Annotated in this window: 52 protein-coding genes (1 of these 52 only partly in view); 19 read left to right on the top strand and 33 right to left on the bottom strand. The window is 61.2% G+C overall.

The genetic code is table 11. The annotated features are described in order from the left end of the window. The 5 genes from AAIE04_RS22610 to AAIE04_RS22590 all read left to right on the top strand — a co-directional run. A protein-coding gene (locus AAIE04_RS22610) for an HlyD family secretion protein (RefSeq protein WP_019453332.1) crosses the window boundary here: on the top strand, positions 1 to 781 show its 3' portion. It extends 191 nt beyond the left edge of the window; only the last 781 of its 972 coding nucleotides appear in the window; its start codon lies off the left edge, out of view; the stop codon is at positions 779 to 781. Next, a complete protein-coding gene (locus tag AAIE04_RS22605; protein WP_025159593.1) occupies positions 763 to 1,917 on the top strand; it encodes an ABC transporter permease in 1,155 nt (384 codons plus the stop codon). Before AAIE04_RS22610 ends, AAIE04_RS22605 begins: the two co-directional genes overlap by 19 nt. Next, positions 1,914 to 3,053, top strand: coding sequence for an ABC transporter permease (locus AAIE04_RS22600; protein ID WP_154747202.1), 1,140 nt, complete (start codon positions 1,914 to 1,916; stop codon positions 3,051 to 3,053). The genes AAIE04_RS22605 and AAIE04_RS22600 overlap by 4 nt, the downstream gene beginning before the upstream one ends. A 137-nt stretch (positions 3,054 to 3,190) precedes the next feature. Beyond that, positions 3,191 to 3,574 carry a hypothetical protein gene (locus AAIE04_RS22595; RefSeq protein ID WP_154747201.1) on the top strand — a complete coding sequence of 128 codons (384 nt, stop codon included), beginning with the start codon at positions 3,191 to 3,193 and terminating at the stop codon, positions 3,572 to 3,574. A gap of 39 nt (positions 3,575 to 3,613) precedes the next feature. Beyond that, positions 3,614 to 3,844 (top strand): hypothetical protein, encoded by a 231-nt coding sequence (locus tag AAIE04_RS22590; RefSeq protein WP_154747200.1) that lies wholly within the window; start codon positions 3,614 to 3,616, stop codon positions 3,842 to 3,844. A gap of 37 nt (positions 3,845 to 3,881) precedes the next feature. Here the strand turns inward: AAIE04_RS22590 and AAIE04_RS22585 are convergent, their stop codons facing one another. After that, a complete protein-coding gene (locus AAIE04_RS22585; protein WP_063918029.1) occupies positions 3,882 to 4,760 on the bottom strand; it encodes a U32 family peptidase in 879 nt (292 codons plus the stop codon). A gap of 11 nt (positions 4,761 to 4,771) precedes the next feature. Further along, positions 4,772 to 5,767 (bottom strand): ubiquinone anaerobic biosynthesis protein UbiU, encoded by a 996-nt coding sequence (gene ubiU / locus AAIE04_RS22580; protein WP_498577718.1) that lies wholly within the window; start codon positions 5,765 to 5,767, stop codon positions 4,772 to 4,774. A 258-nt stretch (positions 5,768 to 6,025) separates the two neighbouring features. Here ubiU and ubiT point away from each other — a divergent pair, with 258 nt between their 5' ends. Continuing rightward, entirely contained in the window at positions 6,026 to 6,547 is a 522-nt protein-coding gene (gene ubiT / locus AAIE04_RS22575; protein ID WP_498577717.1) for a ubiquinone anaerobic biosynthesis accessory factor UbiT, read from the top strand. Beyond that, positions 6,541 to 7,044 (top strand): GNAT family N-acetyltransferase, encoded by a 504-nt coding sequence (locus AAIE04_RS22570; RefSeq protein WP_063918031.1) that lies wholly within the window; start codon positions 6,541 to 6,543, stop codon positions 7,042 to 7,044. The genes ubiT and AAIE04_RS22570 overlap by 7 nt, the downstream gene beginning before the upstream one ends. On the opposite strand, the gene AAIE04_RS22565 is transcribed toward AAIE04_RS22570, so the two are convergent. The 4 genes from AAIE04_RS22565 to speFL all read right to left on the bottom strand — a co-directional run bounded on the left by AAIE04_RS22565 (position 7,031) and on the right by speFL (position 11,342). Then, entirely contained in the window at positions 7,031 to 7,336 is a 306-nt protein-coding gene (locus AAIE04_RS22565; protein WP_498577716.1) for a GIY-YIG nuclease family protein, read from the bottom strand. The genes AAIE04_RS22570 and AAIE04_RS22565 overlap by 14 nt on opposite strands. A gap of 86 nt (positions 7,337 to 7,422) precedes the next feature. Continuing rightward, positions 7,423 to 8,739 (bottom strand): putrescine-ornithine antiporter, encoded by a 1,317-nt coding sequence (gene potE, locus AAIE04_RS22560; protein WP_154747197.1) that lies wholly within the window; start codon positions 8,737 to 8,739, stop codon positions 7,423 to 7,425. A 62-nt stretch (positions 8,740 to 8,801) separates the two neighbouring features. Continuing rightward, on the bottom strand, positions 8,802 to 10,964 hold the full coding sequence (gene speF, locus AAIE04_RS22555; RefSeq protein ID WP_309530820.1) for an ornithine decarboxylase SpeF: 2,163 nt from the start codon (positions 10,962 to 10,964) through the stop codon (positions 8,802 to 8,804). A gap of 273 nt (positions 10,965 to 11,237) precedes the next feature. Next, positions 11,238 to 11,342: a leader peptide SpeFL gene (gene speFL / locus AAIE04_RS22550; RefSeq protein WP_004933443.1), complete on the bottom strand. Its 105-nt coding sequence runs from the start codon at positions 11,340 to 11,342 to the stop codon at positions 11,238 to 11,240. A gap of 433 nt (positions 11,343 to 11,775) precedes the next feature. Here speFL and AAIE04_RS22545 point away from each other — a divergent pair, with 433 nt between their 5' ends. Together AAIE04_RS22545 and AAIE04_RS22540 are read left to right on the top strand one after the other, a co-directional pair. Further along, a complete protein-coding gene (locus tag AAIE04_RS22545; RefSeq protein WP_015376428.1) occupies positions 11,776 to 12,216 on the top strand; it encodes a YhbP family protein in 441 nt (146 codons plus the stop codon). 30 nt (positions 12,217 to 12,246) lie between these two features. Next, a complete protein-coding gene (locus tag AAIE04_RS22540; protein WP_198635740.1) occupies positions 12,247 to 12,879 on the top strand; it encodes an NAD(P)H-binding protein in 633 nt (210 codons plus the stop codon). Here AAIE04_RS22540 and phnP read toward each other — a convergent pair. From phnP to phnF, 11 genes are read right to left on the bottom strand one after another with little or no spacing between them, the layout of a single operon-like run. Next, on the bottom strand, positions 12,836 to 13,618 hold the full coding sequence (gene phnP / locus AAIE04_RS22535; protein ID WP_019453321.1) for a phosphonate metabolism protein PhnP: 783 nt from the start codon (positions 13,616 to 13,618) through the stop codon (positions 12,836 to 12,838). The two genes, AAIE04_RS22540 and phnP, sit on opposite strands and share 44 nt — an antisense overlap. A 12-nt stretch (positions 13,619 to 13,630) precedes the next feature. Beyond that, positions 13,631 to 14,233, bottom strand: coding sequence for a DapH/DapD/GlmU-related protein (locus AAIE04_RS22530; RefSeq protein WP_015376431.1), 603 nt, complete (start codon positions 14,231 to 14,233; stop codon positions 13,631 to 13,633). Beyond that, on the bottom strand, positions 14,230 to 14,799 hold the full coding sequence (phnN, locus tag AAIE04_RS22525) for a ribose 1,5-bisphosphokinase (protein WP_019453320.1): 570 nt from the start codon (positions 14,797 to 14,799) through the stop codon (positions 14,230 to 14,232). The genes AAIE04_RS22530 and phnN overlap by 4 nt, the downstream gene beginning before the upstream one ends. Then, a complete protein-coding gene (phnM, locus tag AAIE04_RS22520) occupies positions 14,799 to 15,935 on the bottom strand; it encodes an alpha-D-ribose 1-methylphosphonate 5-triphosphate diphosphatase (protein WP_435958009.1) in 1,137 nt (378 codons plus the stop codon). Before phnM ends, phnN begins: the two co-directional genes overlap by 1 nt. Further along, positions 15,935 to 16,639: a phosphonate C-P lyase system protein PhnL gene (phnL, locus tag AAIE04_RS22515; protein WP_019453319.1), complete on the bottom strand. Its 705-nt coding sequence runs from the start codon at positions 16,637 to 16,639 to the stop codon at positions 15,935 to 15,937. The genes phnM and phnL overlap by 1 nt, the downstream gene beginning before the upstream one ends. 16 nt (positions 16,640 to 16,655) lie before the next feature. Beyond that, positions 16,656 to 17,444 carry a phosphonate C-P lyase system protein PhnK gene (phnK, locus tag AAIE04_RS22510; RefSeq protein ID WP_019453318.1) on the bottom strand — a complete coding sequence of 263 codons (789 nt, stop codon included), beginning with the start codon at positions 17,442 to 17,444 and terminating at the stop codon, positions 16,656 to 16,658. After that, positions 17,444 to 18,304, bottom strand: coding sequence for an alpha-D-ribose 1-methylphosphonate 5-phosphate C-P-lyase PhnJ (locus AAIE04_RS22505; RefSeq protein ID WP_498577715.1), 861 nt, complete (start codon positions 18,302 to 18,304; stop codon positions 17,444 to 17,446). Before AAIE04_RS22505 ends, phnK begins: the two co-directional genes overlap by 1 nt. After that, positions 18,297 to 19,382, bottom strand: coding sequence for a carbon-phosphorus lyase complex subunit (locus AAIE04_RS22500; protein WP_498577714.1), 1,086 nt, complete (start codon positions 19,380 to 19,382; stop codon positions 18,297 to 18,299). The genes AAIE04_RS22505 and AAIE04_RS22500 overlap by 8 nt, the downstream gene beginning before the upstream one ends. Continuing rightward, positions 19,382 to 19,963 carry a phosphonate C-P lyase system protein PhnH gene (phnH, locus tag AAIE04_RS22495; RefSeq protein ID WP_498577713.1) on the bottom strand — a complete coding sequence of 194 codons (582 nt, stop codon included), beginning with the start codon at positions 19,961 to 19,963 and terminating at the stop codon, positions 19,382 to 19,384. The genes AAIE04_RS22500 and phnH overlap by 1 nt, the downstream gene beginning before the upstream one ends. 3 nt (positions 19,964 to 19,966) lie before the next feature. Further along, entirely contained in the window at positions 19,967 to 20,410 is a 444-nt protein-coding gene (gene phnG / locus AAIE04_RS22490; protein ID WP_016929298.1) for a phosphonate C-P lyase system protein PhnG, read from the bottom strand. Then, entirely contained in the window at positions 20,411 to 21,139 is a 729-nt protein-coding gene (phnF, locus tag AAIE04_RS22485) for a phosphonate metabolism transcriptional regulator PhnF (RefSeq protein WP_015376439.1), read from the bottom strand. Positions 21,140 to 21,366: 227 nt separating this feature from the next. On the opposite strand from phnF, the gene AAIE04_RS22480 reads away from it, so the two are divergent. The 3 genes from AAIE04_RS22480 to AAIE04_RS22470 all read left to right on the top strand — a co-directional run bounded on the left by AAIE04_RS22480 (position 21,367) and on the right by AAIE04_RS22470 (position 25,064). Then, positions 21,367 to 22,422, top strand: coding sequence for a permease (locus AAIE04_RS22480; RefSeq protein WP_498577712.1), 1,056 nt, complete (start codon positions 21,367 to 21,369; stop codon positions 22,420 to 22,422). Positions 22,423 to 22,705: 283 nt separating this feature from the next. Further along, positions 22,706 to 23,815 (top strand): hypothetical protein, encoded by a 1,110-nt coding sequence (locus AAIE04_RS22475; RefSeq protein WP_498577711.1) that lies wholly within the window; start codon positions 22,706 to 22,708, stop codon positions 23,813 to 23,815. 151 nt (positions 23,816 to 23,966) lie between these two features. Continuing rightward, positions 23,967 to 25,064, top strand: a complete 1,098-nt coding sequence (locus AAIE04_RS22470) for a hypothetical protein (protein WP_498577710.1) — start codon at positions 23,967 to 23,969, stop codon at positions 25,062 to 25,064. A gap of 207 nt (positions 25,065 to 25,271) precedes the next feature. Here AAIE04_RS22470 and nrdG read toward each other — a convergent pair whose 3' ends face one another. The 3 genes from nrdG to AAIE04_RS22455 form a co-directional block, all read right to left on the bottom strand. Beyond that, the gene (gene nrdG / locus AAIE04_RS22465) at positions 25,272 to 25,736 is read right to left on the bottom strand and encodes an anaerobic ribonucleoside-triphosphate reductase-activating protein (RefSeq protein WP_498577709.1); all 465 of its coding nucleotides are present in this window, start codon (positions 25,734 to 25,736) and stop codon (positions 25,272 to 25,274) included. Positions 25,737 to 25,904: 168 nt separating this feature from the next. After that, positions 25,905 to 28,043 (bottom strand): anaerobic ribonucleoside-triphosphate reductase, encoded by a 2,139-nt coding sequence (nrdD, locus tag AAIE04_RS22460; protein WP_498577708.1) that lies wholly within the window; start codon positions 28,041 to 28,043, stop codon positions 25,905 to 25,907. 244 nt (positions 28,044 to 28,287) lie between these two features. Continuing rightward, positions 28,288 to 29,202 carry a LysR family transcriptional regulator gene (locus AAIE04_RS22455; protein ID WP_171453233.1) on the bottom strand — a complete coding sequence of 305 codons (915 nt, stop codon included), beginning with the start codon at positions 29,200 to 29,202 and terminating at the stop codon, positions 28,288 to 28,290. Between the two features lie 105 nt (positions 29,203 to 29,307). On the opposite strand from AAIE04_RS22455, the gene AAIE04_RS22450 reads away from it, so the two are divergent. Beyond that, entirely contained in the window at positions 29,308 to 29,832 is a 525-nt protein-coding gene (locus AAIE04_RS22450; protein WP_498577707.1) for an NAD(P)H-dependent oxidoreductase, read from the top strand. 28 nt (positions 29,833 to 29,860) lie between these two features. Here AAIE04_RS22450 and treC read toward each other — a convergent pair whose 3' ends face one another. The 3 genes from treC to treR form a co-directional block, all read right to left on the bottom strand. Then, positions 29,861 to 31,525 carry an alpha,alpha-phosphotrehalase gene (treC, locus tag AAIE04_RS22445; protein ID WP_498577706.1) on the bottom strand — a complete coding sequence of 555 codons (1,665 nt, stop codon included), beginning with the start codon at positions 31,523 to 31,525 and terminating at the stop codon, positions 29,861 to 29,863. A gap of 67 nt (positions 31,526 to 31,592) precedes the next feature. Next, a complete protein-coding gene (gene treB / locus AAIE04_RS22440; RefSeq protein ID WP_487738796.1) occupies positions 31,593 to 33,008 on the bottom strand; it encodes a PTS trehalose transporter subunit IIBC in 1,416 nt (471 codons plus the stop codon). Positions 33,009 to 33,145: 137 nt separating this feature from the next. Beyond that, entirely contained in the window at positions 33,146 to 34,093 is a 948-nt protein-coding gene (gene treR / locus AAIE04_RS22435) for a trehalose operon repressor TreR (protein WP_019453303.1), read from the bottom strand. Between the two features lie 422 nt (positions 34,094 to 34,515). Here treR and mgtA point away from each other — a divergent pair, with 422 nt between their 5' ends. Both mgtA and AAIE04_RS22425 read left to right on the top strand, forming a co-directional pair. Further along, a complete protein-coding gene (mgtA, locus tag AAIE04_RS22430; protein WP_498577705.1) occupies positions 34,516 to 37,224 on the top strand; it encodes a magnesium-translocating P-type ATPase in 2,709 nt (902 codons plus the stop codon). Between the two features lie 211 nt (positions 37,225 to 37,435). After that, positions 37,436 to 39,826, top strand: coding sequence for a beta-N-acetylhexosaminidase (locus tag AAIE04_RS22425; RefSeq protein ID WP_498577704.1), 2,391 nt, complete (start codon positions 37,436 to 37,438; stop codon positions 39,824 to 39,826). A 52-nt stretch (positions 39,827 to 39,878) separates the two neighbouring features. Here AAIE04_RS22425 and ridA read toward each other — a convergent pair whose 3' ends face one another. From ridA to argF, 5 genes are all read right to left on the bottom strand, one after another. Continuing rightward, complete coding sequence (ridA, locus tag AAIE04_RS22420) at positions 39,879 to 40,265, bottom strand: 2-iminobutanoate/2-iminopropanoate deaminase (RefSeq protein ID WP_019453299.1); 387 nt, start codon at positions 40,263 to 40,265, stop codon at positions 39,879 to 39,881. A gap of 156 nt (positions 40,266 to 40,421) precedes the next feature. Beyond that, positions 40,422 to 40,886, bottom strand: a complete 465-nt coding sequence (gene pyrI, locus AAIE04_RS22415) for an aspartate carbamoyltransferase regulatory subunit (RefSeq protein ID WP_019453298.1) — start codon at positions 40,884 to 40,886, stop codon at positions 40,422 to 40,424. A 12-nt stretch (positions 40,887 to 40,898) separates the two neighbouring features. Beyond that, positions 40,899 to 41,834, bottom strand: coding sequence for an aspartate carbamoyltransferase (pyrB, locus tag AAIE04_RS22410; protein WP_015376456.1), 936 nt, complete (start codon positions 41,832 to 41,834; stop codon positions 40,899 to 40,901). 298 nt (positions 41,835 to 42,132) lie between these two features. Then, positions 42,133 to 43,701: an ABC transporter substrate-binding protein gene (locus AAIE04_RS22405; RefSeq protein ID WP_498577703.1), complete on the bottom strand. Its 1,569-nt coding sequence runs from the start codon at positions 43,699 to 43,701 to the stop codon at positions 42,133 to 42,135. Positions 43,702 to 43,897: 196 nt separating this feature from the next. Continuing rightward, entirely contained in the window at positions 43,898 to 44,917 is a 1,020-nt protein-coding gene (gene argF / locus AAIE04_RS22400; protein WP_004933372.1) for an ornithine carbamoyltransferase, read from the bottom strand. A 162-nt stretch (positions 44,918 to 45,079) separates the two neighbouring features. Between argF and rraB the strand changes: the two genes are divergently transcribed. Next, complete coding sequence (gene rraB, locus AAIE04_RS22395) at positions 45,080 to 45,505, top strand: ribonuclease E inhibitor RraB (protein WP_004933365.1); 426 nt, start codon at positions 45,080 to 45,082, stop codon at positions 45,503 to 45,505. Between the two features lie 179 nt (positions 45,506 to 45,684). Beyond that, the gene (gene miaE / locus AAIE04_RS22390) at positions 45,685 to 46,449 is read left to right on the top strand and encodes a tRNA isopentenyl-2-thiomethyl-A-37 hydroxylase MiaE (protein WP_015376459.1); all 765 of its coding nucleotides are present in this window, start codon (positions 45,685 to 45,687) and stop codon (positions 46,447 to 46,449) included. A 15-nt stretch (positions 46,450 to 46,464) separates the two neighbouring features. On the opposite strand, the gene AAIE04_RS22385 is transcribed toward miaE, so the two are convergent. The 5 genes from AAIE04_RS22385 to pepA all read right to left on the bottom strand — a co-directional run bounded on the left by AAIE04_RS22385 (position 46,465) and on the right by pepA (position 53,937). After that, the gene (locus AAIE04_RS22385; protein WP_498577702.1) at positions 46,465 to 48,072 is read right to left on the bottom strand and encodes a GMC family oxidoreductase; all 1,608 of its coding nucleotides are present in this window, start codon (positions 48,070 to 48,072) and stop codon (positions 46,465 to 46,467) included. Positions 48,073 to 48,299: 227 nt separating this feature from the next. After that, positions 48,300 to 48,803: a GNAT family N-acetyltransferase gene (locus AAIE04_RS22380; RefSeq protein ID WP_004933360.1), complete on the bottom strand. Its 504-nt coding sequence runs from the start codon at positions 48,801 to 48,803 to the stop codon at positions 48,300 to 48,302. 199 nt (positions 48,804 to 49,002) lie between these two features. Next, a complete protein-coding gene (locus AAIE04_RS22375) occupies positions 49,003 to 51,879 on the bottom strand; it encodes a valine--tRNA ligase (protein ID WP_498577701.1) in 2,877 nt (958 codons plus the stop codon). A gap of 12 nt (positions 51,880 to 51,891) precedes the next feature. Further along, a complete protein-coding gene (locus AAIE04_RS22370) occupies positions 51,892 to 52,341 on the bottom strand; it encodes a DNA polymerase III subunit chi (RefSeq protein WP_016929275.1) in 450 nt (149 codons plus the stop codon). Between the two features lie 84 nt (positions 52,342 to 52,425). Continuing rightward, positions 52,426 to 53,937, bottom strand: a complete 1,512-nt coding sequence (gene pepA, locus AAIE04_RS22365; RefSeq protein WP_004933352.1) for a leucyl aminopeptidase — start codon at positions 53,935 to 53,937, stop codon at positions 52,426 to 52,428. A 282-nt stretch (positions 53,938 to 54,219) separates the two neighbouring features. On the opposite strand from pepA, the gene lptF reads away from it, so the two are divergent. Further along, positions 54,220 to 55,314 (top strand): LPS export ABC transporter permease LptF, encoded by a 1,095-nt coding sequence (gene lptF / locus AAIE04_RS22360; protein ID WP_197667662.1) that lies wholly within the window; start codon positions 54,220 to 54,222, stop codon positions 55,312 to 55,314. Continuing rightward, positions 55,314 to 56,384, top strand: coding sequence for an LPS export ABC transporter permease LptG (gene lptG / locus AAIE04_RS22355; protein WP_019453290.1), 1,071 nt, complete (start codon positions 55,314 to 55,316; stop codon positions 56,382 to 56,384). Before lptF ends, lptG begins: the two co-directional genes overlap by 1 nt. Positions 56,385 to 56,427: the final 43 nt, after the last annotated feature.

The following is a 56,427-nucleotide window of genomic DNA, read 5'->3' as shown; positions in this document are numbered from 1 at the left end:
TCAGTTGATCATCCAGCTCGACAGCCCTGAACTGATAGCGCAACTGCGTTCCGCACAGGCGACGCGCGACGAAGCCAAGGCGCAGCTCGACCAGTCGCTGAACGGCACCCGTGAAGAGAGTATCCGCAACCTGCGCGCCAACCTGGCGCAGGCCGAAGCGCAGTACCGCAATGCGCAAAATGACTACAACCGCAACCTGAGCGTGGCCGGCAAAGGCTATATCTCGAAGTCCGAGCTGGACGCTTCGCGCCGCGCGCGCGACACCGCCTTCCAACAGGTACAGGCGGCCAAAGCCAATCTGGATGAGGGCATCAACGGCGATCGCGTCGAGCTGCGGCAACAATATGCGGCGGCGCTGCGGGCGGCGGAAGAGAACCTGCTGCAGATCCAGGCGCAGACCGACGACCTGCAGGTAAAAGCGCCGGTGGATGGCGAAGTGGGGCCGATCCCGGCCGAAGTGGGTGAACTGCTGAATGCCGGCAGCCCGCTGGTGACGCTGATCCGGGTGCCGGATGCTTACTTCGTGTTTAACCTGCGCGAAGACATCCTGGCCCACGTGCGCAAAGGCGACAAGGTCAAGCTGCGGGTGCCGGCGCTGAAGGACAAAATGATCGACACCGAGGTGCGTTACATCGCACCGCTGGGGGATTACGCCACTAAACGCGCCACCCGCGCCACCGGCGACTTCGACCTGAAAACCTTCGAAGTGCGCCTGTATCCGTCACAGCCGGTGGACGGCCTGCGTCCGGGGATGAGCACCTTATGGCAATGGAAAGAGTAAGGGCCGGCTGGCGCTGCTTCAGTCACGCGTTCGACAAAGAGTGCCGCGTCGCCTTTCGCAGCCCGGTGGTGCACTGGCTGAGCTGGATCTTTCCGCTGATCCTGTTTGTGCTGATCAGCAGCAACTTCTCCGAAGGCACGCTGCTCGATCTGCCGGTCTCGGTGGTGGATAGCGATCACAGCCCGCTGTCCAAATCGCTGACGCGCCGGCTGGATGCGGGTTCGCACGCCCACGTCGAGGCTTACGGCGGCGGATTGCCGGAGTCGCTGAACCGCCTGCGCAGCGCGCAGGATTACGCGTTGCTGTACATCCCGCCGGACTTTGAGGCCAACGCGCTGTCGGGCAAGCAGCCGAGCGTGGTGATGTACTACAACGCGCTGTTCTACGGCGCCGGGCTGTACTCCACCCAGGACTTCGGCGGCCTGATGAACGAAATCAACGCCAGCACCCGCAGCATCATCGCCACCGAGATGGGCAAATCGCTGCCGCCGCTGGCGGACGTGACGCTCTCCTACGGCAGCCTGTTCAACGCCAGCGGCAGCTATATCTACTACCAACAGTTTGCCGCCACTATTCACCTGCTGCAGCTGTTCGTGGTGACCTGCATGATCTACGTGCTGGCGCGCAGCAAATCGCTGTTGCAGGCCAAGCCGTTCAGCCTGGCGCTGCTCGGCAAGCTGGCGCCCTACACGCTGTGTTTCACCACCCTGCTGATGGTGGAGATCGCGGCGCTGGTGGGCATCTTTGACGCCCGCGTCAGCGGCAACCCGCTGTTTATGCTGATGATCGGCCTGTTCTACGTGATGGCGGCGCAGAGCATCGGCCTGTTGCTGTATACCTTTACCGGCAGCACCATCACCGCGTACAGCCTGATCGGTATTTTGGTCAGTATCGCAATGACCTTCTCCGGCATGGCGGTGCCCGAGCTGTCGATGCCGCTGCCGGCGCGCATCATTTCCAACATCGAACCGTTGACCCACGCGCTGTACGCGATGTTCGACGTGTTCCTGCGCCAGGTGCACGCCAGCGCCATCTTCAGCGTGTGCGCGTTGCTGGCGGTCTATCCGCTGGTGGCCGCGCTGCTGGTGCGCAACCGCCTGCCGGCGCGGCTGGCAAAAGAGGGGAACGCCGGATGAAGCTTTATTGGCAAACCTTCGTTAAGGTGCTGCTCGGCATGCTGGAGCGGCCGGTGTGGCTGATGCTGATCCTGTCGCTGTGCATCATGAGCCTGGTGTATGCCAACCGCACGGTGTGGGATCTGCCGGTGGGGGTGATCGATCAGGATCACAGCACCGCCAGCCGCCAGCTGATCCGCCAACTGGACGCCACCTCCAAGATCGCCATTGAAACTTACGACAGCCTGGAGCAGGCGCAGCGCGATCTCGGCTGGCGCAAGCTGTTTGCGGTGCTCATCATGCCGGTGGATCTGGAGAAGAAAATTCTCAGCGGGCAGAACATCGTGGTGCCGATGTACGGTGACGCCACCAACCGCCTGGCTAACGGTCAGATCCAGCAGGACGTGGTGGCGGCCTATCAGCAGTTGCTGACGGAGTACAACAACGGGCTGCTGCTGCGCAGCGGCTTCAGCGAACGGCAGGCGCAGATATTGCTGACGCCGATACTGGGACAAACGCTGGATGTGTTCAACCCCGGCATCAGCTTCGCGGCGATCATCTTCCCCGGCCTGCTGGTGATGCTGTTGCAGCACTCGCTGCTGATCGCCTGTATCCGCGTCAATATCGCCATGAAGAGCATGCCCGGCGGCAAGGCGCCGCTGGCGGCGCACCTCGGCGGGCTGACGGCGCTGCTGCCGATCTGGCTGTTCCTGTCGATCGTGCTGTTCGTGCTGTGGCCGTGGGTCTTGGGCTATCGGCAGACGGCGAACATCGCCGAACTGCTGCTGCTGACCTTCCCGTTCCTGCTGGCGGTATTGGGGCTGGGCAAGCTGGTGACAGAATGTCTGCGCAGCGTCGAGATGATCTACCTGACGCTGGCGTTCATCACCACGCCGATCTTCTACCTGTCCGGCACCATCTGGCCGCTGCAGTCGATGCCGGCCTGGGTGCGCGCCATTTCGTACAGCATTCCCTCCACCTGGGGCACCAAGGCGATCGCCGGCGTCAACCAGATGGGGCTGTCGCTGAATGAAGTGTGGGGCGACGTGGTGATGATGTTGATACTCGGCGTGGTCTATACCCTGCTGGGCTTCGGCGTGGGTTTCTTGCGCAACAGCGTGGCGCTGCGCGGGATGTTCAGGAAGCGACGAGTGTAGGGGATAAATAAAGGCGCCATTTTCGGTGCCTTTATTATTTCATATTATCTATGTATTTAATTTGTTTTGTTTAGTTGGTTGCTGGTTTTTTTTGATTTTTTATCTTTCCTTTGGTAATTATAATTGCCGATAGATTTATGGAATTAATGGTCGGCGTTAATTTTATCTGTAACGTGTTATTTAAAGGATGGAATAATATGTCAACAATAAGAACGCTTACATTTGACGAGATGAAACTGATTGGCGGTTGTGGCGATGGGCATAACGGCGGCGATCGTGACAGCCCAAGCAGAGGTGCACCAAACTCTTGTGCCAATCAGGTTGGAATGGGCATTATCATTGGCGCATTTACCGGTTTTTCCGGCGGCCCGCCAGGGATGATAGGCATGGCAGTTGCCGGCGGCTTGATGGGGGCAGTTTCTTGCGCAGATAACAGCCCAGCAAGAAGCAATAAGAATAACGATGGTGCTTTGGGAGGCAATAAAAATGCCAATAGTGTTAATGGGCAGTGTCGCCGGTGATGTGAGTGTCGTTTCTGGGGCATCAAAATAGAGGTTAGAATGATGGCCAATAAACGTCTGGTCAACCTGCTTTGCAATATGGTGGCCTTAACATTGAGCATATTGCTTATTTCGTTCTCCTCACTGCATATTATTTCATACGGAGAACATTTGGCAGATGCGGCCATTGCGGTTTTCACATATTTTGGTATCAGAAGCTGCTGTCTGATGGGGGTAAGCTTATTCCAGTGGTTCCACGGTGGGAATAATCGCATTCCTCTTGATAAATAAACCATGCCGGCAGCGTCTGCTGCCGGCATTGTCTTTGCTAAGATACCAACTCCAGCCCTGCCACCCGGCGCCAGTAGCCGTTGCAGTCGGCATGATCGGTCAAGGCCAGCGGCTGCTCGCCGCGTTCATTGGCGCGGAAGGCGTCGATTTGCGCCAGCGTCTCGGCGCCCTGCGGCGATAGCCGCACGATGTCCACCAACCCTTGCATGCTCGGCAGCTCGTTGCCGAGGTTGTAGCAGTAACCGCTCATGGTCTGGATGCCGTTGAGCACGAACACCTGCTGTTGCTCCTGGGAGCGCATCATGCGGCCCTGCGGATATTTGATGCAGCAGGTTTCGCACTCGTCCTTGCCGCGGTTCTCCGAGCGGGCGGTGAAGCAGCGCGCCGAATAGGCCAGCGGCAGGTGGCCGTAGCTCAGCACCTCCACCTCGAAATCGTGGCGGAAGCCCAGCTCGTCGCACTGCGTCAGCAGGTTGGCCAGCCAGTCGCGCGACAGCTCGACCGGCATGCACCAGCGCACCATGCCCTGGCGGCGCAGCAGGCGCAGGGTATAGGCGTTGTAGCAGTTCAGCGCATGGCCGGCGACGAACGGCAAACCGCGTTCCGCCGCCATGTTCACCGCGCCCAGATCGTTGGCTTCGAGCAGGAACTCGCCGTTCTCCACATAGCGTTTCAGCTCATTCAGCTCGGACGGCGCCTGCAGCAGCGCCAGCGTGGAGATCACTACCTGCTTGCCGCTGCGGGCGATTTCGCGCGCCAGCGCCAGCCAATCGCCGACCTTCATCTCGCGCCGTTTGGTGCAGACGCTCTCGCCGAGGTAAATGATGTCGGCGCTGCTCTCCGCCGCCTGTTGATAGAACGCCGCGATGTCGGTTTTCGGCCAGTAGTAGAGTACCGGCCCCAGTGCGTATTTCATGTTTCCTCCGGCTACTGCCATTTGCGGTGATAGGCGCCCAGCGTGGTCTGGGTGCCTTCGGACATCGCGCCCAGCGTCTCCATCCAGGCGGCGTCGGCACGGTAGGCGGCGGGATTGGCCTGGCAACGGTCGATCGCCTGGCGCCAGACGCGCGCCACTTGGCTGACGTAAGCCGGGCTGCGCTGGCGGCCTTCGATCTTCACCGAGGCGATGTTGGCGGCCAGCAGCTCCGGCAGCAGCTCCAGCGTATTGAGGCTGGTTGGCTCTTCCAACGCGTGGTAGCGCACGTCGTCCACCAGATAGCGGCCCTTGCACAGCGTCGGGTAACCGGCGTTTTCATGATCCTGGTAGCGATCGATCAGCACGTCGTTCAGGCGTGACTCCATGCCCTGAGGGGTTTGCTGCCAGCGCACGAAACGCGCTGGCGAGCAGGCACCGACGGTGTTCGGCGACTCGCCGGTCAGGTAGGAAGAGAGATAGCAGCGCCCCTCGGCCATGATGCACAGGCTGCCGAAGGCAAACACTTCCAGCGGCACCGGGCTGGTGCGCGCCAGCTGTTTCACCTGATGCATCGACAGCACGCGCGGCAGCACCACCCGGCCCACCTCGAAGTTGCGCTGGTAAAAACGGATCGCCTCCTCGTTGGTGGCGGAAGCCTGCACCGAAACGTGGCGCTCCAGCTGCGGATAGCGCTGGGCGGCGTATTCCAGCATCGCCAGATCCGCCAGAATCAGCGCGTCGGCGCCCAGTTGGGCCGCCATATCCACCGCGCGCTGCCAGCGGGCGTAGCCGTCGGGATGGGCGAAGGTGTTGATGGCGATATGCAGTTTGCGGCCGTGGCGATGCACGTAATCAACCGCTTCCTGCAGCTTTTTCTCGGTGAAGTTGAGGCCGGCGAAGTGGCGCGCGTTGGTATCGTCTTTCAGACCGATGTAAACGGCGTTGGCGCCGTTATCCACCGCGGCCTTCAGGGCCGGCAGGTTGCCGGCGGGACAAAGCAGCTCCATAGATTTATCCTGGCTTAGCCGTACGCCCGGCCGGGCGTACGCTGTCTTTAAAGGTTGCCGACGGCGGTGTTCCGCCGGCAAACGCGATTTGGGGAGGCCATTTTAGGCAAAGGGGCACACACAGGTTTTGATTTGGGGCAGCTTATGGCGTATTGATAAACATGGCGGTGAAATGCACTATTTGTTGATATAGACCGCTGAAGCCGCGCGCCAGTGTGGCAAAATAGCGGTAGTCCGTATTGAAAGGAGTGGATGACCGTGTTGGAACAACTACGAGCACGCCTTGTGCGCCAGGGGCCGTCGCTGCTGCGCGTCCCGCTGAAATTCACGCCGTTCGCTCTGCAGCGCCAACTGCTGCAGCAGGTGCTGAGCTGGCAGCTTCGCCAGGCGTTGGCGGATGGCGATCTGGAATTTCTCGAATCGCGCTGGTTGAAGATCGAAGTTCGCGATCTGGCGCTACACTGGTTTATGACGGTAGAAAACGACAAACTGGTGGTCAGCCAGCACGCCGAAGCGGACGTCAGCTTCAGCGGCGACGCCAACGATCTGATCCTGATCGCGGCGCGCAAGCAAGATCCGGATACGCTGTTCTTTCAGCGTCGGCTGCAGATTGAAGGGGATACCGAATTGGGCCTGTATGTGAAAAATTTGATGGACGCCATCGAGCTGGAAAGCATGCCTGCGCCGCTGCGCATGGGGCTGCTGCAGTTGGCTGATTTTGTCGAAGCAGGGCTGCAGGAGGGCACGGCATCGGCTTCCCGTGTGGCGGTATCATGCTGATCCGCGTAGAGATCCCGGTAGATGCGGCGGGCATCGATGCCTTGCTGCGCCGCGCCTTTGGCCGCGACGACGAAGCCGATCTGGTGCAGCAGCTGCGCGAAGACGGCCTGCTGACGCTGGGCGTGGTCGCCACTGACGACGAAGGCGGGGTAGTGGGTTACGCCGCGTTCAGCCCGGTGGATGTGGCCGGCGAAGACCGCCAATGGGTGGCGCTGGCGCCGCTGGCGGTAGACGAAAGCCTGCGCCGTCAGGGGCTGGCTGAAAAGCTGGTGTACGAAGGCTTGGATTCGCTGAACGAATTCAGCTACGCCGCGGTGGTGGTGCTGGGCGATCCGGCCTACTACGGCCGCTTCGGCTTTAAACCGGCCGCCGCCTATGGCCTGAACTGCCGCTGGCCGGGCACGGAAAACGCGTTCCAGGTGTATCCGCTGGCGGAAGACGCCCTGAATGGCGTCAGCGGCGAAGTGGCTTTTTCGGCGCCGTTTAATCGCTTTTAACGATCGGCAATAGATACTCCAACGACAGCGGCGGGTGACTCACCAGCCGCTCTTTTTGTATTTTGCTCAGCTGTTTGACGCGGTATTCCAGCTTCAGCGCCGTTGAGCGATCCCCCACCTGGCAGTGAAACGCCAGCGTCAGCTCCCCTTTGCCGCGCAGCGCCTTGGCGCCTTTGCCGGCCTGATGCTGAGCCAGGCGGCGCGCCACGTCGGTGGTGATGCCGGTATACAGCATGCCGCTCGGTAAACGCAGCATATAGAGGTGCCAGGGAGTGGGGGAGGTGTCGGTCATCGTACGCCGTTTTGGTGGCCAGGGTCGGCGTATGATGGCATGTTCGCCATCACAATCCCATCCCCGGCCGCCGGTGCCTTACCGCTTTACCCCTTTTTTCCCGCCAGCTCGAAGCGCGGCGAAACGATGCCGTACAGCGTCCAGCCGAGGAAGGTGGCGATGGCGCCCCACATCATCGCTTCTTCACCGGAGCTGTAGAGCGCGTAGAAGCTGTACAGCGCGCCGATGCCGGCGATGATATTGGCGATGCGCGCCTTGTTGTCCGGCACCTTCGCCACTTTCTGAATAATGACCAACGCCGCCATCGACAGGATGTAAGGGATGATGTTGGTCACCACCGCCAGGTTCACCAGCACGTTGAACTGTTTGTTCAACGATGGGCTGATGGTCATCAGCGACAAACCGCTCTGGATGACGACGATGGTCAGCATGCCTTTAACCGGCGCGTCGGCTTTGCTCAGCTTGGAGAAGATTTTCGGGAAGAAGCCGCTGTCGGCGGAGGATTTGAACACCTGCGCGATGGTGAACTGCCAGCCGAGCAGCGAGCCGACGCAGGACATCACCATCAACGCCATGATGATCTTGCCGACCGTCGGGTTGAACATGTGGGAGAACGCCAGCCCGAACGGGGCGGTGGAGTTGGCCAGATCCATGTTCGGCACGATGCCGGCGATCACGTTGGTCGAAACGATATAGATCACCGCCGCGCTGAGGGTGCCGCCCAGTACGGCGATCGGCACGTTGCGCTCCGGGTTTTCCACCACGTCGGTGTTGGCGCAGGCGGATTCCAGCCCCAGGAACGCCCACAGGGTCATTGAGATGGAGGCGCCGATGGCTTCGAAGGTCGGCACCTGATGCGGGTTCCAGGCAGCGACGTAGGCGCTGCCGCTGAACCAGTACCAGCCGACGATCGAGATGCCCACCACCGGAATGATCACGCCCCAGACGGTGATGCCGCTGATTTTGCCGGTGATGCGCGCGCCGCCGAAGTTGGCGACGGTCGCCAGCCACAGTACGCCGATGGTGGCGATGCAGATCCCGAGCGGGCTGAGCGTGGTGTCGAACAGCTCGGTGCCGTAGCCGACGGCGGAAATGGCGATGGCGATGTTGGCGATCAGCAGCGAAACGCCGTAGGTGTAGTTCGCCATAAAGTTGCCTGATTTACCGAAGGCATACTCAGCGTAGCCGCCCATGCCGCCGGATTTACGGCTGAACATGCCGCATTTGGCGAAGGCGTAGGCCAGCGCCATCGAGCCGACGGCGGTCACCAGCCAGGAAACGATCGAAATCGTGCCCACTTCGGCCAGCTTGGTCGGCAGCATAATTATTCCGGAACCCATCATATTCACGGCGGTCAGGATCGTTAATTGCACGACCCCCATTTTATTATTGGACTTACTCATGATCATTTTCTCTTTTAGGATGCGATCCGGGCGGCGAGAATAATCGCCGCCCCGTAAGGTGATTAATTTTTCATGACGTAGCCGTAAGCGCGGTTCCAGCCGTCCTCATCCTGTTGGATATAAACGCCCTGCAATTCCGGTGCGAATCCCGGCAATAAGTTGATGCCTTCTTCTAGTGCCAGGAAATAACGCTGAGCGGCGCCGCCCCAAATTTCACCGGGCACCACGCACAGCACGCCTGGTGGGTAAGGCAGGGCGCCTTCGGCGGCGATGCGGCCCTCGGCCTTGGCCAGCGACACCAATTCCACATTGCCGCGCACGAACTCGGTATTGGCGTCCTGCGGGTTCATCACCACGCGTGGGAAATAGCTTTTGCGGAACATCTCTTTTTGCAGTTCTTTAACGTCATAGCTGACGTAAAGGTCGTGCATTTCCTGGCACAGCTGGCGGATGGTGTAGTTTTTGTAGCGCTGCTGGTGGTTTTTATAGACTGCCGGCAGCACCTCGCTGAGCAGGGAGTTTTGCTCGATGTGCTTCTCGAAGCGGGCGATCAGGGCTACCAGGTGCTGCATCTTGGCGGTGTCTTCCGCCGGCGTCAGCAGGAACAGGATCGAGTTGAGATCGCATTTTTCCGGCACGATGCCGTTTTCGCGCAGGTAGTTGGCCAGAATGGTCGCCGGGATGCCGAACTCGCTGTAGCTGCCGGTCGCGGTATCGATGCCCGGCGTGGTGAGCAGCAGTTTGCACGGATCGACGAAATACTGCGATTCGGCATAGCCTTCAAAGGCGTGCCATTTCTCGCCGGGCACGAAGTTGAAGAAGCGCAGATCGTTGGCCATCGCCGCGGTGTCATAGGCCTGCCACGGCTTGCCGTCGATCTGATCCGGCACGAACGGTTTGATCATCGTGCAGGTATCCAGCAGCATTTTGCGCGCTTCGATGCCCACGCGCACGCACTCCTGCCACAGGCGCTGGCCGCTTTTGCCCTCGTGCATCTTGGCGTTGACGTCCAGCGCGGCAAACAGCGGGTAGAACGGGCTGGTGGAGGCGTGCAGCATAAAGGCGTTGTTGAAGCGCTTGTGGTTGCAGTAGCGGCTCTGTCCCTTGATATGCTTGTCTTTTTTGTGGATCTGCGAGGTCTGCGAGAAACCGGCCTGCTGTTTGTGTACCGACTGGGTGACGATGATGCCGGGATCGTTTTCGTTCAGTTCCAGCAGCAGCGGCGAGCAGTCTTTCATCATCGGAATGAACTGCTCATAGCCCACCCAGGCGGAGTCGAACAGGATGTAGTCGCAGAGGTGGCCAATCTTGTCGACCACCTGACGGGCGTTGTAGATGGTGCCGTCGTAGGTGCCGAGCTGGATGATCGCCAGGCGGAACGGGCGAGCCTCGTTGGCGCGTTCCGGCGCCACTTCGCGGATCTGCTGGCGCAGGTAGCGTTCGTCGAAGCAGTGCGCGTCGATGCCGCCGATAAAGCCGAACGGGTTACGGGCGGTTTCCAGATATACCGGCGTAGCGCCGGCCTGGATCAACGCGCCGTGGTGGTTGGATTTATGGTTGTTGCGGTCGAACAGCACCAGGTCGCCGCGCGTCAGCAGGGCGTTGGTCGCCACCTTGTTCGAGGCCGAGGTGCCGTTGAGCACGAAGTAGGTCTTGTCGGCGTTGAACACCTTGGCGGCGTGCTGCTGTGCGGCGCAAGGTGCGCCTTCGTGGATCAACAAATCGCCCAGTTTGACGTCGGCGTTGCACATGTCGGAGCGGAAAAGTGTTTCGCCGTAGAAGTCGAAGAACTGGCGGCCCGCCGGGTGTTTGCGGAAGAACTCGCCGCCCTGGTGGCCGGGGCAGGCGAAGGTGGCGTTGCCCATTTCTACGTATTGCGTCAGCGTGTTGAAGAACGGCGGCAGCAGCTCGCTCTCATATTTGGTGGCGGCGGCCTCCAGCTGTTTGCCGTAGAACTGGGTATTCTTGCCACACAGTTCAAACACGCCGTGTAGCGCCGGCAAGACGGCGTTATCCAGCTCTTCTTCGCAGCAGACGGCGACGAACAGCGGGATGTTCAGGCCGTGTTCTTCGATGCGCGCCACCATGCCTTGCGCGACGTCTTCTACCGACAGCACGATGGCGGCGACGTCATTGAAATCGCTGTGATGCACATCGACGATGTCGCGTTCAGTTTCAAAGCAGCCGAGGGTTTGGGTGTTGGCGGCAATTTTTAAATTTTTCATTTTTCTCATTCTTCAGGCAAAGGCAGTCCGCCGGCAAATAATTCCATTTGCCGTTAACGCCTTCACGAAAATAAAGGTGTGCGAGAACCCAGTGATGCCGAAAGGCATTAACTGTGTTCGTTGTTTTATTTGGCTTGGATGCGCTTGGCCGAAATTAAAAATGCATTGCGTGTCCTTCCCGGTTAGCGAGAAAAAGACATTATCACCGGAGTGCGGAGAATAAAGTGAAACGCAAAGACACTCTTATCAACGGCGTAAGAGCGAAGGGGAGGGTTATCTGTAGTTGAAGAATGCGAAGCTAAAGCAGCTGCGATGAGCCATCATCATAATATGGGTTGTACGCCTGATGTGTGCCATTTTTCGGTTATTGTTTTCCATTTTCTAATCCACCTTGCTGAGTGAAAAGATGGCGCTATTTTAGCGCAAGATTCGCTGAAAATCGTGATGAGAATCACATAAATGCCGGTTTTGATAAATAACTATTCACCGGTTATGCAATGTGTTGCATAAGTATCATCCGGGTGCAGAGGTTGGCATGTAAATGAATTGCTAATGTTCGCGAGCCCTGAACGCTTAATTTCAATGGTGCTCGGGAAGGAATAAAAAAAGCGGTCAAATAACCGGCTACATAACGATCAAATAAATCTGTATTGTGTTATTTATGTTATCAACCTGCTTTATGCTCAAATAAATAAAAATTCACTATCTGTGTTTTTATATTCATTTTTGTTTTTTGGCGATTATCGTTATTTGTGACTCGCTTCAACAACGCAGGGTAAGATGAGGCGAGTGAACAGGGAGGCGATTGACCTTGAATACCCCAGAACAACGGCAGCAGATTGCGGATTTCATCGGTAAGCAACACGTCTTGACGCTGTGCGCCGGCGACGGCCTCGACATGTGGTGCGCCAATTGTTTTTACGTGTTCGACGCCGCGACGATGGCGCTGTGGCTGATGACCGAACCGCACACCCGCCACGGCGGGCTGATGCTGAACAACGGCCGGGTGGTCGGTACCATCGCGCCGAAACCGAAAAGCATCGCGTTGATCCGCGGCGTACAGTACCGCGCCGAGGCGGTGCTGCTGAGCGGCGAAGAGGCCGAGGCGGCGCGCGCGCGTTACTGCAAGCGTTTCCCGATCGCCAGGGCGATGAAGGCCTCGGTTTGGCGGCTGGATCTGCACGAGGTGAAGATGACCGACAACACTCTGGGCTTCGGCAAGAAGCTGCACTGGGCGCGGTCTATACTTTAAGTCGACGTATTGATTACAACGGGAGATTGCATGGCGCGAGCACTGTTAGTCGGCGCAACCGGGCTGGTGGGGCGAGAGTTACTGCAGCGGTTGCAAAGCGATCCGCAGATAACGGCCATCGTGGCGCCGACGCGTACGCCGCTGCCGCCGCACGGCAAGCTGACCAATCCGGTCGGCGACGCGCTGTTCGAGTTGCTGAGTAGCCTGCAACAGCCGGTCGATTTGGTGTTCTGCTGCCTGGGCACCACCCGCCAGGCAGCGGGCAGCGCCGATGCCTTCCGCTACGTCGATTACCAGTTGGTGGTGGAGAGCGCGCTGACCGGCCGCCGGTTGGGGGCGCAGCACTGTCTGGTGGTGAGCGCGTTGGGCGCCAACGCGGATTCCACCTTCTTATATAACCGCACCAAAGGCGAGATGGAGCAGGCGCTGCGCGAACAGCACTGGCCGCGCCTGACGCTGGTGCGGCCTTCCATGCTGGTGGGGGATCGCCCTGCGCCGCGCCTGATGGAGCGCCTCACGCTGCCGCTGTTCAGGCTGCTGCCCGGCAAATGGCGGGCGGTCGCCGCCAAAGACGTGGCGCAAACGCTGCTGCAACAGGCGTTCACGCCGGGTGAAGGGGTCAGGGTGCTGGAGTCGGATCGGCTGCACTGCTACCGAGGCTGACACTGAGGTGATCGAACGCCAGCTCCAGCCCGGCGGGCAGTTCGTGGTCCAGTAGCCACAGATCGAGATGGTGGCTGATGTGCGTCAGCAGCGTGCGTTTGGGCTGCAGCAAGCGCTGCGTCTCCTGCGCGCGGGTCAGATCGTTGTGGTTGCGCGGCGCCTGCGGCTGAGGCGGCAGGCTGCAATCGAGCACCAGCAGATCCAGCGCCACGTTCTGCAGATAGTCGGCGGTGGCCGGCGGCAGGCCGACGGTGTCGGTCAGGTAGGCCAGTGAAGCGCCCGCCGCCTGGATCAGATAGCCGTGGGTCAGTTTGGAGTGTTGCAGCGGCAGCGGGGTGATGCGCATGCCGCCCAGCTCGACGGTGGCGAAGGGCGCCAGCGGCGGCTGAAACGCCAGAATGCCGGGGTGTTTGAACAGATCGTCGCAGCCCTGTTCATCCGGCGGGCCATATACCGGAATGGAATTTCCGCACCCCCAACGCAAAGGAAATAACCCCTGAACGTGATCCATGTGGTAATGTGTCAGTAAAAAACGTTGAATTTGCCCCGCCGAAAATCGCCGCTCCAAAGCCGGCAATCCCGCATCCAATAAGGTCGTTTCCCCCTGATAGTTGAGCATGGCGCTGCACGCTCGCCGCCGAAATGCCGGCTCGCGCCGCGCCCGTTGGCAGATAGGGCAGTCGCAGCCGAACACCGGCACCTGCTGCGCGCCGCCGGTGCCGAGAAAAGTCAGTTGCATCGCTCCCCTCCGTTAAAGGTACTTCTGCGCAAAGCGGTTGATGTCGCGAAAATCCGCCAGCCGTGCCTGCAGCGTAGCGTGATCCCAGTGCCACCACTGGCTGCGTTCGATGCGTTCTATCAACGCGTCGTCAAAGCGCATGCCGATCTTTTTGGCCGCCACGCCGGCGACGATGCTGTAGGGCTCCACGTCCTTGGTGACTACCGCCGCGCTGCCGATCACTGCGCCGTTGCCGACGCTGACGCCCGGCATCAGGATGGCGTTATGGCCGATCCAGACGTCGTGGCCGACGGTGACGTGGTGCTCGCGACGCCAGTCGAAGAACGCCGCGTCGTCTTCCCCCAGCCCGTATTCGGAAGCGCGGTAGGTGAAGTGGTGCTGCGCGATGCGCTGGTAGGTCGGGTGGTTGCCGGGATTGATGCGCGCATAGGAGGCGATGGAGACGAACTTGCCGATAGTGGCGTAAAAGATCTGGTTGTGCCCGGCGGTGTAGGAGTAGTCCCCCATCTCCACCTCCTCCAGGATCGCATCGTCGGCCAGGTGCACATATTGGCCGAGCCGGGTGCGGTTAAGGGTCACGTTGTCGCCGATTTTCGGCTGGGCGAAGTCGTTCATGGCGTCGCGTCCTGAGTTTGTCGGGTAGGGGTCGGCAGCAGCGCCAGCAGCGCCGCCAGGGTGTCGTCGAGTGGGCCGTCGTTGTGCAGCACCCGGCAGCCGGCGGGCAGACTCTGCTGATATTCCGCCGCCCGCGCCAGCCGCTGCTCGATCTGCTCGGCGCCTTCTCGCCCGCGATCCTGCAGGCGCTGGCGCAGGATCGCGGCGCTGACCTGCAGGCACACCGGCAGCAGCTGCGCCCCATAGCGCTGCTGTGCCTGCGGCAGGTGGGCGCGTGAACCGTTGACCGCCACGTCGATCCCCTGCAGCAGCCAAAGATCCACCTCGATCCCAAACGCGTAGCGCTGCTGGTGGGCCTGCCAGTCGAGCGCGAACAGCCCCTTGGCGCGGCGGCGCAGAAATTCCGGTTCGCTCAGCGCGATATGATTCTCGCAGCCGGCGTCCGCCGGCCGGGTGATATAGCGGTGCGCCACCAGCGGCGCGCGGTCGGCGTCGGCCCGCAGCGCGGCCAGCAGGCTGTCCTTGCCTGCGCCGGAAGGCCCCATCAGATAGATGAGCCGCGCCATCAGAACACCTGCCTGCCCTGACGCCACACGTTCTGCACGTAAACGTGCTCGCCGTGCGGCCGCGCCAGCACCAGATCCGCCCGCAATCCTTCGGCGAGGGTGCCGCGATCCTGCAGATCCAGCGCCCGCGCCGGGTTGCGGGTGATCATACGCACCGCCTGGGGCAGATCGTAGGCGTTGCGCTCGTCCGCCGCGAGGCGAAACGCCGCGTCCAGCAGGCTGGCCGGGTAATAATCGGAAGAGAGAATATCCAGCACGCCCAGCGCCGCCAGGTGGTGCGCCGCCACGTTGCCGGAGTGGGAACCGCCGCGCACGATGTTCGGCGCGCCCATCAGCACCTGCAGGCCCTGCTGGTGCGAGGCGCGGGCGGCCGCCTCGGTGGTGGGGAACTCGGCAATGGCGCTGCCCAGCGCGCAGGATTCGGCCACGTGCGCGGCGGTGGCGTCGTCATGGCTGGCCAGCGAGATGCGGCGCGCGCGGCAGTGGGCGGCGATCGCTTCGCGGTTCGGTGCGGCCCAGCGGGCGGACAGGGCGACCTGCTGCTCCTCGTACTCGCTCATCTGCTGGTCGTTGAGGTGGTATTTGCCCTGATAATATTCGCGGTATTTTTCGCGTGAGGCGAACTGGCGCTGGCCCGGCGAATGGTCCATCAGCGACACCAGCGACACGCCCGGCTTGTCCATCAGCTGTTCGAACAGCGGCAGCGTGCTCTCGTGCGGCAGCTCGCAGCGCAGGTGCAGCCGATGCTCGGCGCGGTTCACCCCGGCGCGCTGGCTGTGGATCACCGCGTCGATCATCTTCTGCAGGTTTTCCAGCCGGTGGCCGCCGTCGCGCACGTCGCCGATCGCCACCGCGTCCAGCACCGTGGTGATGCCGTTGGCCACCATCAGCGCGTCGTGGCTGCTCATCGCCGAATGGGCCGGCCAGTCGACGTTCGGGCGCGGGGTGAAGAACTTGTCCAGGTTGTCGGTATGCAGCTCGATCAGCCCCGGCAGCAGCCAGCCGCCGTCGCCGTCCAGCGCCTGCGGCAGCCGGCTTGGGCCGTTGGCGAAGCTGCGGATCACGCCGTCCTGCATCTCCAGCGAGCCTTGCACCACCTGGTCATCCAGCACCAGCTTAACGTTATTGACGATCATCAGAGGGCCTCCAGCGCCTGCGGCGCCTGCATGTCATAAAGCCGGTCGGCGACCTGTCGGCGGACGCCTTCATCGTGAAAAATGCCGACGATCGCCGCGCCGCGCGCCTTGGCGCGTTCGATAAGCTGCACCACCGCCGCGCTGTTGCGGCTGTCGAGCGAGGCGGTCGGTTCGTCCAGCAACAGGATCGGGTAATCGACGATAAAGCCGCGCGCGATGTTCACCCGCTGCTGCTCGCCGCCGGAGAAGGTGGACGGCGCCAGCGGCCACAGGCGCTGCGGCACGTTGAGCGCAGCGAGCAGCGCTTCGGCGCGTTCACGGCACTCGGCGCGCTCGACGCCCTGTTCCAGCAAGGGTTGCATCACCACCTCCAGCGCGCTGATGCGTGGGATCACCCGCAGGAACTGGCTGACCCAGCCCAGCGTATGGCGGCGCACCGCCAGAATCTGGCGCGCGTCGGCACTGACCATGTCCAGCCAGTCGCCCTGATGGTTGATCCAGATATGGCCGCTGTCCGGCAGGTAGTTGGCGTACAGCGAGCGCAGCAGGGTGGATTTGCCGCTGCCGGAGTGGCCGTGCAGCACCACGCATTCGCCGCCGTGGACCGTCAGGTTGGCGTCGTGCAGCACCGGCAGACGGGTGCCGTACTGCTGATGCAGCACAAAGGTTTTACTGAGATGTTCAACTCGAATTTGCATAGTCATCTGTTATCGCCTTGGGTTACGACAGCACCGAAGAAACCAGCAGCTGGGTATAAGGATGGTGCGGATCGTCCAGCACCCGGTCGGTCAGGCCGCTCTCCACCACTTCGCCCTGTTTCATCACCAGCAGGCGGTGGGCCAGCAGCCGCGCCACGCCGAGATCGTGGGTGACGATCACCGCCGCCAGCTGCATCTCCACCACCAGATTGCGCAGCAGATCGAGCAGGCGCGCCTGCACCGACACGTCCAGCCCGCCGGTCGGCTCATCCATAAACACCAGCTTGGGGTGGGTGACCAGATTGCGGGCGATCTGCAGCCGCTGCTGCATGCCGCCGGAGAAGGTGGTCGGCAGATCGTCGAGGCGCGACAGCGGGATCTCGACGTCCTCCAGCCACTGGCCGGCCTGGCGGCGAATGTCGCCATAGTGGCGCTGGCCGATGGCCATCAGCCGCTCGCCGATGTTGCCGCCGGCGGAGACCTGCGGCCGCAGCCCGTCGAGAGGATGCTGATGCACCACGCCCCAGTCGGTGCGCAGCAGGCGGCGGCGATCGCTCTCCGCCATGGCGTACAGATCGTGTTCCTGGTCCGCCTGAGGGCGGTAAAGGATCTGCCCGTGCTGCGGCGCCAGCCGCGCCGAGATCGATTTCAGCAGCGTGGTTTTGCCGGAGCCGGATTCGCCGACGATGCCCAGCACTTCACCGGGGTAGATGTCGAACGACACGTCGCTGAAGCCCTTGCCGGGGGCGTACAGGTGGGTGAGCTGGTTCACCGACAGCAGCGGGGTGGTGCTCAAAGGGGTGGAAGTCATCAGTGCTGCGCCTCTTGCGAAGATTGCGCCAGCTGCTGCCGGCAGTAGTCGGTGTCCGAACAGACGCACATGCGGTTGCCCCGATCGTCGAGCACCACCTCGTCCAGGTAGCTGTGGCGCGAGCCGCACAGCGCGCAGGGTTCGTCCCACTGCTGTACGCTGAACGGATGATCGTCGAAGTCCAGGCTCTCCACCTTGGTGAATGGCGGCAGGGCGTAGATGCGTTTTTCGCGCCCGGCGCCGAACAGCTGCAGCGCCGGCATCATGTGCATTTTCGGGTTGTCGAATTTTGGGATCGGTGACGGATCCATCACGTAGCGATCGTTGACCTTCACCGGGTAGGCGTAGGTGGTGGCGATGTGGCCGTAGCGCGCGATGTCCTCATACAGCTTCACCTGCATCACGCCGTACTCCTCCAGCGCGTGCATTTTGCGGGTCTCGGTTTCGCGCGGTTCGATAAAGCGCAGCGGCTCCGGGATCGGCACCTGATAGATCAGGATCTGGTCTTCGCGCAGCGCGGTTTCCGGAATTCGGTGACGGGTCTGGATTAGCGTAGCCTCCGGCGTGCGCTCGGTGGTTTCCACCCCGGCGACGCGCTGGAAGAAGCGGCGGATCGACACCGCGTTGGTGGTGTCGTCGGCGCCCTGGTCGATCACCTTCAACACGTCGGCGCGGCCGATGACGCTGGCGGTGAGCTGAATGCCGCCGGTGCCCCAGCCGTAGGGCATCGGCATCTCGCGGCCGCCGAACGGCACCTGATAGCCGGGGATCGCCACCGCCTTCAGGATGGCGCGGCGGATCATGCGCTTGGTCTGCTCGTCCAGATAACCGAGGTTATAGCCGGTCAATACTTCACTCATCGCGGGCCTCCTGACGCTCGCTGTATTCCTGTCGCAGCCGCTTGAGCAGCTCCAGTTCGGCTTGGAAGTCGACGTAGTGCGGCAGCTTGAGATGGGAGACGAAGCCGGCGGCCTCGACGTTGTCGGCGTGGGCCAGCACGAACTCTTCGTCCTGCGCCGGGCCGGCGACGCCTTCGCCGTAGTCGGGGCTCTGCAACGCGCGGTCCACCAGCGCCATCGCCATCGCCTTGCGTTCGGCGCGGCCGAACACCAGCCCGTAACCGCGGGTGAAGTGCGGCGGGTGGTCCTTGGGATCGACGAAGCCGTTGACCATTTCGCACTCGGTCAGCAGGATCTCGCCGATATCGATGGCGAAGCCGAGCTCTTCAGGCACGATCTCCACCGAAACGTGGCCGGTGCGGATCTCGCCGGCGAACGGGTGGTTGCGGCCGTAGCCGCGCTGGGTGGCGTAGCCGAGCGCCAGCAGGAAGCCTTCGTCGCCGCGCACCAGCTGCTGCAGGCGCGCCGAGCGCGAGCAGGGGTAAACCGGCGGGTTGCGGGTGATGTCGTCCGGTGTGCTGCCGTCGTCCTGCTCTTCGCGCGCCAGCTGCTGGCGACACAACAGATCGAACACGTGGCTGCAGTTGTCCGGCAGCGGTTCGTCGGCCTGCGGCGCACGCGGCGCTTCGCCTTCCGCCAGCAGCGCGAAGTCCAGCAGTCGGTGGGTGTAGTCGTAGGTCGGCCCCAGCACCTGCCCGCCGGGCAAGTCCTTGTAAACCGCCGAGATGCGCCGCTCCAGCCGCATGGTTTTGCTGGCCAGTGGCTCGCTGACCGCCAGGCGCGGCAGGGTGGTGCGATAGGCGCGCAGCAGGAAAATCGCCTCCACCAGATCGCCGCTGGCCTGTTTGATGGCCAGCGCCGCCAGCTCGCGATCGTAGATGCCGCCTTCGGTCATCACCCGATCCACCGCCAGCCCCAGCTGCTGTTCGATTTGTTCCGCGCCGATCGCCGGCAGCGCCTCGTCGCCGCGCCGCAGCTGTTCCTGCAGCTGATGGGCGGCCTCAATGGCTTTTTCGCCCCCTTTTACCGCTACGTACATCAGCACACCTCCACGCGGGTGGTCCGCGGGATCGCCAGCAGGCGATCGCCGCAGGTCAGCAAAATATCCAGCCCCAGCGGGAAGCGCTGCGGACGGTTGACCAGATAATCCAGCAGCGCCGGCGGCAGGCGCGGCGCAATCAGGCGATGATTCTCGATGCCGGGGCCGGTCAGGCGCAGCGCGGCGCCGTTCTCCAGCTCGGCGAGCTGCACCACCACCGTGGCGCCGCATTCCGGCGAGATTTCAGTGCCGTGCGGCAGCGCCTGCAGATCGGTGGCCTGCAGGTGCTTATCGAACAGGGCAAAGCAGACCTCCTGCGCCGTGGCGGCCAGCGGCGCGCCGCTGTGAAAACGAATGTTGGTTAGCACTTGCTCACTATTGAGTGCAGCGCACAGCTGCAGCGGCGTTTCCTGATCGGCCAGCGTCAGCAGCGCGGCGGTGCTGGCGGCGTTCAGCGGCGCCCAGGCCGGGCCGTTCGGCAGCGTCACCCGGTGGCCCGGTTCGCTCAAGGCTTTAAGAATCAAACGGAAAGCGTGCTGCGATTGGTCTATCGGTTGTTCAAAACCGGTCAATAAACTCATGGCTTAATCCCCTCGCACCAGCGTAAAGAAGTCCACCCGGCTGGCGGCGATCGCCCGGGCGCGCAGCTGGCGCTGTTCGTGCTGCAGCGCGGCCAGCGGCGCGATCAGCTGTTGTTGCAGGCGTTCGCCGTGTTCCGGCTGTTGCAGCAGCGCATCGGCCAGCGCGCACAGCTCGGCGTGCGCCTTGTCGCGCCCGGCGATATAGCTGTAGCCATAGCCGCCGTTGTCCAGTTGCACCACCGCGCGGGTGACCGTCATGTCCCCCAGCACGAAGCGGCGGCCGGTGGCGCCCATGCGCCCCTGCAGCTGGGCCAGGCCGATCTCCGGCGCGCGGATGCTGCGGTAACCCGGGCTGAGGTTCAGTGCCTGCCAGTGGCTGCGCAGCTGCTCGGGCCGGCTGTGCGCCAGCACCGACATCCAGCGTTGTCTCGACTCTAAGGCGTGCATTCAGTGCTCCATCGTCAGTTCAATCATGTCGGCGCGGGCCAGGCTGACGGAGTATTCCGCCACGTCTTCGCCGCCGCTGCGGACGTTAAGGGTGCGCACGCACAGCAGCGGCGCGTGGGTGGCGATCTCCAGCAGCCGGCTCTCTTTGGCCTGCGCGCGGCGCGCGCTGATGCGTGTCTGGCGGCGGGTCAGCGGCTGCTGGAGGTGCTGTTCGATAAACTGGTGCAGCGAACCGCTGTGGAACTGCTGCAGCGCCGGCCACCAGTCCAGATCGGGCAGATAATGGTCGATCACGCTCATCGGCACGCCGTTGACCCGGCGCAGGGTGCGCAGGTGGATCACCATTTCGCCTTCTTCACGCGAGAGCGCGCTGGCGACATGCCCATTGCACGGGCGCAAGACAGCGAGTAAGCGCTCACTGGTGGGGTGGCTGCCCTGCTCGAATAGGTTCTGGCTGAAGCGGGTGTTGGCGTGCAGCGGGTAGTCGTAAGGCCGCATCAGCACCAGAATGCCGACGCCGTGGCGGCGCTGCAGCCAGCCGCGCTCTACCAGCTGATCCACCGCGCGGCGCAGGGTGTGGCGATTGACCTGATAACGTTCGGCCAGCTGCTGTTCCGAAGGCAGGTAGTCGCCGCAGCGGTACTGCGTGCGCAGCTCCTGTTCCAGCTGCGCGGCGATCTGCTGATAGCGGGTGGGGTAAGTGGTCGGATGTCTAGATAACTCCATCATAATAAAAACCTCGTCATGCCGATGGCGGTGCGATGAAGGCGGAAGCGGTGCGTTTCATCGGGCGTCTACCCTGTGGTTTTCTCGTCGGCATCATGGTGACGGGCGCAGATGACAATCGCGTTACGCGTCGGTGGCGAACAGATGAACTATTTAGGACAGCCCGGGCGTGCACGGGCGGCGGCGGCGCGCTATGCTGGCACCTTTGTTGACTGACTCTGGCCGCTACCATGCCGCAACCTCTGAACGCCCCTGAACACGCCCCACGCGCCTGGCCGCTGTGGAAACCGATCCTGTTTCTGCTGGTGGTGGCCGTTGGCCTCTACTACGTCAAATGGCAGCCTTACTACGGCAAGGCGTTCGTGGCGGCGGACAGCCACTCGATCGGCAAATCTATCCTGGCCGACGGCGCCGCGAGCCCCTGGCTGGCGGCCTGGCAGTACGCGCTGGTCTACTTCACCGCGGTATGGAAGGCGGCGCTGCTCGGGGTGCTGTTAGGTTCGCTGGTGCAGGTGCTGATCCCGCGCGACTGGCTGGCGCGCACGCTCGGCCACCGGCGTTTTTCCGGCACCGTGCTGGGGGCGCTGATCGCACTGCCGGGCATGATGTGCACCTGCTGCGCCGCACCGGTTGCCGCCGGCATGCGCCGCCAGTCGGTATCCAGCGGCGCCGCGCTGGCCTTTTGGCTCGCCAACCCGGTATTGAACCCGGCGACGCTGGTGTTTATGGGATTTGTGCTCGGTTGGCCGTTCGCCGCCATCCGTCTGGTGGCGGGCGTGGTGATGGTGCTGGGCATCGCCTGGCTGGTGCAGCGCGTGACCGCCAACGATCCGCAGCCCGCCGCGCCGCAGCCGCCGCTGATGACGGCGCAGAACGACGAGCAGCCGTTCCTCGCCCGCTGGGGCAAAGCGCTGTGGGCGCTGTTTTGGTCGACCATCCCGATCTACGTGCTGGCGGTACTGGCGCTGGGGGCGGCGCGCGTCTGGCTGTTCCCGCACGCCGACGGCGCCGTCGACAATAGCCTGCTGTGGATCATCGGCCTGGCGATCGTCGGCTGCCTGTTCGTTATCCCCACCGCAGCAGAAATCCCGATCGTACAGACCATGATGCTGGCGGGCATGGGCGCCGGCCCGGCGCTGGCGCTGCTGATGACCCTGCCGGCGGTCAGCCTGCCTTCGCTGCTGATGCTCAACAAAGCCTTCTCCGCCCGGGCGTTGTGCCTGACGGCGGCGCTGGTAGCGCTGTGCGGCGTGCTGACCGGCGTGGTGGGGATGGGGTTGGTGTAACTTACCGTTGCTGATGAGTGGTTCGATGCTGTCTCAAGGGAGGAGATGGCGCCTTTGAACGTTTAAGCACCGGCACAGCGATTTATCTAAGCCATTCGGAGGCAGGAAAACGAATGGCTTTATTCAAAGCGAAGATCCGGGGGCGCTATCGACGAGGGTGTTGAGCTGCGCTAGCTCACAGCTGGACTTACAGTGTCTAGGGGCGCTGTTGGTCGGCTTTGAGCGAGGAATGGACATGCCTCCCTTGCGGTGTAAAAAACTATCTGGTAACAAGGTGGTATTGGTGTATCAGTGGCCGGTATACTTAGGCGCAGCCCCATTTGAAATAATAAAGGATGAAACTTTGAGACTTAATGATGTAATTACTGACTGCATCAATTTTAAATTAAGTGGAACTGCAACGGATAATGTTATTCAATGCTTTGGTGGCAATATACTGAGAAAAGAAAATCCAGTTTTGGCAATTGAAGTTTCGAGCAAAGAAATATTACTTTGGATGATGCAAGGAGCAACGAATGTACATGTTTATATCAGCGCAGGTACTTTTCATGTAAATGCAATGTATGCACCAACTGTCCGCTTTCCAGCAGCCAGAATTTATTTTTTGAAATCAAAAGACCTTTTCTGGTTTGGCCATATTGGTGTTTATCTCGAGCAACACGGAATCAGACTCACTCCAGTAGATGATGCCAGCTTTTCAAAGCTCATTGATGATACGGGGTATGTACAACGTTATAATCCGTGGTACGAAAAAAGGAAATCTGACTCGAGATTATTCGATGGTCTGCTGGGAGGGCGGCTTAAGAATACTGCTGTAGATCAAGCTATATGGCTGTCCTCTGGTGGAAAGTGCTTGGTTTGTGGTGAAAAAACCGATCGCATGGCGACCAGTACTGTTTGGGGGAAGTCAGGCATGATGATTGGTATGCAGCTGTGTTTGACACACGAAGAGGAATCTCAGAAGCAATCAATTCTTCTCAACTATCTCTCGAATCATTTGGGTGGAACAGTTATGTTCTCAAATATGCGTCCACTGACTACTGAAGAAATGCTTGAGCAGACCTGCGAAATACTTAAAGTAAATTTCAAGTGCACTATCATGAAAGTTGTAGGGGAAACTGTAACCGCCCGAAGAACGTCGGGGGTCACCGTAGTAATTAGACACCAATCTCCATCGAATTATGCCTATATAATAATGACCCCTGAAGGAAAACAGTTGTCTAGGGTCGATTCAGCCGATCATCACAAAGTACCTTACGGCCCTGATCATGTACATTCTGATCTGCGCAAATCTACAAAAAATGTCGTCGAGACAAGCTTTACATACGGATATATTTGTCTAGATATGAAACTACTTTTAAAGCTGATCCAAGAAGCTGAAGATAAATCATAAGGTGATCTAATGATGTTTGTAATGTCCGCTCTTGGCTCGCAGCCGATAGGCTGCGTGGCTATCAGGTCCGTTGTGAGCAAGGTGCAGACAGGGGCGGTTGGTTGTTGTATAACGATTTCATTTAGATTGACAGTGTGATGAGAAAGGAAAGATGGGCAAAGAAAACAGAGATGATTTTTCTTCCAAGACTAAGCAAGCTTTAGCTGCAAGAGCGAATTTTAGATGTTCTTTTACAGGCTGTGCCCAGATTACATGTGGACCCAGTAATGAGTCTAGATCTGCGGTGAATAACACCGGCGTTGCTTCTCATATTTATGCTGCAGCTCCTGGCGGCAGGCGATACAAAAGTGATATGACCTCTGAAGAACGTTCCGATATCACTAATGGTATTTGGTTATGCGTAACCCATTCTGTAATGATTGATAGAGATGAAGTAATATTCACTCCCGAAGTATTATTTCAAATGAAAGAGGAACATGAACGTAAGATTCAACATGAACATCTAAAGCTACCGAAAGAAGCCATATCCGAATTGTTTAGGTTAGGTAGTCAATTGATTTTTACTGGAGAATTATTATCAGTTGAACCCACTACATGGAATATAAAAATTGATGAATACATTTCTGGTGATAAGTTTGACATTTTAAATGTGATAAATTGCTTCGACGATCTTACTTATGAAGGGAAATGTATAATTTCGGAATCACTTAGTGATGCCCGTTTACTCACAATTCCCCCTAGAATGGTTTTCACATCTACTGGCCTATTTTTAGAGTTAAAAGTATCACCAAGAACAAAACGAATTAGTGGTCGTAACCTTGGGAGTGATTTGGCTTTAGACGATACTGGTGATCTTCTTATTGAAAATGGTGATATTAAGATCATTTCAGGTATAGATAGACTATCACAGCATCTCATGATCTGCTTATCAACGCAGAAAGGAGAAGTTTACGGACAACCTGAAGTTGGAGTAAACCTTTCTGAATATTATAATTTGTTCAAGTGCACTATTTGGCTTGAGCGGATTTTAAAACTTGAAGTGATTTATCATTCGGCTTTAGGCCCAGAAAACCATTTTCCGGTGGAAAGACAAACCACTCTTGAGTGTATTGATCGAATAGAGGATTTTTATGTGGTCAGTGACATTTTAGATAAAGATTTCTTTACTGTCTTTATCGGTGTGCAGGTAAAAGATTATGGGCTTTGGGAAGGTGAAGTAAAAATCTATCTTGATAAAAATACTAAATAGTTATCGATTTGACCGACTAGCCTCATAGATTGATAAACATACATATAAATTTACGCCAAAGTCTGTAATTGGCACAAAGCCGCCTATCAGATCAGGTTTAGTTCTGTGCCGTAGCCGTAGCCGTAGCCGTAGCCGTAGCCGTAGCCGTAGCCGCAGCTGTGCCAGGCCTACTTTGGATTAACACGTGTCGAGACACGTACCGCCAGCTCATCGCAACCTATGCACCACCTGGTTGCTGCTGCCGCGCCAAATCAGCGCTGGGTCTTTCAAATCCTGCACGAACTTGCCGTCGATCAGCACGTTGATTCTGTCTACTACCTGCATTTGCTGCGCGTCCAGCTCCGCCAGCCGGTAGCCGGTCCACAGCCAGATATCCTTGCCGGAGCACTCGGCGCGCACCCGTTTCACCAGCGTTAAGATGCTCGGCACGTTGGCCGGATGCAGCGGATCGCCGCCGGAGAGCGACAGCCCCTGGCGCGGCACGCGCGTATCGTTCAGATCGGTGATGATGCGGTCTTCCAACTCCGGGGTAAACGGCTGGCCGGAGTTGAGCCGCCAGGTGCTTTTGTTGTAGCAGCCGGGGCACTGGTGCACGCAGCCGGCGACAAATAGCGTGCAGCGGGTGCCGGGGCCGTTGACTACGTCGATCGGGTAATACTGGTGATAATTCATGTGAGGCCTGCCCATCAGGCTATTTTACTGGCCATCTTGCCTCCGGGCAGTGCTCCCAATCCTCACGTACTGCGTGTACGCTGCGGTTGGTGCGCGCTGGCCGAAGGCAAACTGGCGGCGACAATCACGCCTGATGAACAGGCTTCTGCATAGACTGTACGGCGCTTTTCAGCCGAGCTGCCCATTACCGAGGTGTTTTACCCGGCGTTTCACCTCTTCCTGCTTGCCGGCGTTGAACGGCCGGGCATCGGGGCTGCCGAGATAGCCGCACACCCGACGGGTGACCGAGACCTTGGCCGAGTCGTGGTTGCCGCATTTCGGGCAGGTGAAGCCTTTGCTGGTGCAGGAGAATTCACCGGTGAAGCCGCACTCGTAGCACTCGTCGATCGGCGTGTTGGTGCCGTAGTAAGGCACCCGGCTGTAGCTGTAGTCCCACACGTCTTCCAGCGCCTTCAGGTTGTGCTGCAGGTTCGGGTATTCGCCGTAGCAGATGAAGCCACCGCTGGCCAACGGCGGGTAGGGCGCTTCGAAGTCCAGCTTGTCGTACGGATTGACCTTCTTCTCCACGTCGAGGTGGAAGCTGTTGGTGTAATAGCCCTTGTCGGTGACGCCTGGCACCACGCCGAAATCGGCGGTGTCCAGCCGGCAGAAGCGATCGCACAGGTTCTCGCTCGGCGTACTGTAGAGGCTGAAGCCGTAGCCGGTCTCCTCCTTCCAGGCGTCGACGGCGGCGCGCAGCCGCGCGACGATCGCCACCGCTTTGGCGCGCAGCGCTCCGTCGTCATACACGTGGTTTTCGCCGCCGAACAGCGCGTTGATGGTCTCGTGCAGGCCGATGTAGCCCAGCGAAATTGAAGCGCGGCCATTCTTGAAGATATCGGCGATGTTGTCGTCGGCTTTGAGCCGCACGCCGCAGGCGCCTTCCATGTACAAGATTGGCGCCACCCGCGCCTTGATGCCTTCCAGCCGGGCGATGCGCGTCATCAGCGCCTTTTTCGCCAGCTGCAGGCGCTGATCCAGCAGCGTCCAGAAGCGCGATTCATCGCCCATCGCCTCCAGCGCGATGCGCGGCAGGTTGAGGCTGATGACGCCGATGTTGTTGCGGCCGTCGTGCACCAGCTCGCCGTCCTGCTCGTAGGTGCCAAGGAAGCTGCGGCAGCCCATCGGCGTTTTGAACGAGCCGGTGACCTTCACCACCTGATCGTAGTTGAGGATGTCCGGGTACATGCGCTTGCTGGCGCACTCCAGCGCCAACTGCTTGATGTCGTAGTTCGGATCGCCGTACTGGTGGTTGAGGCCGTCGCGGATGGCGAACACCAGTTTGGGGAACACGGCGGTCTTGCGGTTTTTGCCCAGCCCGGCGATGCGGTTTTTCAGGATTGAGCGTTGGATCAGGCGCGACTCCCAGCTGGTGCCGAGGCCGAAGCCGAAGGTGACGAACGGCGTCTGGCCGTTGGCGGTGTGCAGGGTGTTAACCTCGTATTCCAGCGACTGGAAGGCGTCGTAACACTCTTTCTCGGTGCGCGCCATGGCATAGCCTTTGGCGTCCGGGATCTGCCATTCTTCCGCCACCTGCAGGTGTTTGCGGAAGCTCTCGTCGACGAACGGCGCCAGAATTTCATCGATGCGGTTGATGGTGGTGCCGCCATAGATATGGCTGGCGACCTGGGCGATGATCTGCGCGGTCACGGCGGTGGCGGTGGAGATCGACTTCGGCGGCTCGATTTCGGCGTTGCCCATCTTGAAGCCGTTGGTCAGCATGCCTTTCAGATCGATCAGCATGCAGTTGAACATCGGGAAGAACGGCGAGTAGTCGAGATCGTGGTAGTGAATTTCGCCGCGTTCATGGGCCAGCACCACGTCGCGCGGCAGGATGTGCTGCTTGGCGTAGTGTTTGGCGACGATGCCCGCCAGCAGGTCGCGCTGGGTGGGGATCACCTTGCTGTCCTTGTTGGCGTTCTCGTTCAGCAGCGCGCGGTTGCTTTGCTCGACCAGGCCGCGAATCTCCTGGTTCAGGCGGCCGCGCAGCTCGCGCGCCACGTCGCGATCGTGGCGGTATTCGATATAGGCGCGCGCCAGCTGTTTGTACTCGCCGGCCATCAGCTGGTTTTCCACCGCCTGCTGGATCTCGTGGATATCGACGCGCGGCTGCTGCTCCATGCGCTGAGCGACCACGCGGGCGACGGTGGCGCAGTAGTCGGCGTCGACCACGCCCACCGCCAGCGCGGCGCGCTCGATGGCCTGCGCGATGCGCGCTTCGTCAAAAGGTACCTGGCAACCGTCCCGCTTAATCACTACTGGTTTCACGTTGTACTCCTTGTTCCCCGAGGGAGCGTTCATACCCGCCTGACGCGGCGAGCAACCGTCAAATTTCGCTTATCCACAGGGCAAAGCCGCAGCGCGCAAGGGCTGTGGCGACGTGTGGATGATTTTGTGGATAACTACTATATATAGGTGTTCGCAATTCTTAATGCACTATATATAGATATTGGCGCGATTCTTTTGATGTAGAACAAGGAAAACGGAAGAGCGTGCGCAAGCTGAACAGACGTCAATCGCCCGTTGGCCGATCGCGAAAATGTTCCAGCAGAAAGTCGACCCAGACGCGTACCCGCGGCGGCAGATCCGCCGAGGCGTAATAGAGCCACAGCTGCACCGGGCGCGGCCAGCATTGCGCCAGCACCGGCCGCAGCGTGCCTTGCTCGAAGTGCTTTTCAACGTACCAGCGCGCCAGGTTGACGATGCCGAGCCCGGCCAGCGCCGCATCCAGCAACATCTCCGGCCGGCTCACCACCAGCCGGCCGTTCAGATCCAGCGCCAGCGTTTCGCCCTGATGGCGCAGCTGCCATTTGACGTGGCGGCCGTTGCCCGGGTTGCGGTGCAGCAGGCAGTCGTGGCGCAGCAGATCGTGCGGCGTTTGCGGCTCACCGCGCCGCGCCAGATAGTCGGGCGAGGCCGCCAGCACCATGTGCATCGGGTAGAGCGGGCGGGCCACCAGCCGGCTGTCGGGATCGACCCGGCTGCCGATGCCGACGTCGAAGCCTTCGCCTACCAGGTTCACCACCCGGGCGTCCAGCGACAGATCGAGGTCGATCTGCGGATAGCGCGCCAGAAATTGCGGGATCAACGGCATCAGCATCTGGCGGCCGAAGCCGGGGATCATGCTGACGCGCACCACCCCGGCCGGCGCCTGCCGCTCGCCGCCGGCGCTCTCCAGCGTGGCCGCCAACGCCTGCCACAGCGGCGCCACCTGCGCCAGCAGCGCTTTGCCCTCGTCGGTCAGCAGCACATTGTGGGTGTTGCGCTGAAACAGCCGCAGCGCCAGCTTCTCTTCCAGCGCGCGGATGTTTTTGCTGACCGCCGCCGGCGTCACGCCCAGCTGGCGAGCGGCGGCGGAGAAATTTTGCGCCTGTGCGGCGGCGAGGAAGGCCGGCAGCAGGCGGTGCACGTCAAAGGGCAGCGACATAGTGGTTGATACTTTTGGTTGAAATTGAAGTGACCTTTAACAGCCTACACCCGAAGCGGCAGAAATGGAAAAATGCCCTCATCTTCTTATGACCGAGGAATCGTTATGTCGCGCATTTTAGTGTTAACCGCCCACCGCACCCCCGACGAGTCGCGCATCAACAAAGCGCTGATCGCGGCGCTGAGCCCGTTGCCCAACGTTACCGTTCACGAACTGATCCGCGCTTACCCGGATTACCGCATCGACGTGGCGCGCGAGCAGGAACTGCTGCAGAGCCATGATGCGGTAGTGATGTTGTTCCCGTTTTATTGGTACAGCTCGCCGGCGATCCTCAGCGAGTGGCAGGATGCGGTATTAACCTACGGTTTCGCCTACGGCAGCGAAGGCACCCAACTGCACGGCAAACCGCTGCAGCTGGTGGTGAGCACCGGCGGCAACGCGCAGGCCTATACGGCGGAAGGGTACAATCGTTATCCGGTGCAGGATCTGCTGCTGCCGTTCCACGCCGTGGCCAACCTGACCGGCATGGATTATCTGCCGCCGCATCTGGTGCAGGGCGTATTCGACATGAGCGATGAGCGCCTGACACAAGAGGCCGCCGGGGTGGTGGCACTGCTGGGGAAATTGTAGGGCGCAGCGCTCGCCGCGCCCTGCGGGGTTAGTCTTCGAGCAGCCACCACACCGCTTCGAACGGCCGTAGCGTCAGCGCCTGCGGCTGGTCTGCCGAGTCGCTGTAATTGCTCATCAGCGGGCGCCACTGGGCGGAAGGCTCCACGCCCGCCGCCGTCCAGGCCTGCGGCTCGCGGCTCAGGTTGGCCACCACCAGCAGGCGCTGGCCGTTCCAGCTGCGCTGATAGCACCACAGCGCCGGGTGTTCCGGCGCCAGATCCTGATAGTCGCCGTGGGTCAGCAGCGGGTACTGCTTGCGCAGGGTGATCAGCTGGCGGTAGGCGTAAAACACCGAGTCGAGGTCGGCCAGCGCCGCTTCGGCGTTGATCTGCGGGTAGTTCTCGGCGCAGCCGATCCACGGCGTGCCGGTGGTGAAACCGGCGTGCGGCGCGGCGCTCCATTGCATCGGCGTGCGGCCGTTGTCGCGCGATTTGTCGGCCAGGATCGCCAGCAGTTCGGCATCGCTGCGGCCCTGAGCGCTCAGTTCGGCGTACATGTTCAGGCTTTCCACGTCGCGATACTGTTCAATGGCGCGGAAGCCGGGGTTGGTCATGCCGATCTCTTCACCCTGGTAGATATAAGGCGTGCCCTGCATGCCGTGCAGCACCATCGCCAGCATTTTGGCGGCCGGCAGCCGCAGTGCGCCTTCATCGCCGAAGCGCGACACGATGCGCGGCTGATCGTGGTTGCACCAGAACAGCGCGTTCCAGGCGCGGTTGTGCATTCCTTGCTGCCAGTGGCGGAAGATCTGCTTCAGCTCCACATAATCCGGCGCCGCCCGCGTCCATTTTTCGCCGCCGGCGTAGTCCACCTTCAGGTGGTGGAAGTTGAAGGTCATCGACAGCTCTTCGCCGCTCTGCGCCGCGTATTGCTGGCAATGCTCGAGCGTGGTGGAGGACATCTCGCCGACCGTCATCAGGCCGCGCGGCTGGAACACGTCGCGGCTCATCTCCTGCAGGAACTCGTGGATGCGCGGGCCGTCGGTGTAGAAGCGGCGGCCGTCGCCCTGGCTGTCGGACGGGAAGTCCTGCTGTTTGGACACCAGGTTGATCACGTCGAGGCGCAGGCCGTCGACGCCTTTGTCCGCCCAGAACTGACACACTTTCTTCAGCTCTTCGCGCACCGGCGGGTGTTCCCAGTTGAGATCCGCCTGCTCGGCGGCGAACAGGTGCAGGTAGTACTGGCCGCTGTCGGCGTGCCACTGCCAGGCGTTGCCGCCAAATTTGGAACGCCAGTTGTTCGGCGGCGTATCCCCCTCGCCGTCGCGCCAGACGTAGAACTGGCGATACGGGCTGTGGCGATCCTGCGCGGCCTTGAACCACGGATGCTCGGTCGAGGTGTGGTTGAACACCATGTCCATCACGATGCGGATACCGCGCCGGTGGGCAGCGGCGACCAGCTGCTCGAAGTCCGCCATGGTGCCGTAAGCCGGATCGATGGCGCAGTAGTCCGCCACGTCATAGCCATTGTCCACCTGTGGCGATACGTAGACCGGCGTCAGCCAGATGGCGTCGACGCCCAGTTCATGCAGATAGTCCAGCCGCCGCGTCACGCCGGCCAAATCGCCGTAGCCGTTGCCGGTGCTGTCCTGAAAACTCTTCGGATAAATTTGGTAGATGACGCCGTTCTGCCACCAGGGGATTGGGTTGCTCATAGCTGTATACCTTTGAATCGTGACAACGAGCCTGCGCGAGCAGGCTCCTACATTCATGTTGCGTCAATTAAACCGGCAGCTCGCCGCGGGCGGCCTTGCGTTTGTAGACCATGATGGTCAGCACCAGCGGGATGACGATCGCCACCAGAATTGCCAGCGAGTAAATCAGCCAGAACTGCGGTTTGATAGACAGGATGCCCGGCAGGCCGCCGACGCCGATGCCGTTGGCCATCACGCCATCCAGGCCGCAGATAAGGCCGGCGATTGCGGAGCCGATCATCGCGCACAGCATCGGGAAGCGGTATTTGAGGTTGATGCCGTACATCGCCGGTTCGGTCACGCCGAGATAGGCGGAGATCGCCGCCGGCACCGAGATTTCACGCTCGTTGGCCTTGCGGCTGATGATGATGATGCCGAGCACCGCCGAAGCCTGCGCGATGTTGGACAGCGCAATCAACGGCCATACCGGGGTGCCGCCCATGCTCTGGATCATCTGCATGTCGATGGCCAGCGTGGTCTGGTGCACGCCGGTGATCACCAGCGGCGCATACAGGAAGCCGAACAGCGCGGCGCCCACCGGCGCGAAGCTGCCGGTCATCACCGCTTTCACCGCCCAGGCGACGCCGTCGCCGATCATGCGGCCGAACGGCCCGATCAGCGCGTGCGCCAGGAACACCGCCAGCAGCAGCGAGACCACCGGCACCACCACCAGATAGAGATAGTCGGGGACGATCTTTTTCAGCCGGGTTTCGATCCAGCCCAGCGCCATCCCCGCCAGGATCGACGGGATCACCTGCGCCTGATAGCCCACTTTCTGGATCACGAACCAGCCGAAGTTCCACACTTCCGGCGTTTGCTGGCCGAGCAGGTAGGAGTTCATCAGCTGCGGCGACACCAGGGTCACGCCCAGCACGATGCCGAGCACCGGCGTGCCGCCCATCTTTTTCACCGTCGACCAACAGATGGCCACCGGCAGGAACATGAAGATCGCTTCACCCAGCAGCCACAGGAAGTCGTAAACGGTCTTCCACGCCGGGTGCATCTGCGCCAGCGTTTGGCCGCCGGACATCGGGATGTCGCCGATCACGTTGCGGAAGCCGAGGATCAGACCGCCGCTGATCAGCGCCGGCAGCAGCGGGAAGAAGATCTCGGCGAAGTGGGAGATGGTGCGCTCGGTCCAGGTCATGTTCTGGCGTGCCGCCACCTTGGCCTGTTCCTTGTCGGACTCGTTGACGCCGGTGCTGGCGATCAGCGCCTGATAGTAGTCGCCGACGTCGGTGCCGATCACCACCTGGAACTGCCCGGCGTTGGTGAAGCAGCCTTTGACCATCGGCAGCTCTTCGATTTCCTTTGGGCTGGCCTTGCTGGGGTCATTGAGGACGAAACGCAGCCGGGTAATGCAATGGCTGACGGTGGCGATATTCTCGCGGCCGCCGACCAAAACAATCAGGCGATCAATATCCTGCTGTTTTACTTTGCTCATTATGGGATACCTGCAGAGGTGTTGACTGAGTAATGATCAAAGCTTAGCCACTCGGCTTTTTGAATGAAATGGGAACGTTCCCGGTTTGGGGCGAGGATCACAAAATGACAAAAAATGGTCAACTTCCAAGCAGATCGTCAGGAAAGTTTACTGGGCACCACCAGGCGGCGGATCCCCTGTTCACCGCTGAGCTGCGCCAGCAGCTGCTGCGCGGCCAGCAGGCCGGCGCTGCCGTAGCCGAACTCGACAGACAGGGTATCGGGGAACAGGAAGCTGAGCAGCGGGGTGTTGCCGATGGCGCACACCTGAATGGCGCGCGCCGGCTGTTGCTGCAGGTATTTGATCGCGCCGAGGGCGATGCTGTCGGAGGCGCAGATCAGCGCGCTGGTGTGCGCATCGATCACTTCGGCGGCGTGCTGGAAACCGCTCTGGTAACTCAGCTCGCCCAGCGTGGCGCGCGGCGTGAGCTTGAGGCGTTCACAGGCGTCGAGATAGGCCTGGTAGCGGCGCTGGCCGGTGGTGGCGTCGCTGAGCTGCACCCCCAGATAGCCGATATGCCGATGCCCCTGCCGGTACAGACGATCCATCAGCAGGTTCACCGCGCCGGCGTCGTCGTAGCAGACGGACGAGAAGCCGTCGTATTCGCGCACCATCACCACCATTTTTTCCTGCCACGGTTTGAGCATCGCCGCGGTCAGGCCGGTGAAGCCGAACAGGATCACCCCGTCGACGTTGCGCTGGTGCAGCACGTGCAGGTGCTCCTGCACCAGGCGGGTTTCGAACTGGCTCTCCATCACGATCGGATCGAAGCCCTGCTGGTACAGCAGCGGCAGCATGGTGCGCACCGCCTGGTTCTCCGACGGCGAATCGAGACGGGAAACGATGATGCCCACCACCTTGTCGCTCTGGCCGCGCATGGCGCGCGCCGACTTGGAGGGGGTAAACCCTTGCTGACGGATCACCGCTTCCACCCGTTCACGGGTTTGCGGGCTCACGCTGCCTTCATTGTTCAGCACGCGTGAGACGGTGGATTTGCCTACGCCGCTCAGGCGTGCGATGTCCTTGATGGTCAGCCGGTTTTGCATGGTTTACTTGTCGTTTAGGTTGTAAGGCGTAAATTGACGGCCAATAATGAATGCCCGTCAGCATAGCTCATTTTCCGACGCGGATCTTGATGCAAAACGGGATTGTGACATTGCGATGAACGGCCGCTCCTGCCGCTCTGTTTTTCCCTTTACCGGAGGTTATACCCCATATGGACCCCGACCCGACTGCTTTAGACACTCACTCGGTTCTCCGGTAAAACCTCTCCGCCTGGCGCTGCTGTTTTACCGGTGAAGTACATCACGGTAACCGGTGGCGCGCGCTTCGTCGTTCGCTCCTGCTGCTGAAAAAAGAATAAGGATCTGCATTGGCAGAGGCTTTTTGGCGTGCCCGCCATCCGCCCGGCCGATGACGATCCCCGTTTACCCGCTGCCGTGAGGCACCGGGCGACGAGGTGCGAACCATGAAACTGAAAAAACTCCCCCGTCAGCTGCTGGGCCTGTTCGCCCGCGGCCTTCCGCGCCGTTTGGTGCGCCGCGACAGCCTGCTGGACAGCGTCAGCGGCGCTGCGCGCGATATGCCGGCCGGCCTGGCGCAGCAGCGGCTGGAATGCGCCGCCGCAGAGACGATGCAGCTGTTTGAGCGTTTCCACAGCCACCCGGAAGGTATCACCGCCCATGAGGCGGAACAGGTGCGTCAACGCTGCGGCGAGAACGTCATCGACGATCAGCAGAAAGAGGCCTGGTGGCAACACCTCTGGCACTGCTACCGCAACCCGTTCAATCTGCTGCTGACCGCGCTCGGCATGATCTCTTACGCCACCGAGGATCTCACCGGCGCCTTGGTGATCGCGCTGATGGTGCTGATCTCCACGCTGCTGAACTTCATCCAGGAGGCGCGCTCCAACCGGGCGGCCGATGCGCTGAAAGCGATGGTGAGCAACACCGCCACGGTGATCCGCAGCGATGCGCTCACCGGCAGGAGCGAGCATGTGGAGCTGCCGATCGCGCAGCTGGTGCCGGGCGATATCATCAAGCTGGCGGCCGGCGACATGATCCCAGCGGATCTGCGCGTGCTGTCGGCCAAGGATCTGTTCATCAGCCAGGCGGCGCTGACCGGCGAATCGTTGCCGGTGGAGAAATCTGCGGCGCCGCAGACGCTGGCGGCCGATCCGCTCGATTGCCAGAACCTGTGCTTCATGGGCACCAACGTGGTCAGCGGCACCGCGCTGGCGATGGTGATCGGCACCGGCGGCAGCACCTATTTCGGCCAGCTGGCGCAGCGTGTCACCAGCCAGGATGAGCAGCCGAACGCCTTCCAGAACGGTATCAGCAAGGTCAGCTGGCTGCTGATCCGCTTTATGCTGGTAATGACGCCGATCGTGCTGCTGATCAACGGCTACACCAAGGGCGACTGGTGGGAAGCGGCGCTGTTCGCGCTGTCGGTGGCGGTCGGGCTGACGCCGGAAATGCTGCCGATGATCGTCACCTCGACGCTGGCCAAAGGGGCGGTGAAACTGTCGCGCCAGAAGGTGATCGTCAAACGGCTGGACGCCATCCAGAACTTCGGCGCCATGGATATTCTGTGCACCGACAAGACCGGCACCCTGACCCAGGACAAGATCGTGCTGGAGCGCCACACCGACGTGTTCGGCGCCAGCAGCGAGCGGGTGCTGCGCTACGCCTGGCTGAACAGCTTCTACCAGACCGGGCTGAAAAACCTGCTCGACGTGGCGGTGCTGAGCTGCGCGGAGCAAAATCAGCAGCCGGAGGCGCTGCAGCACTACCGCAAGGTGGATGAGATCCCGTTCGACTTTGTGCGCCGCCGCATGTCGGTGGTGGTGGCCAAAGACAACGAGTATCACGAGCTGGTGTGCAAGGGCGCGCTGGAAGAGATGCTGGCGATTTGCAGCCACGTGCGCCACGAAGATGAGGTGATCCCGCTCAGCGAGGCGCTGCTGGCGCGCATTCGCCGCATCACCGACGATCTCAACCAGCAGGGGCTGCGGGTGGTGGCGGTGGCCAACAAGATCCTGCCGGCGCAAACCCATGAATACGGCGTGGCGGATGAATCGGACCTGATCCTCGAAGGTTACGTCGCCTTCCTCGATCCGCCGAAGGAGAGCACCGCGCCGGCGCTGGCGGCGCTGAAACAGAACGGCGTCACGGTGAAGATCCTCACCGGCGACAACGAGCTGGTGGCGGCCAAAGTATGCCGGGACGTCGGGCTGGCGGCCGATCACCTGCTGCGCGGCAGCGAGATCGAGCTGATGGACGACGAGCAGCTGGCGCAGGCGGCGGCGCGCACCACGGTGTTCGCCAAGCTGACGCCGCTGCACAAGGAGCGCATCGTCAAACTGCTGCGCCGTCAGGGGCACGTGGTGGGCTTTATGGGCGACGGCATCAACGATGCGCCGGCGCTGCGCGCGGCCGACATCGGCATCTCCGTCGATTCGGCGGTGGATATCGCCAAGGAAGCGGCGGACATCATTCTGCTGGAAAAAAGCTTGATGGTGCTGGAGCAAGGGGTGATCGAAGGGCGCCGCACCTTCGCCAACATGCTGAAATACATCAAGATGACCGCCAGCTCCAACTTCGGTAACGTGTTCAGCGTGCTGATTGCCAGCGCCTTCCTGCCGTTCCTGCCGATGTTGCCGCTGCACCTGTTGATTCAGAACCTGATGTACGACATCTCGCAGATCGCCATCCCGTTCGATAACGTCGACGACGATCAGATCACCCAGCCGCAGCGCTGGAACTCCGCCGATTTGGGGCGGTTTATGGTGTTCTTTGGGCCGATCAGTTCAATCTTCGACGTGCTGACCTTCAGCCTGATGTGGTGGGTATTCAAGGCCAATACGCCGGAAATGCAGACGCTGTTCCAGTCCGGCTGGTTCGTTGAAGGGCTGCTGTCGCAAACGCTGATCGTGCACATGATCCGCACGCGCAAAATTCCGTTTATCCAGAGCCGCCCGTCCTGGCCGCTGTGCATCATGACGCTGGCGGTGATCGCCACCGGCATCGGCCTGGTGTTCTCGCCGCTGGCCGGCTTCCTGCAGCTGCAGGCGCTGCCGCTCGCCTACTTCCCGTGGCTGGTGCTGATCCTCGCCGGTTACATGGTGCTGACCCAGTGCGTGAAAGGCTGGTTCGTGCGCCGCTACGGCTGGCAATAACCCGTTCGCCCCCTCCGGCCGGGAGGGGGCAATTGTGATCCCGTCCGCTTTTTCACCGCAACGGTTGGACATCTGTTCTGTGCTGAGTCTTTATCTACAGCGTTGGCTGTTTTCCCCTGCGCCTTTCAAGCCACCGCGTTGTTGTTTATCGCCTAGCGGTGGTTTGAAATTCATTGGGGATATTTTGTTTTTTTCCTCTGAGGAATTTCCGATGCACAGACCTTTCCGTTATACGCTACTGGCTTCATCGTTATGGCTTTCTTGCGGCGCGCTGGCGCAGCCGGCGGGCGATCTGCCGCTGATGCCCTGGCCGCAGCAGGTGGAAGTGACGCAACCGGCGGGCAAGCTGGTGCTGGATCACCGGCTGGCGTTAAGCCTCCAGGGCGACGATCTGGGTGACGCCTTGCCACGCTGGCGTCAGCGCATCGAACTGCAGACCGGCTGGACGCTGGCGCCGAGGGAAGAAGCGAACGGCGCGGCGATCAAGGTGGTGATCAAGGACCGGGTGGCGGCGCAGCCGCTGCCGGGCAGCGACGAAAGCTACCGGCTGGCGGTTACGGCGCAGGGCGCTACGCTGACCGCCAACACCCGCTTCGGCGCGCTGCGCGGCATGGAGACCCTGCTGCAGCTGCTGCAGACCGACGGGCAAAACACCTTCCTGCCGCTGGTGGATATCCGCGACGTGCCGCGCTTCCCGTGGCGCGGCGTGCTGCTGGATTCGGCGCGCCATTTCCTGCCGCTGCCGGACATTCTGCGCCAGCTTGACGGCATGGCGGCGGCCAAGCTCAACGTGTTCCATTGGCACCTGAGCGACGATCAGGGCTGGCGCTTCGCCTCCGAGCATTACCCCAAATTGCAGCAGCAGGCCAGCGACGGCCAGTTTTACACCCGCGAGCAAATGCGGCAGGTGGTGGCTTACGCCACGGCGCGCGGCATTCGCGTGGTGCCGGAGATCGACATGCCGGGGCACGCCTCCAGCATCGCGGTGGCCTATCCCGAACTGATGAGCGCGCCGGGGCCGTATCGCATGGAGCGCGAGTGGGGTGTGCATAAGCCGACGCTCGATCCGAGCCGTGACGAGGTTTATCAGTTTGTCGACACGATCGTCGGTGAACTGGCGGCGATCTTTCCCGATCCTTATCTGCACATTGGCGGCGATGAAGTTGACGCCAGCCAGTGGCGGGCGTCGCCGTCGATTCAGGCGTTTATGCAGAAGAACGGGCTGGCGGATACCCATGCGCTGCAGGCTTACTTCAACCAGAAGCTGGAAAAGATCCTCGAGAAGCACCAGCGGCAGATGGTTGGCTGGGATGAGATCTACCATCCGTCGCTGCCGCGTTCGATCGTCATTCAATCCTGGCAGGGGCAGGACTCGCTGGGCGCCAGCGCCCAGGACGGCTATCAAGGCATTCTCTCCACCGGTTTCTATCTCGATCAGCCGCAAAGCACCGCCTATCACTACCGCAATGAAATTCTGCCGCAGCCGCTGGGGGTCGAGACGGCGGTGCAGCCCGGCGAGCAGGCGCAAAGCTGGCGTTTCAGCATGCCGCGCCTGAAGGGCAGCGCGGTGGAAGGCAGCTTCACGCTGATCGAGGGCAAGCAGGGCTGGCGTGGCTTTATCGATTTCAACGGCAAGTCGCGCCGCGCGCTGCATGACATCGTCTGGCGCACGCCGCAGCAAGTGACGTTCCGCGTCGATACCTGGATGGGCGACACGCGGCCGGTGTTCACGCTGCAGCAGGACAAGCTCAGCGGCTATACGCTGGTCGGCAACGTGCGTTACCCCACCAGCGGTGACAAACTGGCTGCAGCGCCGGCGGGCAAGATGCCGGTGGTGCCGGACGAGAAGGGGCAGGCCAACATTCTCGGCGGCGAAGCGGCGCTGTGGGCGGAAAACGTGCGCGCGCCGCTGCTCGATATCAAGCTGTGGCCGCGCGCCTTCGCGGTGGCGGAGCGGCTGTGGTCGGCGCAGGACGTCACCGATGAAAGCAACATGTACCGGCGGCTGGCGGCGATCGACGCCTGGTCGGTGGTGTCGGTCGGCCTGCAGCAACATGCGGAAACGGCGCGCGAATTCACCCGCCTGAGCAACAGTGTGCAGATCGCGCCGCTGCAGATCCTGGCCGAGGCGGTGGAACCGGCGCAGTATTACACCCGCCAGCACCTGAAGTTCCAGGCCGGCAACTATCACCAGTTCGAACCGCTGAACCGCTTTGCCGATGCGCTGCCGCCGGAAAGCGAGGCGGTGCGCGCCATGCATGCCCAGGTCGCGGCCTTGTTGCAGGACAAGCGCGATAAGGCCGCGGCGCAGGCGCTGCGTGAACGGCTGCAGCGCTGGCAGACGAACGGCGCGGCGCTGCAGACGGCGATCGCGGGCAACCGCACGCTGCGGGATCTGGCGCCGGTGGCGCAGGACGTCGGCACCCTGGCCACGCTGGGCTTAACGCTGCTGGAGCGCCATCAGCAGGACAAACCGCTGAGCCGGGCCGAGGTCGAGCAAGCGCAGCGCCAGCTGGATGCGGCGGCGCAGACGCGCGACGAAGTGGTGATTGCGGCGGTATACCCGCTGGAGGCGCTGCTGCGTGGTCTTAAAACAGAGTGAGGACAAATAAAAACGGCCAGTCTGCACTGGCCGTGATGCGCGTACGTGTCGATTAACGACGCACGGCGATGGCTTCGATTTCGATCTTCACGTCTTTCGGCAGACGCGCCACTTCCACGCAGGAGCGGGCCGGGAACGGCGCGCTGTGCTCGGTGAAGAAGGCTTCGTACGCGGCGTTGACGGTGGCGAAGTCGTTCAGGTCTTTCACGAACACGGTGGTTTTCACGATGTCGGCAACGTTCAGGCCGGCGGCTTCGACGATCGCTTTGACGTTTTCCAGCGACTGGCGCGCCTGAGCGGCCACGTCGTCGGCGACGGCGCCGGTTTTCGGATCGACCGGGATCTGGCCGGAAGTGATGATCATGCTGCCCAGATCAACGCCCTGTACATAAGGACCAATGGCTGCCGGGGCGAGTTCAGTGCTGATGTTACGTGACATGTTTTCTCCTGATAGACCCGTTGTCTTTCACGCCGCCGCGCGGTCGGCCGCAGCGTAAAATTCGGTGGGTAGCAACGTGGGTAGAGTTATTTTCAGGCATCCATTATAGGGAGTGACGCGCAGATTAACAGCGCCGCTCCCGCAAAGGGGCAGAATTCAGTCCGCCTGCAGCACCACCTGATGCTCGAACTCTTTTTCGCAGTAGCGGCACTTCAGGTGCACTTCGCCATCGCGCGGCTTCACGCTGAAGCTCGACGCCACCGGCTCGCTGCGGCTGATGCAGTTGCCGTTCGGGCAGGTCAGCACGCCGTCGATGTGGTCCGGCAGGCTGAGAGTCAGCTTGCGCACCACTTCATAGTTATCGATGCGGTTCACCGTGGCCTTCGGCGCGTACATCGCCAGCTGGTTGGCCTGCTGCTCGGTCAGGAAGGTGTTCTCGATCTTGATCAGATCCTTGCGGCCCAGCTCGTTGGAAGGCAGGTTCAGGCCGATGGTGATGCGCTGGTCGGTGGCGGTCAGCTTGAACAGCGTCAGCAGTTTGAAACCGATCTGCGCCGGAATGTGGTCGATCACCGTGCCGCATTTGATCGCTTCGACCTGCAGTTTGTTGTCATGAGTCATGGCGGTTCCCCCTTAAAGAGCCAAATCTGCGTTGAGCACCAGCGCCAGCAGCGCCTGGCGGGCGAAGATGCCGTTGCCCGCCTGCTGGAAGTAGTAAGCGTGCGGCGTTTTATCCACGTCGGTGGCGATCTCGTCGATGCGCGGCAGCGGGTGCAGCACCTTGAGGTTGGCGCGCGCGCCGGCCAGATCCGCGGCGCGCAGCACGAACTGCGCCTTCACGTTGGCGTACTCGGACGGATCGAGGCGCTCTTTCTGCACCCGGGTCATGTAGAGAATATCCAGCTCCGGCACCACTTCTTCAATGCTGCCGTGCAGGCTGTACTCGATGCCTTTCTCGTCCAGCATTTTCAGGATGTAGGCCGGCATCGCCAACGCGTCCGGGGCGATGAAGTAGAAGCGGTTGCCTTCGAACTTGGCCAGCGCCTGGGTGAGCGAGTGCACGGTGCGGCCGTACTTCAGGTCGCCGACCATGGCGATGCTGAGGTTGCTCAGGCGGCCCTGGGTTTCCTGGATGGTGAACAGATCCAGCAGGGTTTGGGTCGGGTGCTGGTTGGCGCCGTCGCCGGCGTTGAGCACCGGCACGTTGCCGGAGAACTCCGAAGCCATGCGCGCCGCGCCTTCCTGCGGGTGGCGCATCACGATGGCATCTACGTAGGTGCTGATCACCGAGATGGTGTCGGCCAGGGTTTCGCCTTTCTTGCCGAGCGAGGTGTTGCTGCCGTCGGCGAAACCGACCACCGAGGCGCCGAGGCGGTGCATCGAGGTTTCGAACGACAGGCGGGTACGGGTCGAGGCTTCAAAGAAGCAGCTGGCGATCACCTTGTGTTTCAACAGCTCCGGCTGCGGGTTGTCTTTCAGACCGGCGGCGGTGCGCAGCACCAGCTCCAGATCCTCGCGGCTGAGATCGTTAATAGAGATGATGTGTTTGTGATACAGCGGGTTGGCCATTTTTCACTCCTCCTCGACGCGTGCCCGTGGCGCGGGACTTTGGGATATTCTCAAGGCAAAAAAAAGCCCCTCAATGAGGGGCTTGAAACGATCGGTTTAGCAACAGGAGAAACAACGGCAGCTGGCCGCCGATAGGCAGTCGGTTTTGTCGATTGCGGCTAACAAAACAAACGTCGTTTTTCATGCTTTCTCCTGGCAAATTGTGGCGCATTATACTCGCGCTTTTCGCCACTGCAAGCGTTAAAACGCCGTTTTTTGCCGCCCCGCAATCGATTGGCAGGTGATGGCCACCTGCCGGCTATTTGCTGACGCGATCGTAGTAGACCATGTCGGCGTTCAACCCCTGTTGATAGCCTTTGACGTTGTCGCGCAGCACCACTTCGGTTTTAGCCTGATCGATAAACACATACGGCGAACTGCGCTGCAGCTCCTGCTGCATGGCGGTGTACAGCGCACGGCGCTTGGCCGGATCGGCTTCGGCCAGCGCCGCCAGCGTCTGCTTATTCAACTGCGGGATTTGCCAGCCGTTCAGCCCGGCCACCGTGCTGCTCTTGCCGTCGTTGTAGGCGAAAGCGCTGGCGTTGGAGTGGGCATCGAAGTAATCCGGGATCCACAGGCGGATCGCCGCCTGGTGCTGTCTGGCGCGCACGCGGGAGTAAACCTGGCTGCCGGCGGCCGGCAGCAGCTCGACCTTCACGCCGGCGGCGGCGAAGCTGCCCTGCAGCGCCTGCGCAATGGTGATGAACGGCGGTTTGTTCTCCACGTCCAGCGTAAAGGCGGCGTGGGTGATCCCCGCCTTGGCCAGGATGGCTTTCGCCTTGGCCGGATCGTAGCTGAACGGGTTGGTCTCCAGCGCGCCCGGCAGGCCGACCGGCAGGAAGCTCTGGTGCACGAAATATTGGCCCTTCAGCAGATCTTTCGTGATGCCTTGATAATCCACCAGGTAGCGCGCCGCTTCCCAGAAGGCCGGGTTGCCCAGCAGCGGATTGGCGCCGTTGCCGGCGTTGAACACCAGGTAGTTTTGCTCGGCGGACGGGATCTCCAGCACCTTGACGCCGGGCTGGTTCTTCAACGTATCGGTCTGGTCGGCGCCCAGTTCGCGGGCGATATCGGCGTCGCCCTGCTGGATCAGCAGGCGGCGGGTGGCCGGGTCCGGCACGTTTTTAATGATGATGTTTTTCAGCTGCGGCTTGTCGCCCGGCGTCGATGGGTTGGCGTCCAGCACGATCGCCTGGTGCGGCTGATAGACGCGCATCTTGAACGGGCCGCTGCCGGCGGAGTGCATTTTCAGCCAGGCGTTGCCGAAGTCGCCGTCCTTGACGTTGGCCAGCGCCGCCTTGCTGTCGACGATCGAAGCGATCGGCGTCGAGAGGATATTCAGCGCCACCGCCGGGCTGACGTCCGCCACCCAGCGCAGCTGCACGGTATGTTCGTCGATCTTCTTCAGTTGCGCGTCGATGTTGTCCGGCTGCCAGCCGAGCACGTTGAGGATGAACGCCGGCGACTTGTTCATCTTGACCGCGCGGCTGTAGGAGAAGATCACGTCGTCGGCGGTCAGCGGGTTGCCGGAGGCGAACGCCGCCTGCGGCCGCAGTTTCACCGTCAGCGTTTTGGCCGCCGCATCGCTCTGCCAGCTTTCCGCCAGCACCGGTGCCACCTTGGCCGGATCGTCGCGATCCGCCTGCACCAATCGTTGATACAGGCTGGGCACCGTCTGGATGCTGGAGAGTTCGTTGGCTTCCGCCGGATCGAGGCTGACGATGTCATCCAGCGATTGCACCACCACCAGCGTATTCGGCGGCGTGGCGGCTAACGCGGTGGCGGGCAGGGCGGCGAGCAGGAACAGCGGCAAGAGTTTGGCTTTCATCGGTGTATATCCCCTGAAGGCGCCACAAGGCGGCGCTGAGAACGGTTTGTTATCGTTGGTTTTTACGGCGCGGGTGCCGTCGGCCTGTCACGGTAGAACCTTTACCGGTGGTGGGCAAAGGTCAATCCGCTATTTGATATTCCAGGAATATATTAGCCGCCCTGGCCGGGGGCGCCAGGGCGGAGGGGGGGGATTGTCAGAGCGTTTCGCTCAGCGTGGCGACCAGCACCGCCTTGATGGTGTGCAGCCGGTTTTCCGCCTGATCGAACACCACGCTGTGCGCCGATTCGAACACCTCGTCGGTCACTTCCATGCCGCCGTGCAGATCGTACTGCTGCGCCATCTGCTTGCCGAGCGTGGTTTGGTCGTCGTGGAACGCCGGCAGGCAGTGCAGGAACTTCACGTTCGGGTTGCCGGTCAGCTTCAGCATCGCCATGTTGACCTGATACGGCCGCAGCAGCGCGATACGCTCCTGCCAGGTCTCTTTCGGTTCGCCCATCGACACCCAGACGTCGGTGTAGAGGAAGTCGGCGTCTTGCACCCCTTCGGCGATGTCTTCGGTCAGGGTGAGTTTCGCGCCGGTTTGCTGCGCCAGCGCCTGACACTCGGCCACCAGCTCCGGCTGCGGCCAGCAGGCCTTCGGCGCCACCAGCCGCAGATCCATGCCCGCCAGCGCGGCGGCTTCCAGCAGCGTGTTGCCCATGTTGTTGCGCGCGTCGCCGACGTACGCCAGCTTCACCTCGCTCAGCGCCTTGCCCGGCAGATGCTCCTGTACGGTGAGCAGATCCGCCAGCAGCTGAGTAGGGTGGAACTCGTCGGTCAGGCCGTTCCACACCGGCACGCCGGCGTGCTGCGCCAGGGTTTCCACCAGCGCCTGGCCGTAGCCGCGATACTGAATACCGTCGTACAAGCGGCCCAGCACCCGGGCGGTGTCTTTCATCGACTCTTTATGGCCGATCTGGCTGCCGCTTGGGCCGAGATAGGTCACCTGTGCGCCCTGATCGAATGCGGCAACTTCGAAAGAGCATCGCGTACGGGTCGAGTCTTTTTCGAAGATGAGCGCAATGTTTTTGCCCTGCAGCCGGCGCTGTTCCTGCCCCAGCTTTTTGGCCTGTTTCAGATCGGCCGCCAGCTTCAGCAGCGCCTGCAGTTCGGCGGGGGTGAAATCCATTAACCTCAGAAAGTGACGTTGGTAGAACGCATTGCCGGTGCTCATAGTCCGATCCCCTGATTGTGTAATTGAATTAAAATTCACTTTATATGTATGAATATTCAATTTCAACCCCAACATGGAAATCTTTCACGTTTATCGTGGAAGCAACGTCGGCGGTGTGTGAAAATAGAAGGAATGAAGGCCATTTGACTTGAGGATATAGGCATGGCAAACCGCGAATTGCTGGAAGAACAACGTGAAGAGACCCGCCTGATCATCGAAGAGCTGTTGGAAGACGGCAGCGATCCGGACGCGCTCTACACCATCGAGCACCATCTGTCCGCCGAGAAATTTGAGGTTCTGGAGCAGGCCGCCGTTGAAGCCTTCAAGCTGGGCTACGAAGTGACCGACGCCGAAGAGCTGGAAGTGGAAGACGGTTCGCTGGTGATGTGCTGCGACGTGATCAGCGAAGTCGGCCTGAACGCCGAGCTGATCGACGCCCAGGTCGAGCAGCTGGTGGCGCTGGCGGAACGCTGCGGCGTCAACTACGACGGCTGGGGCACCTACTTCGAAGATCCGAACGGTGAAGACGGTGAGGATGACGAAGACGGCGACTACATCGACGAAGACGACGACGGCAAACGCCACTAATTCCTTTCCGATCAATACCTGTGGGCTGGCTTTCGCCGGCCCCTGATATCCCCGTCGTCTTTCAAGCTGCAGCGTTGTTGGCTGCACTCCCTCACCCCAGTCACTTACCTAAGTAAGCTCCTGGGGATGAGTGAGCTGGCTGCTTAGCTGCAACTTGAAATACATAGGGCAATGACGCCATGACATACCAATCCCTGTTAGCCCCGATTTTAAGCTTCCTGCACTGTGAAACCCCCGACGCCTGGATCGACGCTGCGCGCCGTCCGGAAAACCTGCAGCTGTTGCTGACCGACCACCTGGTGTGCGAGCTGAAAGCCGCGCAGACCGGCATGTGGCTGATCCGCCGCTACGTGGCGGACAAAGAGAGCGGCGACGCGCTGTTGGCGCTGCTGCGGCCCTACGAGGCGTTTCTGCACGAAGCGCAGGGCGCGCCGGACACGCTGTTCCGCCAGGGCCAGTTCACCCGCAAGATCCTGCCGAAAAACGGCTCGGCCTACGGCCAGGATCTGGCGGATCGCATGGTGCTGTTGATCAAGGAAGAGTTGCATCACTTCTCGCAGGTGCTGGAGATCATGCAGGCGCGCGGGATCCCGTATCGCAAGATCACCGCCAGCCGCTACGCCAAGGGCATGATCCGCGAGATCCGCACCCACGATCCGGCGACGCTGATCGACAAACTGATCTGCGGCGCCTACATCGAAGCGCGATCCTGCGAACGTTTCGCCAAACTGGCGCCGCACCTGGACGACGAGCTGAACCGCTTTTACGTCTCGCTGCTGCGCTCCGAAGCGCGCCACTATCAGGACTACCTGACGCTGGCCGAGCAGATCGCCGGCGGCGACATCAGCGAACGAGTGGCGCATTTCGGCCGCCTCGAAGCTGAACTGATCCTGTCGCCGGACAGCGAACTGCGCTTCCACAGCGGCGTGCCCGCCGCCGCCTGAGGTTGAGGCGCGCCCTTACTGCGGCGCGCCCAGCAGTAGATCCACCGCCTTTTCCGCCAGCATGATGGTCGGCGCATTGGTGTTGCCGCTGGTGACCTGCGGCATCACCGAACAGTCGATCACCCGCAGCTGTTCGAAACCGTGTACCCGTAACTGCGGATCGGTCACCGCGTCCTGCGGCGACGGCCCCATGCGGCAACTGCCCACCGGGTGATACACCGTCTTGCAGAAGTTTCGCACGAACTCTTCCAGCTGCGCCTCATCGCGCGTCCACTCCGGCTGCGGCATCAGCAGATCTTTGATCAGCGGCTTCAGCGCCGCGGTTTGCAGGAAGCGGAGGCCGAACTTCACCGCGCGCACGCTGCCGGCCAGATCGTCCGGGTGACCGAGGTAGTTGGCGTGCAGCTTGACCGGATCGCGCGGGTTGCTGCTGCGCAGCCGCACTTCGCCGCGTGCCTTCGGCTGCAGGTAGCCGACCTTGAGCGTGAAACCGTGAATGTTCGGCAGCGGTTCGCCGGGCACGTCGTCCCAGTTGTCCAACATTGGCAGGAAGTGGATCTGCACGTCCGGCCGGCCGTCGCCCTGGCTGTCGGTGAAGGCGGCGCCTTCCAGCACGTTGGACGAGAGCACGCCGCTGCGAAACGCCAGCCACTGCGCGCCGTGGCTCAGCGCCTGCAGGCCGCGATCGGCACCGAACAGGCTGATCGGCTCGCGGATGCTGACGTTGATCGACATGTGCAGATGGTCGTGAAAGTTTTTGCCCACCGGCAGATCCGCCCGCACCTCGATGCCCAGCTGCTGCAGGTGGTCGCGCGGACCGATGCCGGACAACATCAGCAGCTTCGGCGAGCCGACCGCGCCGGCGCTGACGATCACCTCTTTGGTGGCGCGGGCGGTGACTTCTGTGCCGCCGTTTTGGCTGTAGACCACGCCGGTGGCGACGTTACCCTCGAAGGTCAGTCGGTGCGCCAGGGCGTTCAGTTTCACCACCAGCCGCCGTTCGTCGCGCACCGCCTTCAGGTAGGTGCGGGCGGTGCTGGCGCGCTCGCCGTTGTGGGTGGTGGTTTGGTAGAAACCGACGCCGTGCTGGCTGTCGCCGTTGAAGTCGTTGCGATAGGGCAGGTTCAGCTCCTGGCCGGCGCGGATAAACGCCATGCTGAGCGGGTGGCGGTAGCGATTCTCGCTGACCGGCAGCAGCCCGTCGGCGCCGTGGTAGTCGTCGGACAGGCTTTCGTTGGCCTCGGCGCGCTTGAAGTAGGGCAACACCTCGCGGTAGCTCCAGCCGGTGCAGCCGTAGCGTTCGGCCCAGTCGTCGTAATCTTGCGGCTGGCCGCGCAGGTAGATCATGCCGTTGACCGAACTGCTGCCGCCCAGCACCTTGCCCTGCGCGATCTGCATGCGGCGGTTATTGGCATGCGGTTCCGGCTCCGTTTCGTAGGGCCAACTCTTTTTGGCGATGATCTTGGCCACCCCGGCCGGCATCTTGATGAACAGGTTATTGTCGTCGCCGCCGGCTTCCAGCAGCAGCACCCGCGCCTGGGTGCGGCGGATAAGCTGCGCCGCCAGCACGCAGCCGGCGGAACCGGCGCCGACGATGATGTAATCAAAGGTATTTTCCGACATGACAGCTCTCCGTGCGCGATTGAGATACAGGAAGAGTAGCTCGGGGGAAAAGGTGGTCAATTTACGATCGTTAATTTATTAACGAACTTCACATTAAATTTACATCGTGGTTTTTAACGTCAGTTTATCTGCTTGAAAAACGGCGTTATAGCGAGTTTTACTGATTGATTGCGATATTAATAAAAAAGGCGCAGCAAGCTGCGCCCTGATGAAGAGGCGGGGAAGGATTACAGCGTTTTCAGCATGGTGACTTCGCAATCGACGTGGCCGGTGGCGCCCATCGCGTGGTCGATGTGTTCGAAGCCAAGGTGTTCGTACAGCGCAACGGCCTGCGTCAGGCTGGCGGTGGTCTCGAGGTAACAACAGCGGAAGCCGTGCTGGCGGGCGAAATCCAGCGCCTGCAGCGCCAGGCGTTTCGCCAATCCCTTGCCGCGCAACACCGGCAGGAAATACATTTTCTGCAATTCGCAAATATCGTCTGCGCCACCCTGCAACGGCGCGATGCCGCCGCCGCCGGCGACCTGGCCGTCCACCTCGATCACCCAGTAAGCGCTGCGCGGCAGGCTGTAGAGCTGATACAGGGCATCCAGGTTGGGATCGGAGACGGTATAGCCTTTATCCGCCGTCAGGCCGTGCTCGGCGGAGACTTCGCGAATGACGTGAGCAATGGCGGGATTGTCTTCCGCCGTGATGGGGCGCACCAGCAGGCGCGCCGGGGTTGCTGTTGTCATGTTTACACTCGCCATTGAAAGAGACCACGTTCGTTTTTCATTTTTATCGCAGCGCGAAACGCGCCGGGGTTATTTCCCGGCGGCGTCCTTGCGGCAGTAATATCTTGTAATAACATCTAACCCGGCCCGGATGCAACGGCGATAAAAAAACAGCGGGGAAGACCCCGCTGTTTTTCAGGCGTTGGCGTGAGCCGGTGGATTACAGCGCGGCGATGGTCGCCTGCTGTTCCTGCAGCTTCACTTTGCCTTCTTTGCAGGCCGCCAGACGATCGCGCTCTTTGGCAACTACCGCTTCCGGCGCGCGCGCCACGAAGCCTTCGTTCGCCAGCTTGCCTTCGATCGAAGCGATTTCCGCATCCAGCTTGCCCATCTCTTTCGCCAGACGCGCGATCTCGGCGTCCTTGTCGATGAAACCGGCCATCGGGATCAGCAGCTCGGCGCCGTCCACCAGCTTGGTGACGGAGACCGGGCCTTTCTCACCGGCCGGCAGCAGCGCGATGGATTCCAGACGCGCCAGACGGGCGATAAAGCTCTGGTTCTCCTGCACGCGGCGCTGGGCGTCGGCGCTGCAGTTGCGCAGCAGCACGTCGAGCGCTTTGCTTGGCGCGATGTTCATCTCGGCGCGGATGTTGCGCACGGCGATGATGGTTTGCTTGATCCACTCCAGATCGTTCAGCGCCTGCTCGTCTTCCAGCGCGGCGTCGTAGGCCGGGAACGGCTGCAGCATGATGGTATCTGCGGTCGTGCCGGTCAGCGGCTTCACGCGCTGCCAGATGGTTTCGGTGATGAACGGAATGATCGGGTGCGCCAGGCGCAGCAGCGCTTCCAGCACGGTGATCAGCGTGTGGCGGGTGCCGCGCTGTTCCGCTTCGCTGCCGTTGCTCACGACAGGCTTGGTCAGCTCCAGATACCAGTCGCAGAACTGGTTCCAGGTGAATTCGTACAGGATGTTGGCCGCCAGATCGAAGCGGTAGGTATCCAGCGCTTCGCGGTAGGCTTTCACCGTGCGGTTGAATTCGGCCAGGATCCAGCGATCCGCCAGCGACAGCACTTTCTCGCCGCCGTTGAAGCCGCAGTCGTGCGCTTCGGTGTTCATCAGTACGAAGCGGCTGGCGTTCCACAGCTTGTTACAGAAGTTGCGGTAGCCTTCCAGGCGCTTCATGTCCCAGTTGATGTCGCGGCCGGTCGAGGCCAGCGCCGCCAGGGTGAAGCGCAGGGCGTCGGTGCCGTGCGGCTCGATGCCGTTCGGGAATTGCTTCTCGGTGCGCTTGCGGATTTTCTCCGCCAGCTGCGGCTGCATCATGTTGCCGGTGCGTTTTTCCAGCAGATCTTCCAGCGAGATACCGTCGACCATATCCAGCGGATCGATCACGTTGCCTTTCGACTTGGACATCTTCTGGCCTTCGTCGTCGCGGATCAGGCCGGTCATGTAGACGGTCTTGAACGGCACCTGCGGCTTGCCGTTTTCATCCTTGATGAAGTGCATGGTCAGCATGATCATGCGCGCGATCCAGAAGAAGATGATGTCGAAGCCGCTGACCATCACGCTGGTCGGGTGGAAGGTTTTCAGCGCCTCGGTCTGCTCCGGCCAGCCCAGGGTGGAGAAGGTCCACAGGCCGGACGAGAACCAGGTGTCCAGCACGTCTTCGTCCTGGGTCAGCACCACGTCGGCGCCCAGGTTGTTCTCGCTGCGCACTTCTTCTTCGCTGCGGCCCACGTAGACTTTGCCGTTCACGTCGTACCAGGCCGGGATGCGGTGGCCCCACCACAGCTGACGCGAGATGCACCAGTCCTGAATGTCGCGCATCCAGCTGAAGTACATGTTTTCGTACTGCTTCGGTACGAACTGGATTTCGCCCTGTTCGACCGCTTCCACCGCCACTTTGGCCAGCGGCGCGGTGCGCACGTACCATTGGTCGGTCAGCATCGGCTCGATCACCACGCCGCCGCGATCGCCGTAAGGCACCGTCAGGTCGTGCGGTTTGATCTCGTCCAGCAGGCCCAGCTGGTCGAAGGCGGCCACTACCGCTTTACGCGCCGCGAAGCGCTCCAGGCCGCGGAACTCGGCCGGGATCTCGTTGCAGTAGTCGGTGCAGATTTCGCCCAGGGTGTTGAACACTTCTGCTTCCTGACGGATGTCGCCGTCGAAGGTCAGAATGTTGATCATCGGCAGGCCGTGGCGTTTGCCGACTTCGTAGTCGTTGAAATCGTGCGCCGGGGTGATCTTCACGCAGCCGGTGCCTTTTTCCATATCGGCGTGTTCGTCGCCGACGATGCGGATGCGGCGGCCGACCAGCGGCAGAATGATCTCTTTGCCGATCAGGTCCTTATAGCGCGGATCTTCCGGGTTGACGGCCACGCCGGTATCGCCCAGCACGGTTTCCGGACGGGTGGTGGCGACCACCAGGTAGTCTTTGCCCTCGGCGGTTTTCGCGCCGTCGGCCAGCGGGTAGCGCAGGTGCCACATGGAACCTTTGGACTCGCGGTTTTCCACTTCCAGATCGGAGATGGCGGTGCGCAGCTTCGGATCCCAGTTCACCAGGCGCTTGCCGCGGTAGATCAGGTCTTCTTTGTGCAGACGGACAAACACTTCGCGCACCGCGTTCGACAGGCCTTCGTCCATGGTGAAGCGCTCGCGCTCCCAGTCCACGGAGTTGCCCAGACGGCGCATCTGACGGGTAATAGTGCCGCCGGATTCCGCCTTCCACTGCCAGATCTTGTCGATGAACGCGTCACGGCCGTAGTCGTGGCGGGTTTTGCCTTCTTCCGCGGCGATCTTGCGCTCTACCACCATCTGGGTGGCGATGCCGGCGTGGTCGGTGCCCGCCTGCCACAGGGTGTTTTTACCCTGCATGCGCTGATAGCGAATCATGGTGTCCATGATGGTCTGCTGGAACGCGTGGCCCATGTGCAGGCTGCCGGTGACGTTCGGCGGCGGGATCATGATGCAGAAGCTTTCCTGGCTGGTGTCGCCGTTCGGCTTGAAGTAACCCTGATTCTCCCAGTGATCGTACAGCTTCTGTTCGATCTGTTTTGGGTCGTATGCGGTGTCGAGCTGACTGTTTGTCTTTTCCATTCTTTATCGTATTCAGTGAGTTGGCGGCGTAGCCGTGGTCAAATGGAAGCCGACGCTGCGATAGGCCTTGTAACGGTCGCGCGCCAACTGTTTCAGAGTGTCTTCGTAAGGAACGAAGTCTACCACTTCATGGAAAGCGGTAGCAAAATCGGCAAACTGCGGCAGCAGGGCGATCAGCAGATCGCGCGGGGCGTTGCCGCGCTTACCGGGCCAGCACAGTTCCACCGGCGCGCCGTAGTGCGGCCCTTCGCCGGCCAGGTTGTGCGGCACGAATTCATGCGGCTCGCGCTGCCACAGCGCTTCGTCCAGCCGCTGGGCCTGCTCCTGGCTCTCGCAGGCGATCAGCACCCGCTTGCCGGAACGCCAGCGTTCGGCGGCAACGGCGCAGGCCACGGCCTCATGGGCGCTGAGCGCGCCTGACGGTTCCGCGTTGTCGAGCAAATAAAACGTCGCCTGTTTCATTAAAGATCCACCGCTGCCGATAAAAAAATGTAGGGGCACAGCATGCTGTGCCCCTTGGGATTATACCTGAATTACCGCTCAGATTTAATCGTCGCCGTTCAGACCTGCACGGTTGAGCAGGAACTGCGACAGCAGCGCCACCGGGCGGCCGGTCGCGCCCTTGGCTTTACCGGAACGCCAGGCGGTGCCGGCGATATCCAGGTGCGCCCAGGTGTACTTGCGGGTGAAGCGCGACAGGAAGCAGGCGGCGGTGATGGCGCCGCCAGGGCGGCCACCGATGTTCGCCATGTCGGCGAAGTTGGAGTCCAACTGCTCGTAGTACTCGTCGGCCATCGGCAGGCGCCAGGCGCGGTCGCCGGCCTGCTCGGAAGCGCCCAGCAGCTCGTGCGCCAGCGGATTGTGGTTCGACATCAGGCCGGTGATGTGGTGGCCCAAGGCGATCACGCAGGCGCCGGTCAGGGTGGCGATGTCGATCACCAGCTCCGGCTCGAAGCGCTCGACGTAGGTCAGGGTATCGCACAGCACCAGACGGCCTTCGGCGTCGGTGTTGAGCACCTCGACGGTCTGGCCGGACATGGTAGTCAGCACGTCGCCCGGACGATACGCCCGGCCGCCCGGCATGTTTTCACAGCCGGCCAGCACGCCGATCACGTTCAGCGGCAGGTTCAGCTCAGCCACCACGCGCATCACGCCGTACACGGTCGCCGCGCCGCACATGTCGTATTTCATCTCGTCCATGCCGTCGGCCGGTTTGATCGAGATGCCGCCGGAGTCGAAGGTCAGCCCTTTGCCGACCAGCACGATCGGCTTAGCGTCCGGATTTGGGTTGCCCTTATATTCCATCACCGACATCAATGATTCGTTCTGCGAACCGGCACCGACCGCCAGATAGGCGTTCATGCCCAGCTCTTTCATCTGCTGTTCGCCGATGACGCGGGTAGTGATGTTGGTGCTGAAGGCGTCCGCCAGCTGACGGGCCTGCGAGGCCAGGTAGCCGGCGTTACAGATGTTCGGCGGCATGTTGCCGAGATCTTTGGCCGCCTTGATGCCGGAAGCTACCGCCAGGCCGTGCTGAATCGCGCGCTCGCCGCTGGTGAGCTCACGGCGGGTCGGCACGTTGAACACCATTTTGCGCAGCGGACGACGCGGCTCCACCTTGTTGCTTTTCAGCTGATCGAAGGTGTAGAGCGTCTCTTTGGCGGTTTCTACCGCCTGACGCACTTTCCAGTAGGTGTTGCGGCCTTTCACGTGCAGCTCGGTCAGGAAGCAGACCGCTTCCATCGAGCCGGTGTCGTTGAGGGTATTGATGGTTTTCTGGATCACCTGCTTGTATTGGCGCTCATCGAGCTCGCGCTCTTTGCCGCAGCCGATCAGCAGGATGCGCTCGGAGAGAATGTTGGGCACATGGTGCAGTAGCAGCGTCTGCCCGACCTTGCCTTCCAGTTCGCCACGGCGCAGTAATGCGCTGATATAACCATCACTGATTTTGTCGAGTTGTTCTGCGATAGGGGACAGGCGGCGCGGTTCGAAAACGCCGACTACAATACAGGCACTGCGCTGTTTTTCCGGGCTACCGCTTTTTACACTGAACTCCATGCACTCTCCTGAATCTTAAAGACAAAGGCGGACGCTACGGCTAGAATAACCGACTCCGTAACGATCTCCTGCCATTTGAGTTAACGGATTATGTTAACCTGAACGGCATAAATTGCTCTGTTTTGGCGACTATAAGCAAGTTCCTATAGGACACCCAAACGGCTTGATGTTGTAATACTATTTTAGCTGTGAAGGTTGCCATATGATGAGAATAAATGGCGGATTAACGATGAAATTATCGATTTTCCTGCAAAAAGACAAGTTTTCACAGGCGTAATAAGCGTGATCATCATAAGATATCTGGTACGGGAAACGCTCAAGAGCCAAATCGCCATCCTGTTCATCCTGCTTCTGATCTTCTTTTGTCAGAATTTGGTCAGGGTGTTGGGCGACGCGGTGGACGGCAATATCCCGACAAACTTAGTTCTCTCTCTGCTCGCGTTGGGCGTGCCGAAAATGGCGCAGCTCATCCTGCCTTTGAGCCTGTTTCTCGGCTTGCTGATGACGCTTGGCCGGTTGTATACCGAGAGCGAGATCACCGTCATGCACGCCTGCGGGCTGGGTAAACGCACCCTGATTATCGCCGCCATGATCCTGGCGCTGCTCACCTCTGCGGTCGCGGCGGTGAACGTATTTTGGGCCGGCCCCTGGGCCTCGCGCTATCAGGACGTGGTGGTGAACGAAGCCAAGGCCAACCCGAGCATCGCCGGGCTGGCGGAAGGGCAGTTCAAACCCTCGCAGGACGGCAACGCGGTGCTGTTTATCGGCAACGTGAAGGGCAGCACCTTCCAGGACGTGTTCCTGGCGCAGCTGCGGCCGAACGGCAACCAACGCCCGTCGGTGGTGGTGGCCGAGCACGGCAACATCGTGCAGCAGAAAGACGGCTCGCAGGTGGTGACGCTCGACAAGGGCACCCGCTTTGAAGGCACCGCGCTGCTGCGCGACTTCCGCATTACCGACTTCACCGACTACAAGGCGGTGATTGGCCACCGCACCGTGGCGGCGGATAACACCGAATCCGAACAGATGTCGATGCAGACGCTGTGGGAGTCCGACGATCCGGACGCGCGCGCCGAGCTGCACTGGCGCCTGACGCTGGTGGTCTCGGTGGCGCTGATGGCGCTGCTGGTAGTGCCGCTCAGCGTGGTGAACCCGCGCCAGGGCCGCGTGCTGAGCATGCTGCCGGCCATCCTGCTGTATCTGATCTTCTTCCTGCTGCAGACCTCGCTGCGCTCCAACGCCGGCAAGGGCAAGCTGGATCCGATGCTGTGGCTGTGGCTGGTTAACGGCGTTTACTTCGCGATCGCGCTGGCGCTGAACCTGTGGGATACCGTGCCGATGCGCAAGCTGCGCGCACGCCTGAGAGGAGCGGCCTGATGTTTGGCGTATTAGACCGGTATATCGGTAAAACGATTTTCAACACCATCATCATGACGCTGTTCATGCTGGTGTCGCTGTCCGGCATCATCAAGTTCGTTGATCAGCTGCGCAAGGTGGGCCAGGGCGAATACACCGCGCTGAGCGCCGGCATGTACACCCTGCTGAGCGTGCCGAAAGACATCGAGATCTTCTTCCCGATGGCGGCGCTGCTTGGCGCGCTGCTCGGCCTGGGCCAACTGGCGACGCGCAGCGAACTGGTGGTGATGCAGGCTTCCGGCTTTACCCGCCTGCAGATCGCCGGCTCGGTGATGAAAACCGCCATTCCGCTGGTGCTGCTGACCATGGCGATCGGCGAGTGGGTAGCGCCGCAGGGCGAGCAGATGGCGCGTAACTACCGCGCCCAGCAGATGTACGGCGGCTCGCTGCTCTCCACCAAGAGCGGGCTGTGGGCGAAGGACGGCAACGACTTCATCTACATCGAGCGCGTCTCCGGCGATAAAGAACTCTCCGGCGTGAACATCTACCACTTCAACGATCAGCGTCGCCTCGAGACGGTGCGCTATGCCGCCACCGCCAGCTTCGAGAACGGCCTGTGGCAGCTTTCGCAGGTGGACACCTCGGATCTGACCAACCCGAAACAGGTGACCGGTACCCAGACGCTGACCGGCGAATGGAAAACCAACCTGACCCCGGACAAACTGGGCGTGGTGGCGCTGGATCCGGATTCGCTTTCCATCAGCGGGCTGCACAACTACGTGAAGTACCTGAAGCAGAGCGGCCAGGAATCCAACCGTTACCAGCTCAACATGTGGAGCAAAATCTTCTCGCCGCTGTCGGTGGCGGTGATGATGCTGATGGCGCTGTCGTTCATCTTCGGCCCGCTGCGCAGCGTGCCGATGGGCATCCGCGTGGTGACCGGCATCAGCTTCGGCTTCCTGTTCTACGTGCTGGATCAGATCTTCGGCCCGCTGAGCATGGTATACAGCATGCCGCCGGTGCTGGGCGCGCTGCTGCCGAGCATGCTGTTCCTGCTGATCAGCGTGTATATGCTGCTCAAACGCAAGTAGCGGGGCGATCGGTAGTGAAGAAAGGCGTGGCCGCGGGGCCGCG

Source organism: Serratia sp. Ae19-1 (assembly GCF_059801225.1).
This window is presented reverse-complemented; position numbering and strand designations above follow the sequence as displayed.

Coding starts and splice junctions, on each gene's coding strand:
- AAIE04_RS22605 (WP_025159593.1), top strand. CDS start 763: ATGGCAATGGAAAGAGTAAGGGCCGGCTGGCGCTGCTTCAGTCACGCG.
- AAIE04_RS22600 (WP_154747202.1), top strand. CDS start 1,914: ATGAAGCTTTATTGGCAAACCTTCGTTAAGGTGCTGCTCGGCATGCTG.
- AAIE04_RS22595 (WP_154747201.1), top strand. CDS start 3,191: ATGGAATTAATGGTCGGCGTTAATTTTATCTGTAACGTGTTATTTAAA.
- AAIE04_RS22590 (WP_154747200.1), top strand. CDS start 3,614: ATGATGGCCAATAAACGTCTGGTCAACCTGCTTTGCAATATGGTGGCC.
- AAIE04_RS22585 (WP_063918029.1), bottom strand. CDS start 4,760: ATGAAATACGCACTGGGGCCGGTACTCTACTACTGGCCGAAAACCGAC.
- ubiU (WP_498577718.1), bottom strand. CDS start 5,767: ATGGAGCTGCTTTGTCCCGCCGGCAACCTGCCGGCCCTGAAGGCCGCG.
- AAIE04_RS22570 (WP_063918031.1), top strand. CDS start 6,541: ATGCTGATCCGCGTAGAGATCCCGGTAGATGCGGCGGGCATCGATGCC.
- AAIE04_RS22565 (WP_498577716.1), bottom strand. CDS start 7,336: ATGACCGACACCTCCCCCACTCCCTGGCACCTCTATATGCTGCGTTTA.
- potE (WP_154747197.1), bottom strand. CDS start 8,739: ATGAGTAAGTCCAATAATAAAATGGGGGTCGTGCAATTAACGATCCTG.
- speF (WP_309530820.1), bottom strand. CDS start 10,964: ATGAAAAATTTAAAAATTGCCGCCAACACCCAAACCCTCGGCTGCTTT.
- speFL (WP_004933443.1), bottom strand. CDS start 11,342: ATGGAAAACAATAACCGAAAAATGGCACACATCAGGCGTACAACCCAT.
- AAIE04_RS22540 (WP_198635740.1), top strand. CDS start 12,247: ATGGCGCGAGCACTGTTAGTCGGCGCAACCGGGCTGGTGGGGCGAGAG.
- phnP (WP_019453321.1), bottom strand. CDS start 13,618: ATGCAACTGACTTTTCTCGGCACCGGCGGCGCGCAGCAGGTGCCGGTG.
- AAIE04_RS22530 (WP_015376431.1), bottom strand. CDS start 14,233: ATGAACGACTTCGCCCAGCCGAAAATCGGCGACAACGTGACCCTTAAC.
- phnN (WP_019453320.1), bottom strand. CDS start 14,799: ATGGCGCGGCTCATCTATCTGATGGGGCCTTCCGGCGCAGGCAAGGAC.
- phnM (WP_435958009.1), bottom strand. CDS start 15,935: ATGATCGTCAATAACGTTAAGCTGGTGCTGGATGACCAGGTGGTGCAA.
- phnL (WP_019453319.1), bottom strand. CDS start 16,639: ATGACTATGCAAATTCGAGTTGAACATCTCAGTAAAACCTTTGTGCTG.
- phnK (WP_019453318.1), bottom strand. CDS start 17,444: ATGACTTCCACCCCTTTGAGCACCACCCCGCTGCTGTCGGTGAACCAG.
- AAIE04_RS22505 (WP_498577715.1), bottom strand. CDS start 18,304: ATGAGTGAAGTATTGACCGGCTATAACCTCGGTTATCTGGACGAGCAG.
- AAIE04_RS22500 (WP_498577714.1), bottom strand. CDS start 19,382: ATGTACGTAGCGGTAAAAGGGGGCGAAAAAGCCATTGAGGCCGCCCAT.
- phnH (WP_498577713.1), bottom strand. CDS start 19,963: ATGAGTTTATTGACCGGTTTTGAACAACCGATAGACCAATCGCAGCAC.
- phnG (WP_016929298.1), bottom strand. CDS start 20,410: ATGCACGCCTTAGAGTCGAGACAACGCTGGATGTCGGTGCTGGCGCAC.
- phnF (WP_015376439.1), bottom strand. CDS start 21,139: ATGATGGAGTTATCTAGACATCCGACCACTTACCCCACCCGCTATCAG.
- AAIE04_RS22480 (WP_498577712.1), top strand. CDS start 21,367: ATGCCGCAACCTCTGAACGCCCCTGAACACGCCCCACGCGCCTGGCCG.
- AAIE04_RS22470 (WP_498577710.1), top strand. CDS start 23,967: ATGGGCAAAGAAAACAGAGATGATTTTTCTTCCAAGACTAAGCAAGCT.
- nrdG (WP_498577709.1), bottom strand. CDS start 25,736: ATGAATTATCACCAGTATTACCCGATCGACGTAGTCAACGGCCCCGGC.
- AAIE04_RS22455 (WP_171453233.1), bottom strand. CDS start 29,202: ATGTCGCTGCCCTTTGACGTGCACCGCCTGCTGCCGGCCTTCCTCGCC.
- AAIE04_RS22450 (WP_498577707.1), top strand. CDS start 29,308: ATGTCGCGCATTTTAGTGTTAACCGCCCACCGCACCCCCGACGAGTCG.
- treC (WP_498577706.1), bottom strand. CDS start 31,525: ATGAGCAACCCAATCCCCTGGTGGCAGAACGGCGTCATCTACCAAATT.
- treB (WP_487738796.1), bottom strand. CDS start 33,008: ATGAGCAAAGTAAAACAGCAGGATATTGATCGCCTGATTGTTTTGGTC.
- treR (WP_019453303.1), bottom strand. CDS start 34,093: ATGCAAAACCGGCTGACCATCAAGGACATCGCACGCCTGAGCGGCGTA.
- mgtA (WP_498577705.1), top strand. CDS start 34,516: ATGAAACTGAAAAAACTCCCCCGTCAGCTGCTGGGCCTGTTCGCCCGC.
- AAIE04_RS22425 (WP_498577704.1), top strand. CDS start 37,436: ATGCACAGACCTTTCCGTTATACGCTACTGGCTTCATCGTTATGGCTT.
- ridA (WP_019453299.1), bottom strand. CDS start 40,265: ATGTCACGTAACATCAGCACTGAACTCGCCCCGGCAGCCATTGGTCCT.
- pyrI (WP_019453298.1), bottom strand. CDS start 40,886: ATGACTCATGACAACAAACTGCAGGTCGAAGCGATCAAATGCGGCACG.
- pyrB (WP_015376456.1), bottom strand. CDS start 41,834: ATGGCCAACCCGCTGTATCACAAACACATCATCTCTATTAACGATCTC.
- AAIE04_RS22405 (WP_498577703.1), bottom strand. CDS start 43,701: ATGAAAGCCAAACTCTTGCCGCTGTTCCTGCTCGCCGCCCTGCCCGCC.
- argF (WP_004933372.1), bottom strand. CDS start 44,917: ATGAGCACCGGCAATGCGTTCTACCAACGTCACTTTCTGAGGTTAATG.
- rraB (WP_004933365.1), top strand. CDS start 45,080: ATGGCAAACCGCGAATTGCTGGAAGAACAACGTGAAGAGACCCGCCTG.
- miaE (WP_015376459.1), top strand. CDS start 45,685: ATGACATACCAATCCCTGTTAGCCCCGATTTTAAGCTTCCTGCACTGT.
- AAIE04_RS22385 (WP_498577702.1), bottom strand. CDS start 48,072: ATGTCGGAAAATACCTTTGATTACATCATCGTCGGCGCCGGTTCCGCC.
- AAIE04_RS22380 (WP_004933360.1), bottom strand. CDS start 48,803: ATGACAACAGCAACCCCGGCGCGCCTGCTGGTGCGCCCCATCACGGCG.
- AAIE04_RS22375 (WP_498577701.1), bottom strand. CDS start 51,879: ATGGAAAAGACAAACAGTCAGCTCGACACCGCATACGACCCAAAACAG.
- AAIE04_RS22370 (WP_016929275.1), bottom strand. CDS start 52,341: ATGAAACAGGCGACGTTTTATTTGCTCGACAACGCGGAACCGTCAGGC.
- pepA (WP_004933352.1), bottom strand. CDS start 53,937: ATGGAGTTCAGTGTAAAAAGCGGTAGCCCGGAAAAACAGCGCAGTGCC.
- lptG (WP_019453290.1), top strand. CDS start 55,314: ATGTTTGGCGTATTAGACCGGTATATCGGTAAAACGATTTTCAACACC.